Annotated in this window: 49 protein-coding genes, 1 other RNA gene and 9 pseudogenes (2 of these 59 only partly in view); 26 read left to right on the top strand and 33 right to left on the bottom strand. The window is 56.5% G+C overall.

Going from position 1 to position 56943, the window contains the following annotated elements; all coding sequences use genetic code 11:
- Window positions 1-312, bottom strand: partial view of a GntR family transcriptional regulator gene (locus WLO32_RS05020; RefSeq protein ID WP_435947400.1) — the beginning only. The gene continues 411 nt to the left of window position 1, outside the view; only the first 312 of its 723 coding nucleotides appear in the window; it begins with the start codon at window positions 310-312; its stop codon lies off the left edge, out of view.
- 131 nt (window positions 313-443) lie between these two features.
- Between WLO32_RS05020 and WLO32_RS05015 the strand changes: the two genes are divergently transcribed.
- Together WLO32_RS05015 and WLO32_RS05010 are read left to right on the top strand one after the other, a co-directional pair.
- The gene (locus WLO32_RS05015) at window positions 444-638 is read left to right on the top strand and encodes a hypothetical protein (RefSeq protein ID WP_435947399.1); all 195 of its coding nucleotides are present in this window, start codon (window positions 444-446) and stop codon (window positions 636-638) included.
- Window positions 631-2019 carry an EAL domain-containing protein gene (locus WLO32_RS05010; RefSeq protein ID WP_435948248.1) on the top strand — a complete coding sequence of 463 codons (1389 nt, stop codon included), beginning with the start codon at window positions 631-633 and terminating at the stop codon, window positions 2017-2019. The genes WLO32_RS05015 and WLO32_RS05010 overlap by 8 nt, the downstream gene beginning before the upstream one ends.
- Here WLO32_RS05010 and WLO32_RS05005 read toward each other — a convergent pair.
- Window positions 2005-2478 carry a 2TM domain-containing protein gene (locus tag WLO32_RS05005; RefSeq protein WP_435947398.1) on the bottom strand — a complete coding sequence of 158 codons (474 nt, stop codon included), beginning with the start codon at window positions 2476-2478 and terminating at the stop codon, window positions 2005-2007. The genes WLO32_RS05010 and WLO32_RS05005 overlap by 15 nt on opposite strands.
- Before the next feature lie 185 nt (window positions 2479-2663).
- Here WLO32_RS05005 and WLO32_RS05000 point away from each other — a divergent pair, with 185 nt between their 5' ends.
- Window positions 2664-3212 (top strand): flavin reductase family protein, encoded by a 549-nt coding sequence (locus WLO32_RS05000; protein WP_435947397.1) that lies wholly within the window; start codon window positions 2664-2666, stop codon window positions 3210-3212.
- A gap of 4 nt (window positions 3213-3216) precedes the next feature.
- Here WLO32_RS05000 and norR read toward each other — a convergent pair whose 3' ends face one another.
- Window positions 3217-4731, bottom strand: coding sequence for a nitric oxide reductase transcriptional regulator NorR (gene norR / locus WLO32_RS04995; protein WP_435947396.1), 1515 nt, complete (start codon window positions 4729-4731; stop codon window positions 3217-3219).
- 219 nt (window positions 4732-4950) lie between these two features.
- Between norR and norV the strand changes: the two genes are divergently transcribed.
- On the top strand, window positions 4951-6396 hold the full coding sequence (norV, locus tag WLO32_RS04990) for an anaerobic nitric oxide reductase flavorubredoxin (RefSeq protein ID WP_435947395.1): 1446 nt from the start codon (window positions 4951-4953) through the stop codon (window positions 6394-6396).
- Window positions 6393-7526: an NADH:flavorubredoxin reductase NorW gene (gene norW / locus WLO32_RS04985; protein WP_435947394.1), complete on the top strand. Its 1134-nt coding sequence runs from the start codon at window positions 6393-6395 to the stop codon at window positions 7524-7526. Before norV ends, norW begins: the two co-directional genes overlap by 4 nt.
- 59 nt (window positions 7527-7585) lie before the next feature.
- On the opposite strand, the gene WLO32_RS04980 is transcribed toward norW, so the two are convergent.
- From WLO32_RS04980 to WLO32_RS04970, 3 genes are all read right to left on the bottom strand, one after another.
- Window positions 7586-7939: a DUF1428 domain-containing protein gene (locus WLO32_RS04980; RefSeq protein ID WP_435947393.1), complete on the bottom strand. Its 354-nt coding sequence runs from the start codon at window positions 7937-7939 to the stop codon at window positions 7586-7588.
- 94 nt (window positions 7940-8033) lie between these two features.
- Window positions 8034-8855, bottom strand: coding sequence for a GNAT family N-acetyltransferase (locus WLO32_RS04975; protein WP_435947392.1), 822 nt, complete (start codon window positions 8853-8855; stop codon window positions 8034-8036).
- A 71-nt stretch (window positions 8856-8926) separates the two neighbouring features.
- Window positions 8927-9541 (bottom strand): YczE/YyaS/YitT family protein, encoded by a 615-nt coding sequence (locus WLO32_RS04970; RefSeq protein WP_435948247.1) that lies wholly within the window; start codon window positions 9539-9541, stop codon window positions 8927-8929.
- A 90-nt stretch (window positions 9542-9631) separates the two neighbouring features.
- Here WLO32_RS04970 and WLO32_RS04965 point away from each other — a divergent pair, with 90 nt between their 5' ends.
- Window positions 9632-11062 carry a PLP-dependent aminotransferase family protein gene (locus WLO32_RS04965; protein ID WP_435947391.1) on the top strand — a complete coding sequence of 477 codons (1431 nt, stop codon included), beginning with the start codon at window positions 9632-9634 and terminating at the stop codon, window positions 11060-11062.
- Here the strand turns inward: WLO32_RS04965 and WLO32_RS04960 are convergent.
- Window positions 11059-11262 (bottom strand): hypothetical protein, encoded by a 204-nt coding sequence (locus WLO32_RS04960; protein ID WP_435948358.1) that lies wholly within the window; start codon window positions 11260-11262, stop codon window positions 11059-11061. The two genes, WLO32_RS04965 and WLO32_RS04960, sit on opposite strands and share 4 nt — an antisense overlap.
- Here WLO32_RS04960 and WLO32_RS04955 point away from each other — a divergent pair.
- A complete protein-coding gene (locus WLO32_RS04955) occupies window positions 11213-12007 on the top strand; it encodes a DUF4225 domain-containing protein (RefSeq protein ID WP_435948246.1) in 795 nt (264 codons plus the stop codon). The genes WLO32_RS04960 and WLO32_RS04955 overlap by 50 nt on opposite strands.
- Here WLO32_RS04955 and WLO32_RS04950 read toward each other — a convergent pair.
- A complete protein-coding gene (locus WLO32_RS04950) occupies window positions 12004-12405 on the bottom strand; it encodes a hypothetical protein (RefSeq protein WP_435947390.1) in 402 nt (133 codons plus the stop codon). The genes WLO32_RS04955 and WLO32_RS04950 overlap by 4 nt on opposite strands.
- Before the next feature lie 239 nt (window positions 12406-12644).
- Window positions 12645-12741: signal recognition particle sRNA small type (ffs, locus tag WLO32_RS04945), an RNA gene on the bottom strand.
- Between the two features lie 172 nt (window positions 12742-12913).
- Here ffs and WLO32_RS04940 point away from each other — a divergent pair.
- Window positions 12914-13225 (top strand): MGMT family protein, encoded by a 312-nt coding sequence (locus tag WLO32_RS04940; protein WP_435947389.1) that lies wholly within the window; start codon window positions 12914-12916, stop codon window positions 13223-13225.
- A gap of 35 nt (window positions 13226-13260) precedes the next feature.
- Here WLO32_RS04940 and WLO32_RS04935 read toward each other — a convergent pair whose 3' ends face one another.
- A complete protein-coding gene (locus WLO32_RS04935; protein ID WP_435947388.1) occupies window positions 13261-13830 on the bottom strand; it encodes a YbaY family lipoprotein in 570 nt (189 codons plus the stop codon).
- A 216-nt stretch (window positions 13831-14046) separates the two neighbouring features.
- Between WLO32_RS04935 and tesB the strand changes: the two genes are divergently transcribed.
- Window positions 14047-14907 (top strand): acyl-CoA thioesterase II, encoded by an 861-nt coding sequence (tesB, locus tag WLO32_RS04930; RefSeq protein ID WP_121265372.1) that lies wholly within the window; start codon window positions 14047-14049, stop codon window positions 14905-14907.
- A 45-nt stretch (window positions 14908-14952) separates the two neighbouring features.
- Here tesB and amtB read toward each other — a convergent pair.
- From amtB to WLO32_RS04905, 5 genes and pseudogenes are all read right to left on the bottom strand, one after another.
- A pseudogene (gene amtB / locus WLO32_RS04925) lies at window positions 14953-16240 on the bottom strand (ammonium transporter AmtB).
- 32 nt (window positions 16241-16272) lie between these two features.
- Complete coding sequence (gene glnK / locus WLO32_RS04920; RefSeq protein WP_002891893.1) at window positions 16273-16611, bottom strand: P-II family nitrogen regulator; 339 nt, start codon at window positions 16609-16611, stop codon at window positions 16273-16275.
- 264 nt (window positions 16612-16875) lie between these two features.
- On the bottom strand, window positions 16876-18654 hold the full coding sequence (locus tag WLO32_RS04915) for a SmdB family multidrug efflux ABC transporter permease/ATP-binding protein (RefSeq protein WP_435947386.1): 1779 nt from the start codon (window positions 18652-18654) through the stop codon (window positions 16876-16878).
- The gene (locus WLO32_RS04910) at window positions 18647-20422 is read right to left on the bottom strand and encodes a SmdA family multidrug ABC transporter permease/ATP-binding protein (protein WP_435947385.1); all 1776 of its coding nucleotides are present in this window, start codon (window positions 20420-20422) and stop codon (window positions 18647-18649) included. Before WLO32_RS04910 ends, WLO32_RS04915 begins: the two co-directional genes overlap by 8 nt.
- 72 nt (window positions 20423-20494) lie before the next feature.
- Complete coding sequence (locus WLO32_RS04905) at window positions 20495-20956, bottom strand: Lrp/AsnC family transcriptional regulator (RefSeq protein WP_435947384.1); 462 nt, start codon at window positions 20954-20956, stop codon at window positions 20495-20497.
- Between the two features lie 115 nt (window positions 20957-21071).
- On the opposite strand from WLO32_RS04905, the gene WLO32_RS04900 reads away from it, so the two are divergent.
- A complete protein-coding gene (locus WLO32_RS04900) occupies window positions 21072-22118 on the top strand; it encodes a PLP-dependent cysteine synthase family protein (RefSeq protein WP_435947383.1) in 1047 nt (348 codons plus the stop codon).
- A 43-nt stretch (window positions 22119-22161) separates the two neighbouring features.
- On the opposite strand, the gene cof is transcribed toward WLO32_RS04900, so the two are convergent.
- Complete coding sequence (gene cof / locus WLO32_RS04895; RefSeq protein ID WP_435947382.1) at window positions 22162-22983, bottom strand: HMP-PP phosphatase; 822 nt, start codon at window positions 22981-22983, stop codon at window positions 22162-22164.
- Between the two features lie 101 nt (window positions 22984-23084).
- Between cof and WLO32_RS04890 the strand changes: the two are divergent.
- A pseudogene (locus tag WLO32_RS04890) lies at window positions 23085-24789 on the top strand (SgrR family transcriptional regulator).
- 72 nt (window positions 24790-24861) lie between these two features.
- The gene (gene queC, locus WLO32_RS04885; protein WP_435947381.1) at window positions 24862-25557 is read left to right on the top strand and encodes a 7-cyano-7-deazaguanine synthase QueC; all 696 of its coding nucleotides are present in this window, start codon (window positions 24862-24864) and stop codon (window positions 25555-25557) included.
- Window positions 25558-25595: 38 nt separating this feature from the next.
- On the opposite strand, the gene WLO32_RS04880 is transcribed toward queC, so the two are convergent.
- From WLO32_RS04880 to bolA, 9 genes and pseudogenes are all read right to left on the bottom strand, one after another.
- Window positions 25596-25994 (bottom strand): YbgC/FadM family acyl-CoA thioesterase, encoded by a 399-nt coding sequence (locus tag WLO32_RS04880; protein WP_435947380.1) that lies wholly within the window; start codon window positions 25992-25994, stop codon window positions 25596-25598.
- Window positions 25995-26113: 119 nt separating this feature from the next.
- On the bottom strand, window positions 26114-26491 hold the full coding sequence (locus WLO32_RS04875; RefSeq protein WP_435947379.1) for a ComEA family DNA-binding protein: 378 nt from the start codon (window positions 26489-26491) through the stop codon (window positions 26114-26116).
- A gap of 148 nt (window positions 26492-26639) precedes the next feature.
- A pseudogene (ppiD, locus tag WLO32_RS04870) lies at window positions 26640-28515 on the bottom strand (peptidylprolyl isomerase).
- 229 nt (window positions 28516-28744) lie between these two features.
- Window positions 28745-29017 (bottom strand): nucleoid-associated protein HU-beta, encoded by a 273-nt coding sequence (gene hupB / locus WLO32_RS04865; RefSeq protein ID WP_008454620.1) that lies wholly within the window; start codon window positions 29015-29017, stop codon window positions 28745-28747.
- A 209-nt stretch (window positions 29018-29226) separates the two neighbouring features.
- Window positions 29227-31582: pseudogene (lon, locus tag WLO32_RS04860) on the bottom strand (endopeptidase La).
- A 184-nt stretch (window positions 31583-31766) separates the two neighbouring features.
- On the bottom strand, window positions 31767-33041 hold the full coding sequence (gene clpX / locus WLO32_RS04855; protein WP_435947378.1) for an ATP-dependent protease ATP-binding subunit ClpX: 1275 nt from the start codon (window positions 33039-33041) through the stop codon (window positions 31767-31769).
- Between the two features lie 133 nt (window positions 33042-33174).
- Window positions 33175-33799, bottom strand: a pseudogene (gene clpP / locus WLO32_RS04850) (ATP-dependent Clp endopeptidase proteolytic subunit ClpP).
- Window positions 33800-34113: 314 nt separating this feature from the next.
- A pseudogene (tig, locus tag WLO32_RS04845) lies at window positions 34114-35413 on the bottom strand (trigger factor).
- A 357-nt stretch (window positions 35414-35770) separates the two neighbouring features.
- Window positions 35771-36088, bottom strand: a complete 318-nt coding sequence (gene bolA, locus WLO32_RS04840) for a transcriptional regulator BolA (RefSeq protein WP_121265348.1) — start codon at window positions 36086-36088, stop codon at window positions 35771-35773.
- 235 nt (window positions 36089-36323) lie between these two features.
- Between bolA and WLO32_RS04835 the strand changes: the two genes are divergently transcribed.
- From WLO32_RS04835 to WLO32_RS04800, 8 genes and pseudogenes are all read left to right on the top strand, one after another.
- The gene (locus tag WLO32_RS04835) at window positions 36324-36902 is read left to right on the top strand and encodes a lipoprotein (RefSeq protein WP_435947377.1); all 579 of its coding nucleotides are present in this window, start codon (window positions 36324-36326) and stop codon (window positions 36900-36902) included.
- A 49-nt stretch (window positions 36903-36951) separates the two neighbouring features.
- A complete protein-coding gene (ampG, locus tag WLO32_RS04830; protein WP_435947375.1) occupies window positions 36952-38427 on the top strand; it encodes a muropeptide MFS transporter AmpG in 1476 nt (491 codons plus the stop codon).
- A 477-nt stretch (window positions 38428-38904) separates the two neighbouring features.
- Window positions 38905-39853, top strand: a pseudogene (gene cyoA, locus WLO32_RS04825) (cytochrome o ubiquinol oxidase subunit II).
- A gap of 17 nt (window positions 39854-39870) precedes the next feature.
- Window positions 39871-41863 (top strand): annotated as a pseudogene (gene cyoB, locus WLO32_RS04820) (cytochrome o ubiquinol oxidase subunit I).
- Window positions 41853-42467 carry a cytochrome o ubiquinol oxidase subunit III gene (locus WLO32_RS04815; RefSeq protein ID WP_435947374.1) on the top strand — a complete coding sequence of 205 codons (615 nt, stop codon included), beginning with the start codon at window positions 41853-41855 and terminating at the stop codon, window positions 42465-42467. The pseudogene cyoB and the gene WLO32_RS04815 overlap by 11 nt, the downstream one beginning before the upstream one ends.
- Window positions 42467-42796: a cytochrome o ubiquinol oxidase subunit IV gene (locus WLO32_RS04810; RefSeq protein WP_435947373.1), complete on the top strand. Its 330-nt coding sequence runs from the start codon at window positions 42467-42469 to the stop codon at window positions 42794-42796. The genes WLO32_RS04815 and WLO32_RS04810 overlap by 1 nt, the downstream gene beginning before the upstream one ends.
- An 11-nt stretch (window positions 42797-42807) precedes the next feature.
- Entirely contained in the window at window positions 42808-43695 is an 888-nt protein-coding gene (gene cyoE / locus WLO32_RS04805; protein WP_121265336.1) for a heme o synthase, read from the top strand.
- Window positions 43696-43842: 147 nt separating this feature from the next.
- Entirely contained in the window at window positions 43843-45210 is a 1368-nt protein-coding gene (locus WLO32_RS04800) for an MFS transporter (protein WP_435947372.1), read from the top strand.
- A 77-nt stretch (window positions 45211-45287) separates the two neighbouring features.
- Here the strand turns inward: WLO32_RS04800 and WLO32_RS04795 are convergent, their stop codons facing one another.
- Entirely contained in the window at window positions 45288-45779 is a 492-nt protein-coding gene (locus tag WLO32_RS04795) for a YajQ family cyclic di-GMP-binding protein (RefSeq protein WP_435947371.1), read from the bottom strand.
- 138 nt (window positions 45780-45917) lie between these two features.
- Between WLO32_RS04795 and panE the strand changes: the two genes are divergently transcribed.
- Window positions 45918-46832, top strand: a complete 915-nt coding sequence (gene panE / locus WLO32_RS04790) for a 2-dehydropantoate 2-reductase (protein WP_435947370.1) — start codon at window positions 45918-45920, stop codon at window positions 46830-46832.
- Window positions 46792-47385 carry a protein deglycase YajL gene (gene yajL / locus WLO32_RS04785; protein ID WP_435947369.1) on the top strand — a complete coding sequence of 198 codons (594 nt, stop codon included), beginning with the start codon at window positions 46792-46794 and terminating at the stop codon, window positions 47383-47385. Before panE ends, yajL begins: the two co-directional genes overlap by 41 nt.
- A gap of 37 nt (window positions 47386-47422) precedes the next feature.
- Here the strand turns inward: yajL and thiI are convergent, their stop codons facing one another.
- Window positions 47423-48871: a tRNA uracil 4-sulfurtransferase ThiI gene (gene thiI, locus WLO32_RS04780; protein WP_435948245.1), complete on the bottom strand. Its 1449-nt coding sequence runs from the start codon at window positions 48869-48871 to the stop codon at window positions 47423-47425.
- Window positions 48872-49061: 190 nt separating this feature from the next.
- Between thiI and xseB the strand changes: the two genes are divergently transcribed.
- The 4 genes from xseB to WLO32_RS04760 all read left to right on the top strand — a co-directional run bounded on the left by xseB (window position 49062) and on the right by WLO32_RS04760 (window position 53139).
- Window positions 49062-49304 carry an exodeoxyribonuclease VII small subunit gene (xseB, locus tag WLO32_RS04775; RefSeq protein WP_435947368.1) on the top strand — a complete coding sequence of 81 codons (243 nt, stop codon included), beginning with the start codon at window positions 49062-49064 and terminating at the stop codon, window positions 49302-49304.
- A 2-nt stretch (window positions 49305-49306) separates the two neighbouring features.
- Window positions 49307-50206: a (2E,6E)-farnesyl diphosphate synthase gene (gene ispA, locus WLO32_RS04770; RefSeq protein WP_435947367.1), complete on the top strand. Its 900-nt coding sequence runs from the start codon at window positions 49307-49309 to the stop codon at window positions 50204-50206.
- Window positions 50207-50236: 30 nt separating this feature from the next.
- Window positions 50237-52099 (top strand): 1-deoxy-D-xylulose-5-phosphate synthase, encoded by a 1863-nt coding sequence (dxs, locus tag WLO32_RS04765; RefSeq protein WP_435947365.1) that lies wholly within the window; start codon window positions 50237-50239, stop codon window positions 52097-52099.
- A gap of 65 nt (window positions 52100-52164) precedes the next feature.
- The gene (locus WLO32_RS04760) at window positions 52165-53139 is read left to right on the top strand and encodes an aldo/keto reductase (RefSeq protein WP_435947364.1); all 975 of its coding nucleotides are present in this window, start codon (window positions 52165-52167) and stop codon (window positions 53137-53139) included.
- A 29-nt stretch (window positions 53140-53168) separates the two neighbouring features.
- On the opposite strand, the gene pgpA is transcribed toward WLO32_RS04760, so the two are convergent.
- The 6 genes and pseudogenes from pgpA to nrdR form a co-directional block, all read right to left on the bottom strand.
- Window positions 53169-53684, bottom strand: coding sequence for a phosphatidylglycerophosphatase A (gene pgpA, locus WLO32_RS04755; RefSeq protein ID WP_435947363.1), 516 nt, complete (start codon window positions 53682-53684; stop codon window positions 53169-53171).
- Window positions 53662-54639: a thiamine-phosphate kinase gene (thiL, locus tag WLO32_RS04750; RefSeq protein ID WP_435947362.1), complete on the bottom strand. Its 978-nt coding sequence runs from the start codon at window positions 54637-54639 to the stop codon at window positions 53662-53664. Before thiL ends, pgpA begins: the two co-directional genes overlap by 23 nt.
- Window positions 54640-54695: 56 nt before the next feature.
- Window positions 54696-55115: a transcription antitermination factor NusB gene (gene nusB / locus WLO32_RS04745; RefSeq protein WP_121265315.1), complete on the bottom strand. Its 420-nt coding sequence runs from the start codon at window positions 55113-55115 to the stop codon at window positions 54696-54698.
- A gap of 20 nt (window positions 55116-55135) precedes the next feature.
- Window positions 55136-55607, bottom strand: a pseudogene (gene ribH, locus WLO32_RS04740) (6,7-dimethyl-8-ribityllumazine synthase).
- An 85-nt stretch (window positions 55608-55692) separates the two neighbouring features.
- Complete coding sequence (ribD, locus tag WLO32_RS04735; RefSeq protein ID WP_435947361.1) at window positions 55693-56802, bottom strand: bifunctional diaminohydroxyphosphoribosylaminopyrimidine deaminase/5-amino-6-(5-phosphoribosylamino)uracil reductase RibD; 1110 nt, start codon at window positions 56800-56802, stop codon at window positions 55693-55695.
- Between the two features lie 4 nt (window positions 56803-56806).
- Window positions 56807-56943, bottom strand: partial view of a transcriptional regulator NrdR gene (gene nrdR, locus WLO32_RS04730; RefSeq protein ID WP_064516598.1) — the 3' end only. 313 nt of this gene lie beyond the right edge of the window; 137 of the gene's 450 nt are visible here — the last part of the coding sequence; its start codon lies off the right edge, out of view; the stop codon is at window positions 56807-56809.

The following is a 56943-nucleotide window of genomic DNA, read 5'->3' as shown; positions in this document are numbered from 1 at the left end:
CTCTTCGCGATCGGGCAGTTTTTTATGCAGGTTGACCATGCGAAAAGCAATCTGATCGAAGCGCTTTTCAGTGATGGAGTTGTACACCAGCGGATGACTGCTCGCCTGCGGTTTAATCCAGACACCCGAGCCCTGCACAATTTCAACGACCCCGATGCTCGCCAGCTTTTCCAGCGCCTGGCGGATAGTGAATCGGGAAACGCCGTATTCTTCGGCCAGCCGCCGCTCGGGAGGAAGCTTGCGCAACGCCGGCCCGCTGCGCTGATAGATTTTGCTGAGCAAATCCTGAGTAATAAATTCTTTTTTCTTCATATCGCCGCCAGATTTTCACGCCGGACTTTCCTTTGCGTTGCAACATATCATCCGGCGAGGGGCTGAGCTAGACTTGGCTTCAGCACCGAAAATGATTAAAAAATAAAGAGCTTCTCTCCGGGTTGAAAACAATGGCCAACAGAAAAATAGCAGGTGCGGTTAACGGCGTGCTGATAGTCGCGGTGCTGGTTCCCGTGCTGCTGAGTATTTACCTCGCGCACCGCAAGGCCGAGCAGGCCTTTCACGCTGAGCTTTCAGAGTTCGCTTCCCGCGCCGTTATACGCACCGAGCGGGTGATAGAGCAGGCCCACCCGCGCCATCAATGACATTAACGGCTTTAGCTACGCTTCGTGCTCCTACGCCCATCGGCAGGAAATGCGGCGCGTTGGCCTTAAATACCGTTACGTGCAGGAAATTCTTTTCCAGCGCGATGGCCATATTCTTTGCTCCTCCCTGGAAGCGTTTGACAACGGCGCAGCCATTGGCAGGCCCGATCGCACCGGTAAAGAAGGCTTCGGCGCCTGGTACTCAAATACCACGGATCTGGGTTTTAAACGCCCCATGGTCTATATCGGTAAAGCGTCCCATATTGCGGCCATCGATCCCGTGTCGTTTATCGATGTGATCCCCTTTAGCGGCAACCCCATGAATATCGCCATGATCGAGCTGAACCGCGGCCTGGCGATCGCCACCAACGGCCCGCTGGATCCCGCCGCCTGGAAAGGCCCGCTGGCAAAGGGGCTAAACCAGTTCCAGTATCAGGGCTCCGCTTACGTTATTCATCGGGAAAATAATCTGGGCATGGCGATGATTACCTGGGCCCCGCTGGCGCCGCTTAATAAAGCCTGGTATCAGCAGCTGCTGATCTGGCTGCCCATCGGCATCGGCGCCGGTCTTGCCGCCGGGCTGTATATCACGCATTTATTGCGCCGTTTGCAGTCGCCCCGCGCGCGTATTGTCGACGCCATTAAAAACGATGACTTTACCGTGATGTATCAGCCCGTCGTTGATTTACAAAGCGGAAAAAGCGTCGGCGCGGAAATTCTGCTGCGCTGGGCGCAGCCGGACGGTACCTATTTAAGCCCCGATATTTTTGTGCCACTGGCTGAAGAAACCGGGCTTATCACCAGAATAACCGAGCAGGTGATAGACAAGCTCTTTGCGGAGCTCGGCGACTGGCTGCACGATCGCCCTGAGCACCGTATTTCTATTAACCTTGCGCCCTGTGACGTGCGTAACCTGCATATCCTTGAGTACATCCGTCCCCTGCTGATGCGCTATTTCATCAAGCCCGGGCAGATAGCCTTTGAAATTACCGAGCGGGGTTTCGCCAACCCAAAACTTACCGCTCCGGTTATCGACCAGTTTCGCCGCGCGGGGCATCCCATCTATATCGACGATTTCGGCACCGGCTATTCCAGCCTCAGCTACCTGAATACCCTGGCCGTCGACGTGCTGAAAATCGATAAGTCTTTCGTCGATGCGCTGGAGTATAAAAACGTCACGCCGCACATCATCGAGATGGCAAAGACGCTGAATATCGCCACGGTGGCGGAAGGCGTTGAGACGCAGGCCCAGGCCTGCTGGCTACGCAGGCACGGGGTGCAGTACGGACAGGGCTGGCTCTACAGCAAGGCGCTGCCAAAACGGGAGTTTATCGAGTGGGTTGCCCGTAACGATGCGCGGCCCCCGCTACTTGCGCAATAGCTTCTGCAGCCGCTGCTGCTGACGGCGCTCCAGCCAGCCGTGGAAAACAAACAGCCTCGCGCCGCGTAGCGCCAGCAGCGCCCCCCAAATGACCGTCGGCCAGATAAACCAGTAGCGTTCAGGAGAGGTAAACAGATTTATTGCCGCCAGCCCGGCGCAGACGACCGCCCAGGTCATTACCGCGCGATAAAAACCGTACTCCCGATCCAGGCGACGTTTCGCCCGGTCGATTTTCTGGTTCAGGGCCTCATCCTGAGCGGGCTCCTCGGCCATTTCCGCGTTCAAATCGGCCACCTTTAAATCGAAGGCCGCGGCTATCGCGCTTAAGGTTTCCAGGCTCGCCTGGCCGCCGTTCTCAATACGCTGAATGGTGCGCACGCTTAAAGAAGAAAGCTCGGCCAGTTGCTCCTGGGACCAGGCTCTTGATAAGCGCAGCGCTTTAATAGTTGAGTGTTTCATAGCAGGTTCTCTCTACGGGTTTAACCAGCTTTTATCTTGCGCCGGGCGCGGTTAACGCACCACGACAGCGCCGCGACGCCTGCCTGACAGCAACACGACAGCAGTACGACAGCGGCTGTCAGGCTACGCGAAGGCGTTTTTTCATCTACGCTCAAAACTCTCCACGCCATAAACAGGAGCAGGCCATGAGCAAAAAATACGACTTTCCCGTCGAACAAATTCGCCGCTATCTGGAGCCCGGACCGATCGTTTTGCTCTCTTCGTTACACCGTGGACAGCGCAATATCATGACGCTCGGCTGGCATACCATTATGGAATTCTCGCCGTCGCTTATCGGCTGCATGATTTCAGCGGGCAACCACAGCTTCAGTATGATCCGTGAAAGCGGCGAATGCGTGATAAATCTGCCCACCGTTGAACTGGCGGACACGGTTGCCGGAACAGGTAACTGCTGCGGAAAAGAAACGGATAAATTCGCCAAATTTTCACTGACGCCGGTAAAGTCGAGAAAGGTCGCCGCCCCGGCCATTGACGAATGCTACGCCCATTTTGAATGTCGCCTGCATGATGATGTGCTGGTAGAAAGCTACAACTTTTTTATCTTCGAAGTGGTTTGCGCCCGGGTGCAGCACGAGCCGGAATGGCCGGAAACGCTGCACTATACCGGCGACGGCCTGTTCCGAACCGACGGCGGCTTTATCGACCGCCGCCGCTTATTTACCAAAGTGTCTTAAGAGGCTATTTCGCGCCCAGCCGTTTTGCCAGCCGGTGCAGGTTTGCTACGTCGAGCTGCAGCTGACGCGCGGTGGCGGCCCAGTTGCCGCCGTTGGCGTCGAGCGTCTGCACTATTATCCGGCGCTGAAAATCGTCCGTTGCCGTACGCAGGTTGTCTACCGCCGGCAGGCTTTTTATCGCCGCCGGCGCGCTTTTTTGCTCCGCGTCCGCCAGCTGAAAATGCTGCGGCTGCAGCAGCAGCTCTCCTTGCGGATGGCCAGCGCGCGCCAGTACGATGGCGCGGTAAATAGCGTGCTCCAGCTCGCGAATATTGCCCGGCCAGTCGTACCGGCGCAGCAGATCGCGAGCGCCATCGCTTAATACCACCTGCTTCAGGCCCATTTTTACGCGGCTTTGTTCGCAGAAAAAGCCGGCCAGCAGGGTGATATCATCGCCGCGTTCGCGCAGGGGCGGGACGTGCACCGGAAAGACGCTTAAGCGATGAAACAGGTCCGAGCGAAACTGCCCTTCCAGCACCTGCTGCTTCAGATCCCGGTTGGTTGCCGCCAGCACCCGCACGTTCACCCGCTGGCTGTTGTCATCCCCTACCCGCTGGATATCGCCATACTGCAAAACGCGCAGCAGCTTGGCCTGCAGCGTCAGCGGCAGCTCCCCGATTTCATCAAGGAACAGCGTGCCGTTATCCGCCATCTCAAATTTCCCGGTTCGGTGGTGTATCGCCCCGGTGAAGGCGCCTTTCACGTGGCCAAACAACTCGCTTTCCGCCACGCTTTCCGGCAAAGCCGCACAGTTAAGATAAACCAGCGGGTTGGCCGCCCGCGCCGATCCGCCATGAATCGCCCTCGCCACCAGCTCTTTACCGACGCCGGTTTCACCGGTGATCAGCACGTTGAGATCCGATCCCGCGACAATTTCGATCTCTTTTTTAAGCTGCTCGATGCCGGGGGAAAGCCCCACCATTTCCGCGCTGCCGCTTTTCGCCGTGATAGGCACCGCTGCCGCCGCCGGCGTCTGGTTTTCCAGCTGTTCCATCAGCAGCGCGTTATTGAGCGCCCCGGCGGCCAGCACGCTGATAAGCCTCAGCTCCTCGTCGCTGAAATGGTCGAACTGCGCCGGATCCATGCCGTCTACGGTCAACGCGCCGATCAGGTTCTGGTCGGCAAACAGCGGCAGGCCAAGACAGGCATGCACTTTTAAATCGCTGTGATGCGGGATCAGCCCGTCGTAGGGATCGGGAAGCTCGCTTTCGGCCGGAAAGCGCACGACGTCGCCCGCGCGCGCGATGGCTTCCAGCCGCGGATGGGCATCCAGCGCAAAACGCCGTCCAAGCACGTCTTGCGCCAGGCCATCAATAGCCAGCGGACGGAACTGCCGCGCCTCGTAGCGCAGCAGCGCGGTGGCATCGCTGCCCAAAAGCTGGCGCAACGTGCGGACTAAACGGGCAAAGCGGTCCTGATGGGTGATGCCGCTTTGCAGATCGATGGCGATATTGGCAAGGGAGGTGATAGACAGGCTCATAGGCGGCTCCTTTAAAGGGTGCGTTAAGCCTAATCCCTGCTAGTCAAAATGACAACCACAATGTCATAAAGACATTACTCCGCTTGGTCATTATGACAATTAAAGCACGACAATAATAATTAAATTTTTTATAAATCAATAAATTAAAAAGTTGGCACGCTAGCTGCAATATGCATGGCACAAACATCATTTATTTTATTGATACTGAGGTACTGACGAATGGCTATTCAGGTTAAAAACAACATTAAGTGGGTTGGACAACGTGACTGGGAAGTGCGCGATTTTCACGGGACTGAATATAAAACGCTGCGCGGCAGCAGCTATAACAGCTATCTCATTTGCGAAGAGAAAAACGTGCTGATCGATACCGTCGATCATAAATTCAGCCGCGAATTCGTGCAGAACCTGCGCGCCGAAATCGATCTTGCGGATATCGATTACATTATCATCAACCACGCGGAAGAAGACCACGCCGGCGCGCTTACCGAGCTGATGTCCTGCATTCCGGACACGCCGATTTACTGCACCGCGAACGCCATCGACTCCATCACCGGCCACCACCATCACCCGGAATGGAACTTCAACGTCGTGAAAACCGGCGACAGCCTGGACATTGGTAACGGCAAGCAGCTGATTTTCGTTGAAACCCCGATGCTGCACTGGCCGGACAGCATGATGACCTATATGACCGGCGACGCGGTGCTGTTTAGCAACGACGCCTTCGGCCAGCACTACTGCGACGAACACCTGTTTAACGACGAGGTGGACCAGGCCGAACTGTTCGAGCAGTGCCAGCGCTACTATGCCAATATCCTGACTCCGTTCAGCCGCCTGGTGACGCCGAAAATTACCGAGATCCTCGGCTTCAACCTGCCGGTAGATATGATTGCCACCTCCCACGGCGTGGTGTGGCGTGACAACCCGACGCAGATCGTCGAGCTGTATCTGAAATGGGCCGCGGATTATCAGGAAGACCGCATCACCATTTTCTACGACACCATGTCCAACAACACCCGCATGATGGCCGACGCTATCGCGCAGGGCATTGCCGAAACGGATCCGCGCGTGGCGGTGAAAATCTTCAACGTCGCCCGCAGCGACAAAAACGAAATTCTGACCAACGTTTTCCGCTCCAAAGGCGTGCTGGTGGGCACCTCCACCATGAACAACGTGATGATGCCGAAAATCGCCGGCTTGGTGGAAGAGATGACCGGCCTACGTTTTCGCAATAAGCGCGCCAGCGCCTTCGGCTCGCACGGCTGGAGCGGCGGCGCGGTAGACCGTCTGTCCACCCGCCTGCAGGACGCCGGTTTTGAAATGTCCCTGAGCCTGAAGGCTAAGTGGCGCCCGGACATGGACGCGCTGGAACTTTGCCGCGCCCACGGTCGTGAAATCGCTCGCCAGTGGGCGACAACGCCGCTGCCTGCCGCAGCCGTGAACGCGCCGCAGGCAACCGTCGCCGAAGCCGAAGCAAAAACCTGCGCCGACCTCGGCCCACGTATGCAGTGCAGCGTTTGCCAGTGGATTTACGATCCGCAGACCGGCGAACCTATGCAGGACGTAGCGCCGGGAACCGCCTGGAGCGACGTGCCTGACACCTTCCTGTGCCCGGAATGTTCGCTGGGTAAAGACGTGTTCGACGTGCTGGCAACGGAGGCAAAATGAGCGCAGGCATCGTCATTATCGGCTCGGGCTTCGCCGCCCGCCAGCTGGTAAAAAACATCCGTAAGCAAGACGGCAATGTGCCCATCCGCATGATTGCCGCCGACAGCATGGATGAATACAACAAGCCCGATCTCAGCCACGTTATCAGCCTGAACCAGCGGGCCGACGATATGACCCGGCAGCGCGCCGGGGAGTTCGCCGAGCAGTTCAACCTGACGCTGCACGCCAACACCCGGGTTTCGGATATCGATACCAGCAGGCGTCTGGTGAAATGCGCAGACCAGCAGTGGTCCTATGACAAACTGGTGCTGGCCACCGGCTCAAGCGCGGTGCTTCCCCCCGTGCCCGGCCGCGAGCTGATGCTGACGCTCAACAGCCAGCAGGAATACCTGTCCTGCGAAACGGCGCTGCGCGATGCGCGCCGCGTGATGATTCTGGGCGGCGGCTTAATCGGCAGCGAACTGGCGATGGATTTTTGCCGCGCCGGTAAGCAGGTGATGGTGGTGGATAATTCAGCAAGCCTGCTCGCTTCGCTGATGCCTGCGGAGGTAAGCAGCCGCCTGCAGCAGCGTCTGAATCAGATGGGCGTCGAGCTGCTGTTCAACCAGCGCCTTGAATCGCTGACCGGAACCGGGCAGGGAATTAGCGCGGCCCTGAGCAACGGCCGTACCCTCGACGTTGATGCCGTGGTGGCCGCAATCGGCCTGCGTCCTAACGTAGATTTAGCGCAGAACGCCGGGCTTGAGGTCAATCGCGGCATCAAGGTTAACCGCCAGCTGCAAACCTCAGATGCGAATATTTACGCGCTGGGCGACTGCGCGGAAATCGACGGTAAGGTGCTGCCGTTCCTGCAGCCGATTCAGTTCAGCGCCATGACGCTGGCTAAAAACCTGCTGGGCGCAGCCGACGGCCTGACTTTACCTGCCATGCTGGTGAAGGTGAAAACGCCGGAACTGCCGCTGCATCTGGCGGGTGAAACCCAGCGCGCGGATCTCCGGTGGCAGATCTCCGCCGACCCGGAAGGGCTTATCGCAAAAGGCTATGATGCCGCACAGCAGCTGCGAGCGTTTATCGTCAGCGAAGCGCATATGAAGCAGGCGTTTGGGCTGCTGCGGGAGCTGGCGCTGTAAGCCGTAGCCGGTGGACGGGCTGACGCTTATCCACCCTACAAAATATGCCGCTGCGGGATTTACTCGTCCAGCAGCGGTATAAATCCGCCGTAAATCATGCGCTTGCCGTCAAAGGGCATGGTATCGCCAAACGCCTTCATGCGCGGGTCGGCCATCATCTTTCTGTTGGCCTCGTCGCGTGCTTCTTTCGAAGGGTATTCGATCCAGCTAAAGACCACCTCTTCGTCCTCTTCGGCTTTAACAGCCATACGAAAATCGGTGAGCCTGCCGTCGGGCACGTCGTCAGCCCAGCACTCTACGATGCGCAGCGCGCCAAACTCCTTAAACAGCGGCGCCGTTTTGGCAGCCAGCTGTTTATACGCCTCCTTATTAGCGGCGGGAACCGCCACCACAAAACCATCGACATAATGCATTGCTGCCTCCACGAGATGAGGGTTACGGGCGTTACTTTCCGCTCGTGATGATTACGCCAGATAAGTGTAGTGGCTAAGAATGGTTGCTGCCTGCTCAGAATTTCAGCAGCATTTCATACTGCGTGACGGGGTCCTGGCGGTAGCCGCAGCTCAGGTACAGCGGCGCTACCTGCTCCGGAACGGAGCCTGCGGTAGACAGGCCGGGAAAGCGTTCGCGCAGCAGCGTCAGTAGCTTTTTCGCCTGCCCTTTGCCACGGGCGGCGGTATCGACGTAGAGCATACGCAGCCTGGGCTGCTGAGGGTGCGGAATAACCATCGCGTAAGCGACATCGTCAAGCACACAGGCCCTGCCGGGCAGCTTATAGAGCGTCTCAGGCGCGCTCAGCCAGGGTAATCTCAGGCGGCTGTCGGTCAGCATTTTTTTCGCCATCAGCAGCGGATCGATTTCCAGCAGCTCGCCTGCCGGACGAAACGGCGCGAAACCCGCGGCATGAAAACCCACCAGCGTCTGCTGACAAACAAACCCCATGCGCTTATAAAGCGCCAGCCCGCCTTCGTTGCCCACTATCACCTCCAGCCACATCTGCCGGTCGCCGCGCAAGCGCGCCTCGTCAATCAGCTGCCGGATAAACTGCTTGCCGTATCCCTGTCCGCGCAGCTCGGGGCGAATCGCAAATGCCGCAAGGCGGCTGGTCTGCCCACGACGGGCGACGATCGCCAGCGCTTTCGGTTCGCCATCCTGCAGCCAGACTTTGCTGTCGTTAAGGCTGATATCCTCAGCGCTAAAACGGGTCGCGAAGGTTTCGCCGTCGAGGGTAAAAGGCACCAGATAACCTTCAAAACAGTGGGAAAGAATCTGCGCCAGCTGGTGGCTGCTCCAGTTTGCCGCCGCCTTGCTGATAATCGTGTCGTGCATGTTTTCCTCATCTGCCGTGGGCTCGCTTCCCGTATGCAGAAAACATAGCAGCCTGCGGATGACAATGCGACTTACGGCACCGCCGTTGGCTCGGCCAGAGGCTTTTTGTGGCCGGCGGTAAGTCTGAACCACGGCAGGCACAGCTGGATCAGCGGGCCGATGGCGAGGGCATAAAGCACCGTGCCCACGCCTACCGTGCCGCCCATCGCCCAGCCGGCAAGCAGCACCGTCAGCTCGATCGCCGTACGCACGCTGCGTACCGACCAGCCGGTGCGGGCGTTAATCCCCGTCATTAAGCCGTCGCGGGGGCCGGAACCAAAGCCTGCGCCGATGTACATTCCCGTGGCTATGGCGTTTACTACCACAGCGCAGAGCAGCAGAACGCTTCGCGCCGCCAGCGATTCCAGCGGCGGCATCAGCGCCAGCGCCGCATCCGCCGCCAGCCCGAGCACGATGACGTTACTGACGGTGCCGAGGCCCGGACGCTGACGAAGCGGGATCCACAGCAGCAGCACCAGCGCGCCAACCAGAATCATCACCATGCCGATATTAAGCGAAAATATCTTCGCCACCCCGAGATGAAAAACGTTCCACGGATCCGCCCCCAGATCGGCGCGTACAAACATCGCCGTGGAAACCCCGTAAAGCACCAGTCCGATATAAAGCTGCAGTAGCCGACGAGCCATCATTTTTTCCACCTCCCCCATTGGTTATGGCTATACTTTCCGGGAAAATGGACTGAATATTAAGGTCCAGTTAACACAAAGTGGACTGCTATGACACAGCGCAGAACGGGGACAGCCTCGCTTATCAAACTTCTGGGGCACTGGCATCAGGCGGCTTCCCGCACGCCGGTTTATCGTCAGCTGGCGGACGGGCTACGTTTGCTGATCCTGGACGGCAGGCTGCCGCTGGAAAGCCGCCTGCCCGGCGAGCGCGAGCTGGCGGCCGCGCTTGGCGTAAGCAGGACAACCGTTGCCGCGGCGCTGGGGCAGCTGCGGGAGGAAGGATACCTGCTCAGCCGCCACGGTTCGGGCTCCAGCACGGTTCTTCCGGAAGGTACGCTTTCCGCCTCGCCGGTGCCAGGCGTAGCGCCGGTACTGGACCTCTCGACCGCCGCCCTGTCCGCGGGCCCGGAAATTCATCAGGCTTATACCAGCGCGTTAACGGCGCTGCCGGAGCATTTAGCCTCCACCGGTTACGATCAGCATGGGCTGCCTGAGCTTCGCGCCGCTATCGCCAGGCGCTATGCGGCGCGCGGCTTGCCGACTACGGCAGACCAGATAATGGTGGTCAACGGCGCGGTAAGCGGGTTTGGCCTGATTCTGCGGCTATTAACCGGCCCCGGCGACCGGGTGGTCATCGATCATCCAACCTACCCGATGGCGTTATCCGCCATTAAAGGCGCCTCCTGCCGCCCGGTTTCGCTCAGCCTGCCGGAGCAGGGCTGGGATACGGATGGCCTGGCCGCCACCTTCGCCCAGACCTCTCCCCGCCTGGCCTACCTGATTCCGGATTTTCATAACCCAACCGGGCGCTGTATGGATGCCGCCACCCGTGCGGCGGTCGTAGAGATTGCCGCGCGGACCCGCACAACCATTGTGGTGGATGAAACTATGGTGGACCTGTGGTTTGACTCGCCTCCCCCGCCGCCGCTCGCCGCTTTTGACCATGCAGGATCGGCAATCTCGCTCGGTTCTGCCGGAAAAAGCTTCTGGGGCGGCCTGCGCCTGGGATGGATACGCGCCTCGTCCCGGACTATCGCCTCTTTAGTTCAGGTGCGCGGCTCGCTGGATTTAGGATCGCCGCTTCTGGAACAGCTGGCGACGATTAACTTATTCAATACGGCGGATAATTTTCTGCCGCAGCGCAGAAAAATACTGCAACAGCAAAGGGATTGCTGCTCGGCGATGGTAAGAGAGCTCTTCCCGGACTGGCGAATTACCGGCGCGCCGGAGGGCGGGCTGTCTTTATGGATTGAGCTACCGAAACCGCTGGCAACCGTCTTCGCCGCCAGCGCCGAATCCATCGGCATCCGCATCGGCGCAGGTCCGCGCTTTGGAACGGAAGGCGCGTTCGAGCGTTTTCTGCGCCTGCCTTTTACGCTGGAACCGGCGCAAATGCGCATCGCGCTTGAACGTCTCCAGCCGGTCTGGAAACAGGTAACGCAGAACCGGGGTTATATGGAGCGCTCGCTGACGGTTTAATGACGCAGCCGGCAAATAATTATATTGCTGTCCGCCAGCGGTTTCTTATCTGCCAATAAAATTAAGAATTTGGGAACATCAATTTTATTGCCCCAGCCTTTGATGAGCATAAAATAACCGTCAGGATATTGCGAAACAAAGGAATGAATGATGGATATAGCGCTACCTGGCCGGGGCTGGAACAGGTCCTGGTCCGACACGATGATTAACCTGGAAGCCCGCAAACTTATCAGCGCGGCAAATCAGCTTTCTGCCTTTTATCTTTATGATGGTCTGACCCGCATCAGCTTCGTTGAGGAAATAAAACAGATTGTTGAGCAACAATTTGCTGCGGCTCGCCGCGCAAGAACAGATGAAGAATGTATGGCGTGCATAAAAAATCTGCGCGCGGAAACGGAAAACCTCCGCGAACAGGATCGCCTGTTAAGAACAAAAGCGGCCAGGCTCTATGCGGAGATCGAGTTTGTTCGCGAAAATAATAAAATCGTCGGCTACGTGATTAGCGCCGTCAAAATTGTCGTGTCCGGGTTAACGGCCTATGGTGGCGGAATGTTAATTGCCGCAGGCACTCCAATTGGTGTTGTGGCTGGGGCTATTCTTATCATGGACGGCGTTAATGGAATCTCAAAAGAGTTTGTTAATTTTAAAAGAGAAAATGCAAAAAAATCTGAAGGAATTATTGCCGATCGATCTTTGGAGATAGCGCAATTTATGGGCTTTAAACCTGAATCAGGTTTGGCGGCCTATAAGACGCTCACTCTGAGCACAAGCGTCTACAGCATTTTTGGTTTGTCCAGGAAAGCAGAGGCGTGGCGGTTGTTTCGCTATCTTCCAGGTGACTACTACAGGAAAGTCACCGCCATGAGCACACCCAAACTAACGATAAAAATCGTCGGTTATGGCATTAAGGCCAAAGTCATCTTTGACCTTATCAGCACCGATTAATTTTTTTTACCTGATAAATGCCGCCATGATTTATAAGAAATAATCGGCGGCTGACAAAAAGCCACTATTAAAAGACCCAACAATAAGGAGATACCGCTGGAAAAAACATACCAGGGGTCATCATACTTTGTACAAATAAGAAAAATAAAAAAACAAAAGCCACAAAAAAACACCCATAACATAATCTTAAATCTTCTGGCTAAATCAGGAACGACCTCATCAAGCGTGCCACCGTAATTCTCAATATTATTTTTTAAATACCCTAGTTCTTTTTCGGTAAAACCTGAACGCAACAAAGCTTCTTCAGTAATATTCATGCCATTTTCTCCTTTGTCCATAAAAGTGAAAATCTCTTCTGCCGATTTATCCCCTATCATACTGGCGATTGTTAACGCCACACAGCCCGATCGGTCGCGTAAATTCTGAAATATTAATTAACGGCTACCGCTACCACAATCTCATCGGCAAAAAGCAGCTGCGCTTAAGCCGCGAGGGCATGGAGTAGCCCGGGTCGGGAAATCACAAAAGGTGCAATTCATTACTCTGAGCGTTGTGCAAAAGCTTTCCTGGCAGAAGACCTTGCAAAGAAGCGGGCGTCAACATGATAAAAACATGCTTAGCACAAATGGGTGGGGGGCCCTGCCAGCTACATCCCGGCACACACGTCACCTGCTGCGGCTGCTTCCTTCCGGATCTGACCGAGTTCACAAGTTAGTGTTGCGGGAGAACCAACAGGGCCCCCATTGAGAGCGCCGGTTACCCGACGCGCTGGCGCATTATCCACGTTGCCCCCGGCAATTGCAAGCCGCCGGCGGTCAGGTGTTGGTTTCTTGCGCAGCCGGCGTTTTTCTTTGCGCAGGGCTCGGCGGCGATTATGCTTAGCAAAGCCGTATTAAGGAGCAGCTCATGGATAATCACGATTCTTTCCCGCAACGGGTTTACCAGATTATTGCCGCCATTCCTGAAGGCCATGTCACAACCTACGGGGATATCGCGCTGCTCGCGGGTTCACCTCGCGCGGCGCGTCAGGTCGGCGGCGTGCTTAAGCGGCTGCCGCAGGGCAGCAGGCTGCCCTGGCATCGGGTGGTTAACCGGCACGGCGCCATCTCGCTGACCGGGCCGGATTTACAACGCCAGCGCGAAGCCCTGCTGTCCGAGGGAATTATGGTTTCCGGGGATGGGCATATAGATATGCAGCGCTATCGCTGGAACTACTAAAAAAGGCGCCTCCTGAGAGGCGCCTGTTAGCTGATTCAGAACGTAGTCGGGGCGGGAACCGCTGAGGACGGGGTGACCTGGGTTGGCGAAGTCGAAGGTACGGTTGTCGCCGCTCCACCGCCCGGCTGTACCGGCACCGCGGTTTGCTGAACCGGAACCAGCGTCAGGTCCGCTTTCGTGCCGCCCTGATTGATAACCGGTTTTACGGTATCGGTAATAAACACCAGTTTATCGTTCACGGTGATCGCCGCGCTCAGGATGATGCGCGCGTTAGGCTGGATATCAGCCGGGTTAAACGGCAGCACAAAGCTGAACGGCGCCTGTTTACCCTCGGTACGAGTCACCTTCTGCGCCAGCACCCTGGACGGCGAGTCCGCAAGCGAGGCGTCAGATAAAGTTACGGTCAACACGGCGTCCGGCGGCAGCGCCACACGCTGGCGAATCCACGCCGTACCTGTTACCGCCGGCTGTGCAATCACCGGTTGCGCCGTTGCGCCAGAAGTTGTCGCAGCCGGTGCCGGGGTCGGAATATCTGCAGATTTCTGCGCGCAACCCGCCATAGCAACCGCGACGGCTAATCCACTTAACATGTGCACAAGTTTCATTGATTTGTTCTCCTTATTATCAATGCACCCGTGGGCGCTGGGTCCCACAAGTAATGTATGGATAAAACATGCTTATCACGCTAAGTGTGGCACATATCACTGAATTTTGCCTGGCGCGGCATTTGTTATCAGGTCGGGCCAGTGCTCGATCGATGTTGATAGCATGTTATAATCAGGCGAATTACGCGCGGGTTACCGCTTTATCGAGGATGTTCTATGAGTCAGGCGCTCAGCAATTTATTGGCATTGCTCAATCTGGAAAAGATTGAAGAAGGTTTGTTTCGTGGCCAGAGCGAAGACTTAGGTTTACGCCAGGTATTCGGAGGCCAGGTGGTCGGCCAGGCGCTGTATGCCGCCAAAGAAACCGTCCCGGCCGAACGCCTGGTGCACTCGTTCCACAGCTATTTTCTGCGCCCGGGCGATAGCCAGAAACCTATCGTCTATGACGTTGAAACGCTGCGCGATGGCAACAGCTTTAGCGCGCGCCGCGTCGCTGCGGTGCAAAACGGCAAACCTATCTTCTATATGACCGCCTCTTTCCAGGCGCCGGAGCCGGGCTTTGAGCATCAAAAATCCATGCCGCAGGCCCCTTCTCCGGAAGGCCTGATGTCAGAAACGGATATCGCGCGTTCGGTCGAAAAATTCCTCCCGCCGCAGGTAAAAGAGAAATTCCTTTGCGAGAAGCCGCTGGAGATTCGCCCGGTAGAGTTTCATAACCCGCTTAAAGGCCATCAGGCGGAGCCGACCCGCCAGGTATGGCTGCGCGCCAACGGCAAAATGCCGGACGACCTGCGGGTGCACCAGTATCTGCTGGGCTACGCTTCAGATTTCAACTTCCTGCCCACCGCCCTTCAGCCGCACGGCATCGGTTTCCTGGAGCCAGGCATGCAGGTGGCGACTATCGATCATTCCATGTGGTTCCACCGCCCGTTCGACATGAACGAATGGCTGCTCTACAGCGTTGAGAGCACGTCAGCCTCAAGCGCTCGCGGCTTTGTTCGCGGTGAGTTTTATACCCAGGACGGGGTGCTGGTGGCTTCAACGGTGCAGGAAGGCGTAATGCGTAAGCGGGGATAACAGATCTTTAACCTCTCCCGGAAGGGAGAGGTTAAGGGGAAATCTTTAAGCGTTGTAAGCGTTCTCGCCATGGCTGTTCACGTCCAGACCTTCGCGCTCCTGCTCTTCCGGTACGCGCAGGGCCCACGGTCAGGTCGGCGATTTTAAAGCCGATGAAGGCCACCACGCCGGACCAGACGATAGTCACGCCGATACTTTCCAGCTGAACCAGAACCTGATGGCCCATCGTCACGCCTTCCGCGTAGCCAACGCCGCCCAGTGAACTGGCGGCAAAGATGCCGGTCAGAATGCAGCCCACGATGCCGCAAACGCCGTGCACGCCGAACACGTCGCAGGGATCGTCGACGCGCAGCCATTTTTTCAGCAGCGTCACGCCCCACAGCCCTGCCAGACCCGCCGCCACGCCGACGATCAGCGCGCCGCCGACGCCAACGTAACCACAGGCCGGAGTGATGCCTACCAGACCCGCGATAGCACCGGAACAGGCGCCCAGCAGAGAAGGTTTGCCGCGCAGCGTCCACTCGCCAAAGATCCAACCGAGAACCGCGGCGGCCGTTGCGACCACCGTGTTCACAAAGGCCAGAGCGGCGATTTCGTTAGCGGAGCTTGCGGAACCCGCGTTAAAGCCGAACCAGCCAAAGTACAGAATTGCTGTGCCCATAAAGACCATCGGCAGGTTGTGCGGTTTGAACGCCTCTTTGCCGTAGCCTACGCGCTTGCCTACCAGGTAAGCGCCCACGAGGCCTGCAACGGCGGCGTTAATGTGCACAACGGTGCCGCCCGCGAAGTCCATCGCGCCGTGCGTTCCCAGCAGGCCACCGCCCCATACCATGTGCGCAATAGGCACGTAGGACAGCGTCAGCCAGACCAGCACGAAAATCAGCACCGCGGAGAATTTAATACGTTCGGCAAGCGCGCCCACGATAAGCCCTACGGTAATGCAGGCGAAAGAGCCCTGGAAGGCGACGTGAATATACTGATAGAAAGAGCCCATCAGCGCGGTCAGCTGAATATTCTTGAGCATTACCCAATCGAAGTTACCGAAGAAGCTTCCGCCCGTGCCAAAGGCCAGCGTATAGCCGTAAACCACCCACAGCACGCAGACCAGCGAGAAGGTCACCGCAATCTGCGTCAGCATGGAAAGCACGTTTTTGGAGCGGATCAGGCCGCCGTAGAACAGCGCCAGGCCGGGAATGGTCATAAACAGCACCAGAGCGGTGCAAATCATCATAAAGGCGTTGTCGGCTTTATCGGCAACGGCCGGGGCGGCCAGCGCCAGTGATGGCGCAAGCGCCAGGGCTAAGGCGCCTGTTACAGAGGCTAATTTCTTCATTTTTTCTGTCCCTTTCACGATTGGGGAGGCATTTACAGCGCAGCTTCGTCGGCTTCGCCGGTACGAATACGGATGACGCGCTGCAGTTCGGCAACGAAAATTTTGCCGTCACCAATTTTGCCGGTGTAGGCCGCTTTGCTAATGACATCAATCACTTCGTCAAGCTGGTCATCGGCAATGGCGACATCGATTTTTACTTTTGGCAGGAAGTTGACGCTGTATTCCGCACCGCGGTACAACTCTGCGTGACCCTTCTGGCGACCAAAGCCTTTTACTTCGGTCACGGTCAGCCCCTGAATGCCGATAGAAGAAAGTGCTTCACGCACGTCTTCGAGTTTGAACGGTTTGATTACCACGGTAACCAGCTTCATAAATTCCCCTCCAGTAAGCCAATGGGCGATTGCACAGCTTCACGATGGAGATAAAGCAAGCCCCGTGCCAGGAATGAAAATCAGCTTTTTTCAGCGCGTTAATCAGCGCGGTTGCGGGTTCTTCGGGCGGGAAAAAATGTGGCCGGGATTAAGATTGTTCCTGGAAAGGGAAAACGCACCATGCTGGTGCGCGCAATGTTTCAAAATTGCACCAGGGAGGATCTCCTTTGGCGATATGCTTGTTTATTGCCTGATGCTGGTGCATCAGGCAATAAGCGATTCCTCGCGCGTGGCGGCCGCCAGCTCTTCACCGGCCAGCTGTAGCTGATACATCTGCCAGTAGCGTCCTTCGCAAGCCAGCAGCTCGCTGTGCGTGCCGCGCTCAACCGCCTGGCCGCGATGCAGCACCAGAATGGTGTCCGCGTCGGTGATGGTCGATAAACGGTGGGCTATCACCACAAGCGTGGTGTGCTCGCGAATCGCCGCCAGCGCCTGTTGAATAGCCTGTTCGGTGCCGGAGTCGATATTGGCGGTAGCCTCATCGAGAATAAGAATTTGCGGCGCGTCCACCAGCACGCGCGCCAGCGCCAGCAGCTGTTTTTGCCCTACGGACAAATTGTTGCCCTGCTCGCCCAGGCGGGTATGAATACCGTCAGCCATGGTGCGCGCGAGATCCGCCAGCTGCACCGTTTCCAGCGCCCGCCATACGGCCTCTTCGCTGATTTCACGCCCTAAGGTGACGTTAGCAAAGAACGAATCCGCCAGAACCACGGGATCTTGCTGCACCATCGCCACGCCGCGGCGCAGGGTGTTATGGCTGAGCGTCGCTAACGGACGGCCGTCAAGGCGGATTTCCCCGCCGGTAAGCGGGTAATAGCCCATCAGCAGGTTAGCCAGCGTGCTTTTGCCGCTGCCTGTGTGCCCCACAAGCGCGACAAAGCTGCGCGACGGCACCTGCAGGTTAATGTCCTGCAGCACCAGGCGGTCGCCACGGTAGGCAAAAGAAACGTTGTCTACGGCAATTTCGCCGCTTGCCAGCGGACGAGTATCGCTGCCGTAGCCCTGGCGCTTACCGTCCATCAGCTCAAACACGCGTTCGCCGGCCACCACCGCCTGCTGCAGCATTGACTGCTGGGTGGTCAGTTCGATAAGCGGCTCGTTGAGCCGGCCAAGGTAGTTGATAAAGGCATACAGCACGCCCACCTCAATGGTGCCTACCGCGGTGAAGCCGAACAGCATCAGCAGCCCGCAAAGCACCAGCGCAGAGAACAGGCTGAGCAAGGGCCGCAGCAAAAAGCCGTCCAGCCGCAGGGTTTGCATACGCGCCAGATAGTGCGAGCGGCTCGCCGCCCCCATGCGTTCGCCAAACCGCGCCTGCTGGCGGAACTGCTGGATAACGCTCATGCCGTTGATGACTTCGTTAAAGCCGTCGTTAATATCCGCCAGATAGCCGCGCACCCGGCGCACGATCGGCGTGCTGTAGCGCTGGTAAATCACCATCACGATAAGCACCGCCGGGAAGATGGTGACGGCGACCAGCGCCATGCGCCAGTCAAGGCTGAACATCGCCACCAGCATCGCGCCGATCAGCGCGGCGCTGCGCAAAACGGTTGCGACGACGGTCACGTAAAGATCGCGAATCACCTCCGTGTCGTTGGTGACGCGGGAAATCACCTGCCCCACGGGCTGGGTATCGAAGGCGCTCAGCGGCTGGCGAAGCGCCGCGTCCATCACGTCGGTACGTAGCTTTTGCACCACGCCGACGGCCGCCTGGTTGAACAGCAGCGCCTGCCAGTAATGCAGGCCCGCGGCCGTCACGGAAAGCAGCAGGTAGGCGGCGGCAAGCCCGGCCACCAGCGCTATCGGCAGGCGGTTTTGCGACACCATGTTATCGATGAAATAGCTTACCAGCACCGGGCCGGTCACTTCCGCCGCCGCCGCAATCCACAGCATGACCACGGCCCCGGCAAGCGGCCTGCGCCACGGCGAACCGTAGGCCAGCAGGCGTTTTATCGTCGGCCACTGCTTTTGCAGCTTACGCATTGGCTTGCTCCTCTTCGGCCGCTTCCGGCGCATCGTCCAGCGCGGCTTCCAGCTGCTGGTAGCGATACATATCGCGATACCAGCCCGGCTGGGAAACCAGCGCCTCATGGCTGCCGCGCTGGGCCACGTGCCCGTGCTGCATCACCAGAATTTCGCTCGCTTCGGTCAGCGCCGACAGGCGGTGCGCGCTAATAATGACCGTACGGTTTTCACCCCACTGGCGCAGGTTATGGAGAATTTGATGTTCGGTGCGCCCGTCTACCGCCGAAAGCGCGTCATCAAGAATAAGGATTTCCGCATCCAGCAAAAGCGCGCGGGCGATGGAGATACGCTGTTTCTGCCCGCCGGAGAGCATCACCCCGCGCTCCCCTACTTCCGTTTCGTAGCCCTGCGGCAGCCGCAAAATATCTTCATGCACGCTGGCAAGACGGGCGACGTGTTCAATCTCCCCCCGCGTGGCGTTTGGCTTACCCAGCGCGATATTGTTCGCCACGGTATCGGAGAACAGGAACGGCGTCTGGTTTACGACCGCAAGGCGGCTGCGCCAGGCGTCGAGCTGCATCTGCGCCAGCGGGATATTGTGGAAGCGGATGTCGCCCTGGTCGATATCAAAATGGCGCTGCAGCAGGGATAAAATAGTGCTTTTCCCGGCGCCGGTCGGGCCGCACAGCCCGAGCATGCCGCCGGGCTCAAGGATAAAAGAGACGTTTTCAAGCGTCGGCTGCGCCGTGTGTGGATAGTGGAACGCGCGGATGTTCGCCTGCACGATGCCGCGGCCTTCCGGCGCGACTTTATCGCCGTCGATAACCGAAGGCGCCTCTTCCAGCATGCTGCGGATGCGGCTGTAGGCGGCGCTGCCGCGCTCAACGATGTTGAACATCCACGCCAGCGCCAGCATCGGCCAAATCATCAGGCCGAGGTACATCACAAAGCTGGTAAGCTGCCCGAGCGTTAAGGTGCCCTGCATGACCATCCAGCTCCCGCCGCCTACCGCCAGCAGGTTTGCCGTGCCTATGGCGATATAAATCGTGGGGTCGAAACGGGCGTCCACCCGCGCCACGCGCATATTCTTCGCCCCGGCGTCCTGCGCTTCGGAGGCGAACAGCGCCGACTGACGATCCTCAAGGCCAAAAGCTTTGATCATGCGGATGCTGGTTAAGCTTTCCTGGGTGCGGTCGTTAAGCGTGGAAAACGCGGCCTGGGCAAGTTTAAAACGCTGGTGCAGCTGGTCACCGTAGCGTTTGATCACCAGCGCCATCACCGGCATAGGCAGCAGGGCCAGCAGCGTCAGCTGCCAGCTGATTTGGGTCGACATGACGATCAGCACCGCGCAGCCCATCACCAGCGAGTCCACAAGCGTCAGTACGCCTTCCCCCGCCGCGAAGACGACGCGATCTACGTCGTTGGTGGCGCGCGCCATCAGGTCGCCGGTTCGATGGCGAAGATAGAATTCGGGATGCTGGCGGCTTAGCTGGCGGTAGTAATCTTCCCGTAGCTCAACGGCAAGCTGGTAGGATGCGCCGAACAGCAGAATGCGCCAGACGTAGCGCAGGGCATAAACCACCACGGCAATCGCGATCATCACGCCAAGCCACATCAGCACCTCTTGCCCGCCAAGACGCTGCCTGGTGACGCCGTCCACAATCACGCCGACCAGCTTTGGCGGCACGAGCTGCAGGATAGCAATGATGATAAGCAGGGCCACCGCCCCGAGATAGCGTCGCCATTCCCGGGTAAAGTACCAGCTTAGTTGAGCAAATAATCGCACGCGGTTGTTCCTGATTTGCAGTCTGCCGACGAGGGCTTAAAAGAAATACCGAAAGCGCTAAAACGAGGGTTGTTAAGCGCTTATCGGCAAAGCTGTCGTGTATTTTATCTGTTCCATGGCGAAACTCGAAGTCACATCGGTTAAACCAGGAATGCCGTTGACCAGCCGCTTGTAAAAATCATCGTAACGCTTCATGTCCGCGACCTGCACCCGCATCAGGTAGTCGTACTCCCCCGCCATGCGCCAGAACCCCAGCACCTCGGGCATATCTTCGACTACGCAGACAAATTTGCAGTACCACTCGCTGCTGTGCTGCTGGGTTTTTATCAGCACAAAAGCCGTGAGGCCCAGGCCAAGCTTTTCGGGATCCAGCAGGGCGACTTTCGCCCGTACGACGCCGTCGTCTTCGAGCTTTTTCAGGCGCTTCCAGCAGGGCGTGGTGGTCAGATTAACGGCATCCGCCAGCGCCTGCAAAGAGAGGGTGCAGTCTTCCTGCAGCAGGGAGAGCAGCTTATGGTCAATTTTATCTAGCATACCGGCCTTATGGAGAAAGATTTTCTCTAATGAAAGCCTCAACAAGGCTAAATGGCAACTTTTTTATCCCTCTTTTGCTTTACGCTAAGCACAAATAGACAAACGGATCCTGACCATGACCAGCACCTGGGTAAACCACGCCATCAGCGAAATCAACGCCGATTATCAACGTTCGGCAGACACGCATTTAATCCGCCTCGCCCTGCCCGGCTTTCCCGGCGTACAGCTCTATCTGAAGGACGAAAGCACTCATCCTACGGGCAGCCTGAAGCACCGCCTGGCCCGCTCGCTGTTTCTCTACGGTTTATGCAACGGCTGGATAAAAGAAGGCACCACGATTATCGAAGCCTCATCCGGTTCGACCGCCGTCTCTGAGGCCTATTTTGCCCGCCTGCTGGGATTGCCCTTTATTGCCGTTATGCCCTCGCGCACCGCGAAGCGCAAGGTTGAGCAAATCGAGTTTTACGGCGGCCGCTGTCATTTCGTCGAGAGCGCCTGCGAAATCTACGCGGCTTCTGAAATGCTGGCGCGCGAGTTAAACGGTCACTATATGGATCAGTTCACCTACGCCGAACGCGCCACCGACTGGCGAGGTAATAACAATATCGCCGACAGTATTTTCCGCCAGATGGCCCATGAGCCGCATCCGGTGCCGGACTATATCGTGATGAGCGCCGGTACGGGCGGCACCTCCGCGACGATTGGCCGCTACCTGCGCTACCAGGGGCATCCGACAAAGCTGCTGGTGGTCGATCCGCAAAACTCCGTATTCCTCGACTACTGGCACCTGCGCGATTGCGGACTGAGCAGTAAAGCGGGCAGCAAAATTGAAGGCATCGGGCGTCCGCGCTGCGAGCCGTCTTTTATCCCGGACGTCATTGATGAAATGATGCGGGTACCGGACGCCGCAAGCGTCGCCACCATGCAATGGCTGGAGTCGGTGCTGGGGCGTAAGGTGGGCGCATCAACCGGGACAAACATGTGGGGGGCGCTGCAGATGGCAGCGCGTATGCGTACGGAAGGCCGCACGGGTTCGATAGTGACGCTGCTTTGCGATAGCGGCGAGCGCTATCTTGAAACCTATTACAACGCGGATTGGGTGCAGGCGAATATCGGTGATTTGCAGCCGTGGCGGGCGGAAATCCAGGCCCTGCTTAAATAAAAAAGAGGCCGGACTTAACGCCCGGCCTGCTGAAAATGCCTTGTCATTCGGGGGAATAAGTAAGGTTTGGTGTATCCAGCCAATGGGTTAAATAATGTGAAACCGCCTGCCTGCTGCAATGACCGATAACCGTCAGATGGGGTAATTCCGCTTTCAGCTGGGCCATCGCGTTGCCCATAATCAAACCGTGACCGACCAGCGAGAGCATTTCACGGTCGTTCATCGCGTCGCCAAAGGCCATGCAATCCTTCATCGTCAGGCCGAGGTGCTGGCTCAGGATGCCCAGCGCCGAGCCTTTGTTACATCCTACCGGCAGCACTTCCAGGCAATCTACCGCCGAGAAGCACAGGAATGCGCTGTCGCCCAGCGCTTCGCTAAGCTGGATCTTCAGCCCGGCGAGATCCTGGTGATCGCCGCAGAAACAGATTTTCGTCACTTCGTTTTTCGGCAGGCTTTTCAGATCCGTCAGCCGGTATTTAAAGCCGCTATAGACGTGGGCGTGAAGCAGCTCGGGAATGTCGTGCTGCGTCAGCCAGCCGGAGTCGTTGAACACGTGCATGCTGGCCTGGGTGTCCCACTGGCCGAGGATAACGGCTTCCGCGGCCGCCGGAGCGAGATCCTGCCGATGCAGCAGTTCCCCTTCCATACTGTGAATGCGCGTTCCGTTGCCGGTAATCAGGAAGGCTTCGAGATCCAGCGTTCCTAAAACGTGGCGCATTTCCAGCACGTGACGCCCGGTCGCAAAAGCAAGGGTGATTTGACGCTCTTCCCGCAGGCGTTTAAGCGTGCGCAGGGTTTCCTCACCAAGATAATGGTTGGGCAACAGCAGCGTGCCATCCATATCAAATGCAGCCAGACGCGCCATGAAAACTCCCGGTAGTGACCTCACAAATATGACCTGCAGTATTGCCTGGCATATACGGAACTAATAGTGAATACTTCTAAAAAATTGTTCCGGGTTTAAGTATGCGCTTATTAAATCGGCTTAATCAGTATCAGCGGCTGTGGCAGCCCTCCGCAGGCGAACCCGTGCAGGCAACGGTGGCGGAGCTTGCGGCGCGTTGCTTTTGCAGCGAACGCCATGTGCGTACTTTGTTAAACCAGCTGCAGGACGCCGGCTGGTTAACCTGGCGGGCGCGTTCGGGACGAGGCAAGCGCGGCGAGCTGACTTTTTTAGTTACGCCGGACAGCGTGCGCTCGGGCATGATGGAAGAGGTATTGCACAAGGGCCAGCATCAGAACGCGCTGGAGCTGGCGCAAATCGCCCCCGAGCAGCTTCGCCATCTGCTGCAGCCGTTTCTTGGCGGACAGTGGCAAAACGATACCCCCACCCTGCGCATTCCCTACTATCGTCCGCTGGAGCCGTTACGGCCGGGTTTCCTGCCGGGACGGGCCCGAACAGCATCTTGCCGGGCAGGTTTTTTCCGGCCTGACGCGCTTTGCGACCAACAGCTCGCTGCCGCAGCCCGACCTTGCTCATCACTGGCAGGTTGCTGATGACGGCCTGAGCTGGCATTTCTTTATCCGCTCAACGCTGCACTGGCATAACGGCGAGGCGGTAGAAACCGCCCAGCTGCAGCGGCGCCTGCTGATGCTGCTGGCGCTTCCCGCCATGCGTCGCCTGTTTGTCAGCGTGAAAGCCATCGAGCAGCCTCACGCCCAATGCCTGCGTTTTGTCCTGCACCATCCGGATTACTGGCTGCCCTGGCGCCTGGCGAGCTACTGCAGCCGCCTTGCCCATCCGGAAGATACGCAGCTCGGCTGCGGAGCTTTCCGCATCGCAAGCTTTAAAGAAAACCTGGTGCGTATTGAAAGCCATGAAAGCTACCATCTCAATCACCCGCTGCTAAAAGCCGTGGAGTACTGGATAACCCCCCAGCTTTTCGACACGGCGCTGGGCACCAGCTGCCGGCATCCGGTGCAAATCGCCATCGGCCAGCAGGATGAGCTGGTTCATCTGCGCCCGGTGCGAAACAGCATCAGCCTGGGCTTCTGCTACCTGGCTATTAAACAGAATGGCAAACTGACGCCCGGGCAGGCCCGAACGCTGATGCAAATCGTGCGCAGCCATGAGGTGATCGGCACGCTGCCGGTAGAAGAGTCGCTAATCACGCCCAGTACGGAAATGATCCCCGGCTGGACGATGCCGCAATGGGAGCGCCAGCCCGCGGTAAAACTGCCCCGGCGGCTGACGCTGATTTATCATCTGCCGGTGGAGCTCCACGCCATGGCTCAGCAGCTAAAGCGCTATCTGGCGACGCTCGGCTGTGAACTCACGCTGATATTCCATGACGCAAAAACCTGGGCTGGCTGCGAGGCGCTGGCCGGGGCGGATATCGTGATGGGCGACAGGCTGATCGGCGAGGCGCCCGAGTATACGCTCGAGCAGTGGCTGCGCAGCGACGTTCTCTGGTCACATGTGCTGACCGGCGGCCAGTATGCCCATTTGCAGGCCACGCTTGACGCCGTGCAGATCCATCCTGACGATGCCGATCGCTATGCCGGTTTACGGGCGGTGTTCAGCACGCTGATGGACGACGCCATCATCACGCCGCTGTTTAACTACCGCTACCAAATCAGCGCCCCGCCCGGGGTTAACGGCATCGAGCTTAACACCTGGGGCTGGTTCGATTTTACCCAGGCCTGGCTGCCGCCGCCGTCAATGACGTGAAGAAGCTGGGCAGCCGCGCACGGGGGCGTTACCATATCTGCGTAAAATTACTTTTGGCTTACAGGATTACTCATGAAACGTGCGGTCGTCGTCTTCAGTGGCGGGCAAGATTCCACCACCTGCCTGATTCAGGCTTTAGAGCAGTATGATGAAGTTCACTGTGTGACGTTTGATTATGGCCAACGCCATCGCGCTGAAATTGACGTGGCGCGTGAGCTGGCGCTGAAACTGGGTGCCCGCGCCCATAAAGTGCTGGATGTCACCGTGCTTAACGAACTGGCCGTCAGCAGCCTGACCCGCGACAGCATTCCGGTGCCGGATTACAACCCTCAGGAAAACGGCATTCCAAGCACTTTCGTACCGGGCCGTAACATCCTGTTCCTGACCCTCACGGCTATTTATGCTTATCAGGTGGAAGCCGAGGCGGTGATTACCGGCGTGTGCGAAACTGACTTCTCAGGCTATCCGGATTGCCGCGACGAGTTCGTTAAAGCGCTAAACCACGCGGTAAGCCTGGGCATGGCCCGCGATATCCGCTTTGAAACGCCGCTGATGTGGCTTGATAAAGCGCAAACCTGGGCGCTGGCCGACTACTGGCAGCGGCTTGAGCTGGTGCGCACGCAAACCCTGACCTGCTACAACGGCATTCAGGGCGACGGCTGCGGCGAATGCGCCGCCTGCAACCTGCGCGCTAAGGGCCTGAACCACTACCTGGCCGACAAGCCGGGGGTAATGGCCGCAATGAAGCAGAAAACCGGGCTTAAATAAGTCCTGTTCAGGGCGTGCGGCCTGCCACGCCCTGGGTTTTAACCCATCATTTGCTCCAGCTTCTCGCGCAGTTCGCCCTCAATGGGCACGGATTTCTGCGTCTTCAGATCTATACAAACAAAGGTCAGCAGGGCGTCGGCCACCGCCTGTCCTTCCGGCTCAAGCGTAATCACCTGGCTTAACACGCCGCTTTTGCCGCTTAACTGCTGCAGGCTGCTGGTGATGCGCAGCACGTCGCCAAGCACCGCGGGACGCCGGTAGCTGATATTAATGTTCACCACGATAAAAGCGATGTTGTGCTCCGTCATCCACTGAAAGCCGGTGGTCTTCTCCAGCCCTTCCCAGCGGGCTTCTTCAAGAAATTCCAGGTAGCGGGCGTTATTCACATGCTGGTAGACGTCCATGTGATAGCCGCGAACTTTGATTTGAGTCTGCATAGCGCGATGACCTTTTAATTTTAATTAGCAGGTAAGATGAACAGGTCGCGCCAACTGGTACGACCTGTTCTTTAGCGTAGCAAAAGTTTCTGACTACGCGAGTCGATACGCACTATCTGTCAAAGTTTGAGATGGGCGCGGTTACGCTCCACCAGCGCAATGCCGATTCCCGGCACCTCCTGCAGCTGATCCAGCTCCTTAAACGGCCCGTACTCTTCGCGATAGCTTACGATGGCCTGGGCTTTTTTAAGCCCCACGCCGTTAATGGCCCGGGCCAGGTCTTCAGCGCTTGCCGTATTGATACTCACTACGCCGTCGCCGGCGTCCGTCGTTTTTGCGTCGCCGGCTTTAAGCTCAGAGGCTTTAACCACGCCCTTGCCAGCGGCAGGCTGGACAGCCTCGTTTTTCGCGGGGGCCGGAGCCGCATGGGCCGATGAAAAAGCGCCTGCACCGATAAGCGCCAGGGCAAGATAAAAAGATTTTATTCCTGACTTCATGCTGTTTCCTCCATGTGTTTAGCAGCAACGCCACCTTAGCGGGAGGAAAAAACCTGAACAATCGTCGATATCAAAATGTGGAAAAGGCCGCGAAAGCGGCCTTTAGTTGTTGCATCAGCTTGCAACGAAATGCGGGTAAAGCTGAAGATTACTGCTGCTGGTCGACAACGTCGCCCATTTTAATCTTCGCTTCTTTGCGCAGATTGGTCATCAGCGCTTCAAAGGCGATCTGGGCGTTGTTCTGGGTTATCCCCTGCACCATCGCTTTTTTCTGTTCCGCAGGCATGGTGCCGGCTTTCACTTCATCCAACGCCAACAGCACCACGTTGCCCTGCATGTCGTTAGCCACGCCGTAAGCCGGCTTATCTTTAGCCGGTAACGGCAGCGTGAAGGCGGCCTGGCTTATCGGATCCTGCCCGGTACGGGACAGCGTTTTGGCCGCGCCGAAGCTTAGCCCTGCGGCCTGCATCGCGGCGTCGCCTTTACCCTGTTTCAGCTCGTTAAGCAGCTTGTCGGCATCCATCTTCGCCTGCTGTTCGGCTTTCTGATGCTTCACCTGAGCGATAACCTGCTCGCGCACCTCAGACAGAGGCTTAACGGCTTCCGCTTTGTGCTCAGTGACGCGCAGAACGAACGCCCGGTCGCCGTCGACGGTGATGATGTCAGAGTTGCTTCCCGGCGTGCCGTTTTCACCCACCAGGCCGCCGTTAAAGATAGCGTCGGCAACAGGTTTAAAGTTCAGCTCGGCCGGCAGGCTGTCGTGGCTGAACCAGCCGGTTTCCACGGCCTTAACGCCTGCCACCTGCTCGGCGCCGGCCAGAGATTCGTTGTCGTTGCTCGCCGCGTCGCTTACTTTCTGCTGCAGCGCGTAGTAAGCATCAACCGCCTTCTCCTGCTTCACCTTATCGGCAATCGCGTCATGGACTTCAGACAGCGGCCTGGTTTGCGCAGGCTGGACATCATCCAGGCGAACCACCAGGAAGCCCACGGAAGATTTGATCACCTTTGACAGCTGGCCCTTTGTCTTTCAGACCGGCGTTTTTCAGCTCATCAGGCGTTGTGGCCGGCTCAAGCCAGCCCATATCGCCGCCGTTACGGGCGGAAATGATGTCGGCTGATTTCTCTTTCGCCAGCGCCGCGAAGTCGCCGCCTTTGTTAAGCGCGTCCAGCACGGCCTTCGCTTCCGCTTCCGTTTTGGTCTGAATCACGCTGTAGCGGTTACGCTGCGGCTGGGTGAACTCATCCTGATGCTGGTCGTACCAGGACTGCACCTCAGCGTCGGTCACGGTTTGCGGCATGGAGGCGGCATCCAGCTTGATGTAGCTGACTTTGAACTGCTCAGGCGCGATATAGCCGTTCTTATTCTGCTCGTAGCTGCTGTTGATTTCCTGCTCGGAAACCTCCTGCTTCGCGGCCAGCGCGTTCACATCAATGGTTGCCTCACGCACCAGACGTTGCTGGGCCACCAGCGCGGCCAGCTCATCGGTTTCGCCGGTCAGCATAAAGTCCGTGCCTACAACGGCGCTGATGAGCTGCTGGGTCGTCAGCTGGTTACGCAGCGCCTGCGCGTACTGGTCCGCCGTCATGCCCATGTTGCTGATGATGGCGTTGTAACGGGCGTTGTCGAATTTGCCGTTATTCTGGAAAGCAGGCTCTTTAAAAATAGCCTGTTTGATTTGTTCATCGCTGATGCCCAGACCGAGGTGTCTGGCATACTGGTCCATCAGGGCCTCATCGATCATACGAGACAGCACCTGCTGACGCATCTGCTTCATGTAGCCTTCGCTGGAAGCAAGCGCTGAGAACTGTTCACCTAATTGCTGTTGCTGGCGATTACGTTCGCTGGCTACCGCATTTTCGAACTGCCCACGACCAATCTCCTGGCCATTCACTTTTGCGGCGTAATTGGCGCTGCCGCCAATCAGGTAGTTACCCACGCCAGTCAAAATGAATGACACGATAATCAAACCCAGAATGATCTTGAGCACGACGTGGTTTGCCGCCGCGCGTAAATTGTCCATCATGGTGTAACAACACTCCGCTGTAGTGTAATTGGTAAACCCTGCGCAGTCGTCATGGCATCCTTGCGAACGCTGTCACTCCGCCACTGCGCGCAAGAGGGTATTGTGACAAGAAACCCGTCTCAAATCATCAGGGATACGGAAAATTAGGACGCCAAAAACAAAAAAGGCACATCTGATGATGCGCCCCTGACAAAGCTTTACGGTTTATATCAATAAACTGGTCGAAAACTCAGTTAACCGCGTCTTTCAGCGCTTTACCCGCACGGAAACCCGGGACTTTCGCTGCGGCGATGGTGATCTCTTTACCCGTTTGAGGGTTACGGCCTGTACGGGCAGCACGCTCTTTAACAGCAAAAGTACCAAAGCCTACCAGCGCTACGTCTTCCCCTGACTGCAGAGATTCAGTAACAGAAGCGATAACAGCATCTAACGCACGTCCAGCCGCAGCTTTAGAAATATCAGCACCTGCGGCAATTTTGTCTATCAGTTGAGATTTATTCACTCTTCTCTTCCTCTCGTTATTATTTATATCGTACCCGTATCCTTCAAAGTACGACCGCGCAGAAGTTATATCAGGCCTGTCATGACCGCACAACACCCGTTGTTGGTGACCTACCCAACCGCTGTCTAACTTAGCGATACAAAAAAAAGCTGGCAAGTGACAATTCACCTACCAGCTCTGCTTTTATTGACTGTATTTGCGTCAGGTCACTATTTTGCGGTTACAACCTGCATTCCGTACGGTTCATTCTGCAATGCAAGGGCCAGAACTTCCTCAATGCGCTTCACAGGATGAATGTCCAGATCGGCAATCACGTTGTCCGGAATCTCTTCCAGATCGCGTTTATTGTCGTCCGGAATCAGCACGGTTTTAATGCCGCCGCGGTGAGCCGCCAGCAGTTTTTCTTTCAGACCGCCGATCGGCAGAACCTGGCCACGCAGCGTAATTTCGCCGGTCATGGCTACGTCCGCACGCACCGGGTTGCCTGTCAGACAGGAAACAAGCGCGGTACACATCGCGATACCCGCGCTCGGGCCGTCTTTCGGCGTTGCGCCTTCCGGAACGTGAACGTGAATATCACGTTTTTCGTAGAAGTCGCCGTTGATGCCCAGCTTTTCAGCGCGGGCGCGGACCACGGTCAGCGCAGCCTGGATAGACTCCTGCATAACCTCACCTAAGGAACCGGTGTAGGTCAGCTTGCCTTTACCCGGCACGCACGCGGTTTCAATAGTCAGCAGATCGCCGCCGACCTCCGTCCACGCCAGGCCGGTTACCTGGCCTACGCGGTTTTCGCTGTCCGCGCGGGCCGTAATCAAAGCGCTGCACCCCAAGGAAATCCTTCAGGTTATCGCCGTTGATGGTGATGTGCTTAAGCGTCTTGTCCAGCAGCAGCTGTTTCACCGCTTTACGGCACAGTTTGGAGATTTCACGCTCCAGGCTACGCACGCCGGCTTCGCGGGTGTAGTAACGGATAATGCCGCTAATGGCGCTATCTTCTACCGTCAGCTCGTCTTTTTTCAGCGCGTTTCGCTCAATTTGCTTCGGCAGCAGGTGCTGTTTGGCGATGTTCAGCTTTTCGTCTTCGGTGTAGCCGGACAGACGAATAACCTCCATACGGTCCAGCAGCGGAGCCGGAATGTTCATTGAGTTAGAGGTCGCGACAAACATCACGTCGCTGAGATCGTAATCCACTTCCAGATAGTGGTCGTTGAACGCCACGTTCTGTTCCGGATCTAATACTTCCAGCAGGGCAGACGCCGGATCGCCACGCATGTCCGAAGACATTTTGTCGATTTCATCGAGCAGGAACAGCGGGTTTTTAACGCCCACTTTCGCCATTTTCTGAATCAGCTTGCCCGGCATCGAACCAATATAGGTACGACGGTGGCCGCGGATTTCAGCTTCGTCGCGTACGCCGCCCAGCGCCATACGGATATATTTACGCCCGGTCGCTCTGGCGATGGACTGGCCGAGGGAGGTTTTACCGACCCCTGGAGGCCCTACCAGGCACAGGATTGGCCCTTTAAGCTTGTTAACGCGGCTTTGCACGGCGAGGTATTCCAGAATGCGATCTTTCACGCGTTCCAGGCCGTAGTGGTCGGTATCCAGAACTTCCTGAGCCTGACGCAGGTCTTTTTTCACCTTGCTGCGCGCGTTCCACGGCACCTGCACCATCCAGTCGATATAGCCGCGCACCACGGTGGCTTCCGCGGACATCGGCGACATCATTTTCAGCTTTTGCAGTTCCGCTTCGGTTTTTTCGCGTGCCTCTTTTGGCATTTTCGCCGCGTCGATTTTGCGTTTCAGCGCTTCGTTTTCGTCCGGCGCGTCGTCCATTTCGCCCAGCTCTTTCTGAATCGCTTTCATTTGCTCATTCAGATAGTACTCGCGCTGGCTCTTTTCCATCTGCTTTTTAACGCGGTTGCGAATGCGTTTTTCAACCTGCAGCAGATCGATTTCGGACTCCATCATCGCCATCAGGTATTCAAGACGTTCGTTAATATCGGACATCTCAAGCACTGACTGTTTATCCGTTAATTTCAACGGCATATGCGCGGCGATAGTGTCTGCCAGACGTGCAGGATCGTCGATGCTGTTAAGGGACGTCAGCACTTCCGGCGGGATTTTTTTGTTCAGCTTGATGTAGCCTTCAAACTGATTAATGGCCGTGCGTACCAGGACTTCCTGCTCGCGCTCTTCGATAACCGGCGAGTCGAGGTATTCAGCCTGGGCTGCGAAATGGTCGCCATTGTCAGACAGGGTGGTGATGCGCGCGCGCTGTAAACCTTCCACCAGCACTTTTACCGTGCCGTCCGGCAGTTTCAGCATCTGCAAAATGGATGCAACGGTACCCACCGAAAACAGGTCATTGACACCCGGCTCATCCGTTGAGGCCTCTTTTTGCGCCACCAACATGATTTTTTTATCGTGGTCCATGGCCGCTTCCAGGCAGCGAATGGATTTTTCACGCCCGACAAACAGTGGAATAACCATGTGCGGATAAACCACCACATCGCGCAATGGCAATACGGGGATTTCAATGCGTTCAGAACGCTCAGGATTCATAGAGCTCTCTCTTAGTTTAATTTCCGCCAGGTGATGGGGCGATGCCTCCGCTCTCATGGCATCACCAGCAAGTAAGTCAGTATATGGGGATGTTTCCCGAGCATTCAATGCCGGAAATGCAGGAAAAATAAAAGGGGGATAAAAATCCCCCTTTTTCAACTAACTGACTGGTTATTTTGGCGAATTATTCACCGGATGCCTGCTGCGCTTCCGGCTTGCCGTAAATTAACAGCGGCTTGGTCTGGCCGTCGATGACCGCCTCATCGATAACCACTTTTTCGACGTCTTCCATAGAAGGCAGGTCGTACATGGTATCGAGCAGCGCGCCTTCAACGATGGAACGCAGGCCACGAGCGCCGGTTTTACGCGCCATCGCTTTCCTGGCGATAGCATCCAGCGCCTCGTCGCGGAACTCCAGCTCCACGCCTTCCAGATTGAACAGCGCCTGGTACTGCTTGGTCAGGGCGTTCTTCGGCTCTCTGAGGATCTGGATCAGGGCCTCTTCGCTCAGTTCGCTCAGCGTTGCGACGACCGGCAGACGACCGATGAACTCAGGGATCAGACCGAACTTGATCAGATCTTCTGGTTCGACCTGGCCCAGCAGCTGGCCTTCGCTTGCTTTTTCAGACTTGCCTTTTACCGTTGCGCCAAAGCCGATGCCCGAACCGGTTTCAACACGGTTGGCGATCACTTTGTCGAGGCCGGCAAACGCGCCGCCGCAGATAAACAGAATCTTGGAGGTATCAACCTGCAGGAATTCCTGCTGCGGGTGCTTGCGTCCGCCCTGCGGCGGAACCGCAGCCACGGTGCCTTCAATCAGTTTCAGCAACGCCTGCTGCACGCCTTCACCGGAAACATCACGGGTGATGGACGGGTTGTCGGATTTGCGGGAGATTTTGTCAATCTCATCGATATAGACGATCCCGCGCTGCGCTTTTTGCACGTCGTAGTCGCACTTCTGCAGCAGTTTCTGGATGATGTTTTCCACATCTTCACCCACATAGCCCGCTTCGGTAAGCGTGGTGGCGTCTGCCATGGTGAAGGGAACGTCCAGCAGACGCGCCAGCGTTTCGGCGAGCAGGGTTTTCCCGCTACCGGTCGGCCCGATCAGCAAAATGTTGCTTTTGCCCAGTTCGATACCGTTGGTGCTGTCGCCGTTGCGCAGGCGTTTGTAGTGGTTATAAACCGCCACGGCGAGGACTTTTTTCGCCTGTTCCTGGCCTATGACGTAGTCATCCAGGTGATGACGGATTTCGTGCGGCGTCGGCAGCGCGCTACGCTCGCGGTGCGGAGCCACTTCTTTGATCTCTTCGCGAATGATGTCGTTACACAAGTCGACACACTCATCGCAGATATACACTGACGGCCCGGCAATCAGTTTGCGCACTTCATGCTGGCTTTTGCCGCAAAAAGAGCAGTACAGAAGTTTGCCTGAACCGTCTTTGCGCTTATCTGTCATAAAGTCAAAACCTCTTTTCTGTTTCTTTGCACCGTTTGGAACGACGCAAGTGCCATTATTGCGGCACAGCCAATCGTATGCGCTCAGCGGGCCACTACTTTTACTATAGTATACGGCCCGCTGTTTTCGGGCATTAGTTACGGTGAGTCAGGATCGAGTCAACTAAGCCATACTCTACCGCCTCGTGGGCGGCGAGGAAACGGTCACGCTCGGTGTCTCTCTCTATTTCTTCAAGAGATTTGCCGGTGTGTTGCGCCATAAGTTCATTCATACGGGCTTTAACTTTCAGTATTTCGCGGGCATGAATTTCGATGTCCGTCGCCTGTCCCTGATAGCCGCCCAGCGGTTGGTGAATCATCACCCGCGAGTTAGGCAGGCAGAAACGCTTACCCTTCGCCCCGGCTGTCAGCAGGAAAGCGCCCATAGAACAAGCCTGTCCCATACAGATAGTGCTGACGTCCGGTTTAATAAATTGCATGGTGTCGTAGATCGACATACCTGCCGTAATTACGCCACCCGGTGAGTTAATGTAGAGATAGATGTCTTTTTCCGGGTTTTCTGCTTCCAGAAACAGCATCTGCGCCACAATCAGGTTAGCCATATGATCTTCGACCTGTCCGGTCATGAAGATGACACGTTCCTTGAGCAGACGGGAATAAATATCGTATGAACGCTCACCACGTGATGTCTGTTCAACCACCATCGGCACCAGGGCCCATATGGGGTGCTAATTGATCTCGTTCGCCACTGTATGACATTTCCGTCTCCTGGAGTAATTAAGCCTTCTAACCTACTGCACTGATTCTACTTGAGACGCGAAAAGAAGACTATGCTCCTTGCGCCCGTTGCCTGTAATGGACGGATTATCAGTCAGAGTCATTTTTGCAGCCATGCCTAAGTTTATGGGGATGGCTTCACCCTGTTTCAAGCATAACAACCTTTTCTTGTTACGCTAACCCTGAAAGTTCGCATAATTCGTCGCATATGATCTGCACCAGATAAAAAAAGCCCGCCACCTGTGGGTGACGGGCTTGATGCAGCAAAATTCCGGCGATGATGCCAAAAATTATGCTTACGCTTGCTGGTTCATCAGCTCGCTAAAGGAAGTCGCAACTTCTGAAACTTTCGCTTTGGCCAGCACCGCTTCAACAGCCTGTTCTTCCAGGGCAACATTGCGCATGTTGTCCATCAGCTCTTTGTTTTTGCTGTAGAACTCGATAACTTCTTTCGGATCTTCGTAGGCGGAAGCCATTTCTTCAATCAGAGCGTTAACGCGCGCTTCGTCAGCTTTAAGTTCGTGGGTACGAATCACTTCGCCCAGCAGCAGGCCGACCACTACGCGGCGTTTAGCTTGTTCTTCGAACAGCTCGCGCGGCAGTTCCAGAGCCTGTTGCTCGTTACCGCCGAAACGCTGAGCGGCCTGGCGACGCAGAACGTCGATTTCGCCGTCGATCAGCGCAGCCGGCACGTCGATGTTGTTGGCGTTAACCAGACCGTCGATTGCCTGAGACTTGATGCGGTTACGCACGGCGCCTTTGAGCTCGCGATCCATATTCTTACGCACTTCGGTACGCAGGCCCTGCTACGGAACCATCTTCCACGCCGAAACGCTTGATGAATTCTTCGGTGAATTCCGGCAGCTCGCGCTCTTCAACTTTCTTCAGAACGATGTCGAACTTCGCCGCTTTACCTTTCAGGTTTTCAGCGTGGTAATCTTCCGGGAAGGTCACTTCGATAGTGAACTCTTCGCCAGCTTTGTGGCCCACAACGCCGTCTTCAAAGCCCGGGATCATACGGCCCTGGCCCATTGCCAGTACGAAGTCAGACGCTTTGCCGCCTTCGAAGACTTCGCCGTCTACAGAGCCGGTGAAATCGATGGTTACGCGGTCTTCAGCGGTAGCTGCGGCGTCGGTTTCTTTCCAGGTCGCCTGCTGCTTGCGCAGCGTGTCCAGCATGGTGTCAACGTCTTCGTCAGTCACTTCAACAACCGGTTTTGCAACTTCGATTGCTTCCAGACCCTGCAGCTCAACTTCCGGGTACACTTCGAACTCTACGGAGTAGGTGAAGTCTTCGCCCAGTTTGTACTCGCCCGGCACGTAGTTAGGCGCGCCTGCTGGATTGATTTTTTCTTTGATGATCGCATCAATGAAGTTGCGGCTCATCAGCTCGCCCAGCACGTCCTGGCGAACGGATGCGCCATAACGTTGAGCGACAACGGTCATCGGTACTTTACCCTTGCGGAAGCCGTCAATACGGACTTTCTTTGCCACGTTGACCAGCTCGCTTTTTACAGCGTTTTCGATGCTGTCTGCAGCGATAGTAATCGTGAGACGGCGGCCAAGGCCCTGAGTGGTTTCAACTGAAACTTGCATCTTGTTACCTCAAAAAATCACAGTGCTCGGTCAACTCTGGAAGCCCTCAATATTGCTTCACAGAACCGGGATGCCCTCTGTATCAGAATCACATTCCCTGTCGTCAGAATCGTCCCGAAGACATTCCGAAAAATAAGACGCAGCATTATAGCGGCATCACCAGGGTGAGTCGAGAACGGCGACGTAACGTCGCTGCGGCCTTTTTCACACTTTGTTGGAATTTATTGCCTTATCCCTGCAAAACAGCCGGGTATTGAGGGCAAAATAAAACGGCCCGCAGGCCGTTTTGTAAAACACAGTTAACGAAGAGCAACATAAAGGAAAAGCTCCCTTAGTTGCAAACCCGAAAGTGGATTTTCAGGCGATGGAACCCGCTCCACGGCACGGTGGGGAGGCGAAAATAGTATCCTGCAGCCCCTCCCACTCTTTAATGGTGTAGGTATGCAAGGCCAGCGCGTGAACGGTACTCGCAAGCTCTTCGCTTAAGGTTCCGTAAATCAGGCGGTGGCGATTCAAAAAACGTTCGCCGGCAAAACGATCGCTGACTAAGACAACTTTAAAATGACTTTCAGAACCAGCCGGGACATTGTGACGATAGCTCTCATCCACGACTTCCAGGAACACGGGTTCGAACGCTGCCCTTAATTTTGTTTCTATTTGCTCGCGTATCATCATGAACTTTCTCCTCAACAACGCAGAGATGCCACTCATCCCTTTAAATGTTAGCCGCTTTTAACCGTTTTAATAACGTAATTCCAACAATTATTTAGCTTTCGTCTGATTTGCTTTGCCAACCCCCTGTAGCTTAATACTATTAAGGCACTATTCGGGATCTTCCACTGGGCAACCGCAGTGTTATGATGACGTGTTTTTTTCTGCCCGTCCCTTTGAGTACATTGAGATAGCGAACATGTTAAAAAAATTATTCTTCCCGCTGGTCGCCATTTTTATGCTGGCCAGCTGTGCAACACCACCGACCACCATTGAAGTGTCCCCGACCATCAACCTGCCGCAGCAGGATCCAGGCCTGATGGGCGTGACCGTCAGCATCAACGGCGCCGATCAACGCACCGATCAGGCGCTGGCTAAAGTGACCCGCGACAACCAGCTGGTTACCCTGACGCCGTCCCGCGACCTGCGTTTCCTGCTGCAGGAAGTGCTGGAGAAACAGATGACCGCCCGCGGCTATATGATTGGCCCAAGCAGCCCGGTTGCCTTGCAGATCGTAGTTAACCAGCTGTATGCGGACGTCTCCCAGGGCAACGTGCGTTACAACATTGCCACCAAAGCGGATATCTCGATTATCGCCACCGCGCAGAACGGCAATAAGATGACCAAGAACTACCGTTCCAGCTACAACGTGGAAGGCGCGTTCCAGGCCACCAACCAGAATATCGCCAACGCGGTTAACTCCGTGCTGACCGATACCATTGCGGATATGGCCCAGGACACCAGCGTTCACGACTTTATCAAAGCGAACGCCCGTTAATTTTTCCTCCGTCGGCCCGCGTCACGCGGGCTGATAGTCAGAGCAAAGCATGGCCAATCAGTATTTACGTATCTTTCAGCAGCCGAAGTCAGCCATTCTTCTGATCCTTGGTTTTGCCTCCGGGCTTCCCCTCGCATTAACTTCCGGCACTCTGCAAGCCTGGATGACGGTCGAAAATATCGATCTGAAAACCATCGGCTTTTTCTCCCTCGTCGGCCAGGCCTACGTCTTTAAGTTCCTCTGGTCGCCGGTGATGGACAGATACACGCCGCCGCTGCTGGGGCGCCGCCGGGGCTGGCTGCTGATTACGCAAATTCTGCTGTTGGTTTCCATTGCCGCCATGGGCTTTCTGGAGCCGGGCACGCAGCTTCGCTGGATGGCGGCGCTGGCGGTCGTTATCGCCTTTTGTTCCGCATCCCAGGACATCGTGTTCGACGCCTGGAAAACGGACGTGCTTTCAGCCGAAGAACGCGGCGCGGGCGCGGCGATCAGCGTGCTTGGCTATCGTCTGGCAATGCTGGTTTCCGGCGGGCTGGCGCTGTGGCTTGCCGACCGTTACCTCGGCTGGCAGGCGACCTACTGGCTGATGGCTGCGTTGCTGATCCCCTGTATCATCGCCACCCTTCTCGCCCCGGAGCCGACCGATGCGATTCCCGTTCCGCGCAGCCTTGAGCAGGCGGTAGTCGCCCCGCTACGCGACTTTTTTGGGCGCAATAACGCGTGGCTGATTCTGCTGCTGATCGTGATGTATAAGCTCGGCGACGCCTTCGCCATGAGCCTCACTACCACCTTCCTGATTCGTGGCGTCGGCTTCGACGCAGGCGAAGTGGGCGTGGTCAATAAAACGCTTGGGCTCTTCGCCACCATCCTCGGCGCGCTTTACGGCGGGGTGCTCATGCAGCGGCTGACGCTGTTCCGGGCGCTGCTGATTTTCGGCATTTTGCAGGGCGTCTCCAATGCGGGTTACTGGATCCTTTCCATCACCGATAAGCATATGTTCAGCATGGCGGCGGCGGTTTTCTTTGAAAACCTCTGCGGCGGGATGGGCACGGCGGCTTTTGTCGCCTTGTTAATGACCCTGTGCAATAAGTCTTTTTCGGCCACGCAGTTTGCGCTGCTTTCAGCGCTTTCCGCCGTGGGCCGCGTTTACGTCGGGCCTATTGCCGGCTGGTTTGTGGAAGCGCACGGCTGGCCGACCTTCTATCTGTTCTCCGTCTTTGCCGCCGTACCGGGCATTCTCTTGCTTTTAGTATGTAAATCCACGCTGGAATACACCCAGCAAACGGAAAGTTTTATGTCGCGCAGCGAATTTGCTTCGGGCTACCGTTTTGCGCTTCATGCGCTAACCTTAGGCTGCGCGCTCCTCGCCGTGTGGCTGATGATTTTGATTACCAACTCCACGGGCCTGACAAACTGGACGTTTAACCAGCAGATTCTGGAATGGGGAGCCCTGTTTGCCATAGGCGGAGTGGTGTCTGGCGGCCTGCTGGATTACCTGGCGCTTCGCAAAACGGCCCTGCTGTGAGGCGTGGCGAAAAAATAATCGCGGCTTATTTATTTAGCAGGGTGATTATTACGGCTAAATAAACGCCAAAATATATCGTCTACAATTATTCACTCGCAGTAAACACTGTTTTTTAAAATTAGCGCCAGGGCTGCGATCGCGCTTTTTGCCTTTAACGATTCAGCCCGGTGCGAAATTAATTTGGAATTTTTTCGTGTCCCAATTGATGCCGAATTGTTAATTTAGTGTTTATTAAAATGATTGGTTATACCAATTGACCCCGGCAATAACCTGCGGCATAGGTTTTTGTTATAACTCGCTGGAGAAGGCGTCGGATGCCCGATTTTACAGTTTGTTGCATTTCGTGTGACTTTGGCGGCAGAACCCGGTAACACCCTACTGACACTACGCCATTCATGTTTACAGTAATGTAACCTTCCCGTAAAATGCCGGCACACTTTAAACGACAATAGAGCTCCCTGGAATTGAGGTCGTTAAATGAGACTCAGGAAATACAATAAAAGTTTGGGATGGTTGTCATTAATCGCAGGCGCTTTTTTACTTAGTGGCTGTGATTCTGCGCTTCTTGACCCCAAAGGACAGATTGGACTGGAACAACGTTCACTGATACTGACAGCTCTCGGGCTGATGTTGATTGTCGTTATCCCAGCTATCGCGATGGCTATCGGTTTTGCCTGGAAGTATCGGGCTTCAAACAAGGACGCCAAATACAGCCCCAACTGGTCGCACTCCAACAAAGTTGAAGCTGTAGTCTGGACGATTCCCATCCTCATCATCATTTTCCTCGCGGTACTGACCTGGAAAACCACCCACGCCCTTGAGCCGAGCAAACCGCTGGTTCACGACGCGAAACCGGTGACCATCGAAGTTATCGCTATGGACTGGAAATGGTTCTTCATCTATCCGGAGCAGGGTATCGCTACGGTGAATGAAATCGCCTTCCCGGCCAACACCCCGGTGGAATTCAAAATCACCTCTAACTCGGTGATGAACTCCTTCTTCATTCCGCGCCTGGGTAGCCAAATCTACGCAATGGCAGGCATGCAGACCCAACTGCACCTGATTGCCGACGAAGCAGGCACCTACGACGGTATTTCGTCTAACTACAGCGGTAAAGGCTTCTCTGGCATGAAGTTCAAAGCGATTGCGACGCCAGACATGAACACCTTTAACCAATGGGTTGCCAAAGCGAAACAATCTCCGAACGCCATAAACGATATGGGCCACCTACGAGAAGCTGGCAGCGCCTAGCGAATACAACAAAGTCGAGTACTTCTCCGCTGTTAAACCGGATTTGTTTAAAGACGTTATCGACAAATTCATGGGGCACGGGAAGAGCATGGACATGACCCAACCGGAAGGTGAGCAGGCCTCTCATGAAGGTATGGAAGGCATGGACATGAGTCACGCGGAAACCTCTCACTAAGGGGCCGAGGAATAAAAATGTTCGGAAAACTTACACTGGATGCAGTCCCATACCATGAACCCATTATCATGGTTACGGTGGCGGCAATTATCGTCGGGGGACTGGCGCTACTTGCGGCTATCACTTACTTCGGTAAGTGGGAATATTTATGGAAAGAGTGGCTCACCTCGGTTGACCACAAACGCCTTGGCGTAATGTACGTTATCGTGGCTATCGTCATGCTGCTGCGCGGCTTTGCCGACGCCATCATGATGCGTAGCCAGCAGGCGCTGGCCTCCGCCGGCGAAGCGGGCTTCCTGCCGCCACATCACTACGATCAGGTCTTTACCGCCCACGGCGTTATCATGATCTTCTTCGTGGCGATGCCATTTGTTATCGGCCTGATGAACCTGGTTGTGCCGTTACAGATTGGCGCCCGTGACGTCGCCTTCCCATTCCTGAACAACCTGAGCTTCTGGTTCACCGTTGTCGGCGTGGTGCTGGTTAACCTTTCTCTTGGGGTGGGCGAATTCGCTCAGACCGGTTGGGTTGCCTATCCGCCGCTGTCGGGAATTGAGTACAGTCCGGGGGTCGGGGTCGACTACTGGATCTGGGCGCTGCAGCTCTCCGGTATTGGTACGACGCTTACGGGTATTAACTTCTTCGTGACTATCCTGAATATGCGTACCCCCGGCATGACGATGTTCAAAATGCCGGTGTTTACCTGGGCTTCGCTGTGTACTAACGTACTGATTATCGCCGCGTTCCCAATCTTCACCGTGACCGTCGCGCTGTTAACGCTTGACCGCTACCTTGGCACCCATTTCTTTACTAACGATATGGGTGGCAACATGATGATGTATATCAACCTCATCTGGGCGTGGGGCCACCCGGAAGTGTATATCCTGGTGCTGCCGGTGTTCGGCGTGTTCTCGGAAGTGGTTGCGACCTTCTCCAAAAAGCGTCTGTTCGGCTACACCTCTTTGGTGTGGGCGACCATCGCCATTACCGTACTGTCGTTCATCGTTTGGCTGCACCACTTCTTCACCATGGGCAGCGGCGCGAACGTCAACGCCTTCTTCGGTATCGCCACCATGATTATCGCCATCCCGACCGGGGTGAAGATCTTCAACTGGCTGTTTACCATGTATCAGGGCCGCATCGAGTTCAACTCGGCAATGCTGTGGACCATTGGCTTCATCGTCACCTTCTCTATTGGCGGCATGACCGGTGTTCTGCTGGCGGTGCCGGGCGCTGACTTCGTGCTGCACAACAGCCTGTTCCTGATTGCCCACTTCCATAACGTTATTATCGGTGGTGTGGTGTTCGGTTGCTTCGCGGGGCCTGACCTACTGGTGGCCGAAAGCCTTTGGCTTCACCCTGAACGAAACCTGGGGCAAACGCGCCTTCTGGTTCTGGATAATCGGCTTCTTCGTCGCCTTTATGCCGCTGTACGTGCTGGGCTTCATGGGCATGACCCGTCGCCTGAGCCAGCAGATCGATCCGCAGTTCCACCCGCTGCTGATGGTTGCAGCAGGCGGCGCGGCGCTGATTGCCTGCGGCATTCTCTGCCAGCTGATTCAGTTCTACGTCTCTATTCGCGACCGCGAACAGAACCGCGACCTGACCGGTGACCCATGGGGCGGCCGTACGCTGGAGTGGTCTACTTCCTCTCCGCCTCCGTTCTACAACTTCGCCCATCTGCCACTCGTCAACGAGCGTGATGCGTTCTGGGTGATGAAAGAGAAAGGCGAAGCGTACCAGCAGCCGACCCATTACGAAGAAATTCATATGCCGCGTAACAGCGCTGCGGGCATCATTATCGCCGCGTTCGCCACGGTATTTGGTTTCGCGATGATCTGGCACATCTGGTGGATGGCGATCCTGGGCTTTGCCGGCATGATCGTTACCTGGATTGCGAAAAGCTTCGACGAAGACGTGGATTACTACGTTCCGGTTGCGGAAGTCGAAAAACTGGAAAACCAGCATTTCGATGAAATTACCAAAGCAGGGCTGAAAAATGTCAACTGAGACTCTCCATCACGCAAACGCCCCTGTCGCAGAGCACGGGCACCACGATGCAGGAACCAATAAGGTCTTTGGTTTCTGGATCTACCTGATGAGCGACTGCATTCTGTTCTGTTGCTTGTTTGCTACCTATGCCGTTCTGGTGAACGGCACCGCGGGCGGACCTGCAGGGAAAGACATTTTCGAACTGCCGTTTGTGCTGGTTGAAACTGCCCTGCTGTTGTTCAGCTCCATCACCTACGGCATGGCGATTATCGCCATGAACAAAGGCAACAAAAGCCAGGTTATCTCCTGGCTGGCGCTGACCTTCCTGTTCGGTGCGGGCTTCGTGGGCATGGAAATCTATGAATTCCATCACCTGATTAACGAAGGCTTCGGCCCGGATCGCAGCGGCTTCCTGTCAGGGTTCTTTGCGCTGGTAGGCACCCACGGTCTGCACGTGACCTCCGGTCTGGTGTGGATGGCGTTCATGATGATTCACGTTGCGCGTCGCGGTCTGACCAACACTAACCGCGCTCGCCTGATGTGCCTGAGCCTGTTCTGGCACTTCCTGGACGTGGTGTGGATTTGTGTATTCTCGGTAGTGTATCTGATGGGGGCAATGTAATGAGTCATTCAACTGAACACAGCGGCGCCCACCACGGTAGCGTAAAAACCTATATGACAGGTTTTATCCTGTCTATCATCCTGACGGCGATCCCGTTCTGGATGGTAATGTCAGGTACCGCCTCCCACGCCACCCTTCTCGGCGTGGTGCTGGTTACCGCAGTAGTACAGATTCTGGTGCATCTCGTGTGCTTCCTGCATCTGAGCACCTCGTCGAGTGAGCGTTGGAACCTGGTGGCCTTTGCCTTTACGGTGCTGATTATTGCCATTCTGGTGGTCGGCTCGATCTGGATTATGTGGAACCTCAACCAGAACATGATGGTTCACTAAGAGCGACGTGTATGATTAAGCAATACCTGCAAGTAACGAAACCAGGAATTATTTTCGGTAATTTAATTTCTGTCATTGGGGGATTTTTACTGGCCTCGAAGGGCAGTATTGATTATCCCCTGTTTCTCTTCACCCTCGTTGGGGTGTCGCTGGTGGTGGCATCAGGTTGTGTTTATAACAACTTCATCGACCGCGATATCGACCGCAAGATGGAGAGAACCAGAAATCGGGTGCTGGTAAAGGGCCTGATTTCACCGAAAACCTCGCTGGTCTACGCCACCTTGCTGGGTATTGCTGGCTTCATGATGCTGTGGTTTGGCGCGAATCCGCTGGCCATGTGGCTTGGCGTGATGGGCTTTGTGGTTTACGTAGGGGTTTATAGCCTCTATATGAAGCGTAAGTCCGTTTACGGCACGCTGATTGGCAGCCTTTCCGGCGCGGCGCCGCCGGTGATTGGCTACTGTGCCGTAGCCAACGAGTTCGATACCGGCGCCCTGATCCTGCTGGCTATCTTTAGCCTGTGGCAGATGCCGCACTCCTATGCGATTGCCATCTTCCGCTTTAAAGATTATCAGGCGGCTAACATTCCGGTTCTGCCGGTGGTTAAAGGGATCTCGGTCGCGAAAAACCATATCACGCTGTATATCATCGCTTTCGCCGTCGCAACGCTGATGCTTACCTTAGGCGGATACGCCGGGTACAAATACCTGGTTGTGGCCGCAGCGGTAAGCGTCTGGTGGCTGGGCATGGCCCTGCGGGGTTATAAAGTGGAAGATGATAAGGTCTGGGCGCGCAAGCTGTTCGTCTTTTCCATCGTCGCCATTACCTCGCTTTCGGTGATGATGTCCGTCGACTTTATGGTGCCGGATTCACATAATCTGCTGACTTACGTCTGGTAAGCAATGAACCGCATAAAAGGGCACTTCGGTGCCCTTTTTTATTAGTATCATCAAGAGTTCCGCACTGTAATATCTGTTAAATAACTAGAGATTTACCCTCCTCCGCCTACGCACTACACTATGTCCGGTTTTTCATCTGAGGTGGTAATGAACGATTACAAAATGACGCCCGTCGAGCTACGTGCGACGTGGGGTTTAGGCACGGTATTTTCACTACGCATGCTCGGCATGTTTATGGTGCTGCCGGTACTTACCACCTATGGAATGGCGTTGCAGGGCGCAAGCGAAGCGCTAATCGGACTGGCGATCGGCATTTACGGCCTGGCGCAGGCGGTCTTCCAGATCCCCTTTGGCCTGCTCTCTGACCGTATTGGCCGCAAACCGCTTATCGTCGGCGGATTGCTGATATTCGTGCTCGGCAGCGTTATCGCCGCGCTTTCAGGCTCTATCTGGGGCATTATTCTTGGCCGCGCGCTGCAGGGCTCAGGCGCCATTGCCGCCGCCGTCATGGCGCTGCTTTCCGACCTCACCCGCGAGCAAAACCGAACCAAAGCGATGGCCTTTATCGGCGTCAGCTTCGGCATCACCTTCGCCATCGCCATGGTGCTCGGCCCGATTATTACCCACTCTCTCGGCCTGAACGCCCTGTTCTGGATGATTGCCATTCTGGCCGCCGGCGGCATTTTGATCACCCTTTGGGTGGTGCCGAATACTGAAAACCACGTTCTGAACCGCGAGTCCGGCATGGTGAAGGGCTGCTTTAGCAAGGTCCTCGCCGAGCCTAAGCTGCTGAAGCTTAACTTCGGCATTCTGTGCCTGCACGTGATGCTGATGTCCACCTTCGTCGCCCTGCCCGGTCAGCTTGAACAGGCGGGCTTCCCGGCCGCGCAGCACTGGAAGGTCTATCTGTGCACCATGCTTATTTCCTTCGTCTCCGTGGTGCCTTTCATCATCTACGCCGAGGTAAAACGCCGCATGAAGCGGGTATTTGTCGGCTGCGTAGCGCTGCTGCTGATCGCTGAGATTGTGCTGTGGGGCTCCGGCCCGCATTTCTGGGAGCTGGTGATAGGGGTGCAGCTGTTCTTCCTCGCCTTCAACCTGATGGAAGCGATTCTGCCTTCGCTTATCAGCAAAGAATCTCCGGCCGGTTATAAAGGCACCGCGATGGGGATCTACTCTACCAGCCAGTTTATCGGCGTGGCGATCGGCGGCTCTCTGGGCGGCTGGATAGACGGGCTGTTTGATTCGCAAACCGTATTTTTAGCCAGCGCGCTGCTGGCGATGGTCTGGCTGCTGGTGAGTTCGACGATGAAAGAGCCGCCTTATGTGACCAGCCTGCGCATTGTGCTGCCGGAAAATGCGGCAAATGACGTAGAGCTTAAGACAAGGCTGCTGGCGCACCAGGGCGTGAGCGATGCGAACATCATTACGCAGGAGCGTAGCGCCTACGTGAAGATCGACAGCAAGCTGACGAATCGCTTTGAGATTGAACAGCTGGTGAAAGGAACGCCGTAGTGGCGGGCGACGCGGCGCTCATCCGCCCTGGATTAAAAACCCAGGGTGGATGAGCGCTGAACGCCATCCACCGAAGATCAGTCGCGGAAGTTTTTAAACTGGAACGGCTGTCCCAGCTCGCCGCCGCGAACCAGCGCCATGGCGGACTGTAAATCGTCACGGGATTTGCCGGTCACGCGCAGCTCTTCACCCTGAATCTGCACCTGAACCTTAATCTTGCTGTCTTTAATCAGCTTGACGATTTTCTTGGCGATCGCAGATTCAATGCCCTGCTTTAGCTTAGCTTCCACGCTCCAGGTTTTACCGCTGTGCACGAAATCTTCCGGCACATCGATTGAAGCGCCTTCGATGCCGCGCTTGAGCAGTTTGGCACGCAGAATATCCAGCAGCTGGTTAACCTGGAAGTCAGACTCGCTGGCGACCTTAATGGACTGATTTTTTTCATTCAGTTCAAAAGTCGCCGGCACGTTGCGGAAGTCAAAACGGGTAGCGACCTCGCGCTCCGCGTTTTCGATGGCGTTACGCACTTCCTGGATATCAATTTCAGACACGATGTCAAAAGATGGCATATTTTCTTCTCCCTCTCTTTTTGTTGCGTTGCATAATACCCGCTGGGCCGCGCAAAACAACCCGTTAAAGCACGAGAGAGCCCTATATAATATAGATTAAGCAAAAACATCTGCGCGGTTTGCGGATGGGGAGGCAAAATGAAAATCACCGTACTGGGTTGCGGTGCGCTGGGCCAACTCTGGCTGGCATCACTTTATAAGCAGGGACATGAGGTCCAGGGCTGGCTGCGGGTTCCTCAACCTTTCTGCCCTGTCAATCTGGTGGACGTGGACGGCAGCATCTTTAATGAAACGCTGATGGCTAACGATCCCGACTTTCTCGCCGACAGCGATCTGCTGCTGGTCACGCTCAAGGCCTGGCAGGTTTCCGGGGCCGTCAAAACCCTGGCCGCATCCCTGCCGGCCTCCAGCCCGATCCTGCTGCTGCATAACGGCATGGGCACGCTCGATGAGCTCAGGGCGCTTCGCCAGCCCGTGTTGCTGGGCGTGACGACGCATGCCGCGAAGCGCGACGGCAACGTTATCATTCATGTCGCCAACGGCACCACGCATATAGGGCCGGGCAACGCCGCAGGCGGTGATTTCAGCCGCCTCGCCGATACGCTGCACCAGGCCCTTCCCGACGTGGCCTGGCATAACTTTATCCTTCCCGCAGTGTGGAAGAAGCTTGCGGTTAACTGCGTTATCAACCCGCTTACGGCGCTCTATGACTGCCCTAACGGCGAATTAAAAAATCATCACGATGAGGTGATGAGCATCTGTAACGAAGTGGCGCAGGTCATGGAGCGCGACGGTCACCACACCTCGCCTGAAAGCCTGCTCTACTATATCGAACAGGTTATCGACAGCACCGCGGCGAATATTTCGTCGATGCTGCAGGATGTACGCGTACAGCGTCACACCGAAATTGACTATATCACCGGCTATTTACTGCAGCGCGCGCGGGCCCACGGCCTTGCCCTGCCGGTCAACAGCCGCCTGTATGAGCTGATTAAGCGTAAGGAGAATGAATATGAGCGCTCGAGCCCTGGTCTGTCTGGCACCTGGAAGTGAGGAGACGGAGGCCGTCACCACTATCGATTTACTGGTGCGCGGCGGCATTAGCGTCACGACGGCAAGCGTCGCCAGCAGCGGCGATCTCACCATTACCTGCTCGCGCGGCGTAAAGCTGGTCGCCGATGCGCCGCTGGTGGAAGTGGCCGACGGGGATTTCGACATCATCGTATTGCCCGGCGGCTTAAAAGGCGCGGAATGCTTTCGCGACAGCCCGCTGCTGGTAGAGACCGTGCGTCAGTTCCATCTGTCCGGACGCATTGTGGCGGCCATTTGCGCAGCGGCCGGAACGGTTCTGGTTCCGCACGAGATTTTCCCCATCGGCAATATGACCGGTTTCCCGGGACTAAAAGAGACGATCCCGGCAGAGCAATGGCAGGATAAACGCGTGGTCTGGGACCCGCGAGTCAACCTGCTGACCAGCCAGGGGCCCGGCACGGCGATTGATTTCGGCCTGAAGATTATTGATTTGCTGGTTGGCCGCGAAAAGGCGCACGAGGTGTCGCAGCAGCTGGTGATGGCCGCCGGCATTTACAGCTACAGGGATTATTGAGTTATAACCCTCCCCCTTTCAGGGAGAGGGTTAACAATTAAGCGCGGTAAACCTTCACGTTGTTAAAGCCCTGCTCTCGCAGATACAGCGCCTGCAGGCGGCTCATAACGCCGCGCTCGCACCACAGCAGGTAGGTTTTGCTCTGGTCGAGATCGCCAAACTTCGTGCTCAGCTTGTAGAACGGCAGCGAAGCTACCTCTACGCCTTCGCCCTGGAAAGGTTTCTCTTCCTGCTCATCGATAGAACGGATATCCAGCAGCACGTCGTTCGGACCGAAGGCGGCCACCGTTTCCACTTCCGTCACCACCTCTTTGGTCTGGGTGGCGATATCGCGGATATCGATGTTCGTTGCCTCTTCGACCACCTTATCGAGAATCGAGAAATCGAAGTGGGCTTCTTCCGCTTCAATCTTCGCCTTCACCGCTTTTACGGTCGGGCTTTTCGAGATCACGCCGCAGTACTCCGGCATGGTGCGGGCAAAGTCAGCGGTGCCGATTTCACGCGCCAGATCGATGATGTGCTCTTTATCGTGAGAGATAAGCGGGCGCAGAATCAGCGTATCGGAAACGTTGTCGATCAGACGCAGGTTGGTCAGCGTCTGGCTGGAAACCTGGCCCAGCGCTTCGCCGGTAACCAATGCCTGCACGCCATAACGCTCTGCAACTTTTGATGCCGCGCGTACGAACATGCGCTTGAGCACCACGCCCATCTGGCCGTCCTCGACCTTCTCAAGGATTTCGCCGACCACCGGCTCGAAGTTAATCGCCACAAAGCGCACGCGGTGGGAGCTGCCGAAGCGGTTCCACAGATAGTGCGCAACCTGCTTCACGCCGATTTCGTGCGCGGCGCCGCCAAGGTTAAAGAAGCAGTAGTGCACGCGGCAGCCGCGACGCATCAGCATATAGCTTGAAACGCCGGAGTCGAAACCGCCGGAAATCAGCGACAGCACGTCTTCCTGAGTACCAATAGGAAAACCGCCGATGCCTTCATAGCGGCCTTTCACCAGCAGCAGGCGATCGTTTTCGATTTCCAGATTCACCGTCACGTCCGGGTGGGTGAGTTTCACGCGCGCGGATTCGATATGCTGGTTCAGACCGCCGCCGACATAGCGCTCGACGTCAATGGAGCTAAACTCATGCTTGCCGCGACGTTTAACGCGCACGCAGAAGGTCTTGCCTTCCAGCTGTTCGCGATAAAGCTCCAGCGCCTGCTCGAAGATGTTGTGCATATCGGTAAAGGGCACATCTTCGACTTCAAGGATATGATGAATGCCGGGAATACGGGTCAAGGCCTCGCGAATGGCGATGCGCTGGTTTTCGTCTTTGGCACGAACTTCGATATTGTCCCAATGGCGGACTACCGCCAGGTCTTCATCGTAGTGTTTTAAAACGTTACGAATGTTCCCGGTGAGCATTTTAATAAAGCGTATGCGCACAGATTGACTCTTGATGGTGATTTCCGGGAACAATTTAATGATAAACTTCATGGCGCTCATGATTTGTTGGTGAGCCATGCATGCGTTGAATCATGCGGGCTGAAAGACTTAAAGAATTGCACAGGCGCACAGGCCTTGCATCCGAGGCGCGAAAGTATATCACTAACAGCTTGCCATAGCGTTACACAATTGAGTCCGCTACCATGGCAACGTCGCACAATATTAGAGTCAGACATTCACTATGCCGAAAAAAACCGAAGTCCCCGTAAGCTTTGAGACCGCGCTTGTGGAGCTTGAGCAGATTGTCACTCGTCTGGAAAGTGGTGAACTGCCGCTGGAAGAGGCGTTAAACGAATTTGAACGCGGTGTGCAGCTGGCTCGTCAGGGCCAGGTGAAGCTGCAGCAGGCCGAACAGCGAGTCCAGATCCTGCTGAGCGAAAACGAAGACGCGCCCCTTACGCCTTTCACGCCGGACGCCGAGTAAACATGGATTTAAATCAAGATCTCCAGGCTCACGCCGAGAGGGCTAACGACGCCCTGCTGCGCTTTTTATCCCCGCTGCCGTTTCAGAACACTCCTCTGGTTGAGGCGATGCACTACGGCGCACTATTAGGGGGTAAACGCCTTCGTCCTTTCCTGGTTTACGCCACCGGCGAGATGTTCGGCGTAGCGCAAGAGGCGCTGGACGCTCCGGCCGCGGCGGTAGAGTGCATCCACGCCTACTCTTTGATTCATGACGATCTGCCGGCAATGGACGACGACGACCTGCGGCGCGGGCAGCCGACCTGCCATATTAAATTTGGCGAAGCCTGCGCAATTCTGGCAGGAGACGCCCTGCAAACGCTGGCGTTCTCTATACTCAGTGAAGCCCCGATGCCCGGTGTGGAAATAGCCGACCGTCTGGCAATGGTCAAAGAGTTAGCCACCGCCAGCGGCGTTGCGGGCATGTGCGGCGGCCAGGCGCTGGATCTGGCGGCGGAGGGCTCACGGGCCACTCTCGAAGAGCTTGAGAAAATTCATCGCCATAAAACCGGCGCTCTGATTCGCGCCGCCGTTCGCCTTGGCGCCTTAAGCGCAGGCGACGCCGGGCGCAAAAACCTGCCGCTGCTTGACCGCTATGCCGAGTGCATCGGCCTCGCGTTCCAGGTGCAGGACGATATTCTCGACGTGATTGGCGACACCGCGACGCTGGGCAAGCGTCAGGGCGCCGATCAACAGCTGGGTAAAAGCACTTACCCGGCGCTGCTTGGCCTGGAAAACGCCAGGGCCAAAGCGTGGGATCTCTACCAGGATTCTCTCCGTGCGCTGGAAGGTCTTGCGAGCCAGTCGTTAAATACAACGGCACTGGAAGCGTTAGCGAGCTATATCATCCAGCGTGATAAATAACTTATAACACCACGACGAGTTTCTAATTTAATGAGCTTTGATATTGCCAAATACCCGACCCTGGCGCTGGTGGACTCAACGAATGAGCTTCGTCTGCTGCCAAAAGAAAGCTTGCCGAAGCTGTGTGATGAGCTGCGTCGCTATCTGCTTGACAGCGTAAGCCGCTCCAGCGGGCATTTTGCCTCCGGGCTTGGCACGGTAGAGCTGACCGTGGCGCTGCACTATGTCTATAACACGCCTTTCGATCGGTTGATTTGGGACGTTGGCCATCAGGCCTACCCGCATAAAATTCTGACCGGCCGTCGCGACCAGATTGGCACCATCCGCCAGAAAGACGGCCTGCACCCCTTCCCGTGGCGCGCGGAAAGCGAATACGATGTATTAAGCGTCGGCCACTCGTCGACCTCGATCAGCGCGGGAATCGGCATCGCCGTGGCGGCGGGCAAAGAAGGCAAAGACCGCCGCACGGTTTGCGTGATCGGCGACGGCGCGATCACCGCCGGCATGGCCTTTGAAGCCATGAACCACGCCGGGGATATTCGCCCGGATATGCTGGTGGTGTTAAACGACAACGAAATGTCGATCTCCGAAAACGTCGGCGCGCTGAACAACCATCTGGCGCAAATTCTTTCCGGCAAGCTTTACTCCACCCTGCGCGAAGGCGGCAAAAAAGTCTTCTCCGGCGTGCCGCCGATCAAAGAGCTCCTCAAGCGCACCGAAGAGCACATCAAAGGCATGGTGGTGCCGGGCACGCTGTTTGAAGAGCTGGGTTTTAACTATATCGGGCCGGTAGACGGACACGATGTTATTGGGCTTGTGAATACGCTGAAGAATATGCGCGGCCTGAGCGGCCCGCAGTTCCTGCACGTCATGACCAAAAAAGGACGCGGCTACGCGCCTGCGGAAAAAGATCCCATTAGCTTCCATGCGGTGCCGAAGTTTGACCCTAAAAGCGGCACCCTGCCGAAAAGCGCAGGCGGCCTGCCGAGCTATTCAAAAATCTTCGGTAACTGGCTGTGCGAAACCGCAGCGGGCGACGATAAGCTGATGGCGGTGACGCCCGCCATGCGCGAAGGCTCAGGAATGGTGGAGTTTTCACGCCAGTATCCGCAGCAATATTTCGACGTGGCGATCGCCGAACAGCACGCGGTGACCTTTGCCGCAGGCCTTGCTATCGGCGGCTATAAGCCGGTTGTCGCTATCTACTCGACCTTCCTGCAGCGCGCCTACGATCAGGTCATCCACGATGTGGCTATCCAGAAGCTGCCGGTGCTGTTTGCCATCGACCGGGCGGGCATTGTCGGAGCCGACGGGCAAACCCACCAGGGCGCTTTCGATCTCTCCTTCCTGCGCTGCATACCTGACATGGTTATCATGACGCCTAGCGACGAGAACGAGTGCCGCCAGATGCTGCACACCGGCTATCACTACAACGATGGTCCGAGCGCGGTTCGCTACCCGCGCGGCAACGGCACCGGCGTGGAGCTGCAGCCGCTGGCGTGCCTGCCGATTGGTAAAGGCGTGAAAAAGCGTGCCGGCGAGAAAATCGCCCTGCTGAACTTCGGTACTTTGCTCGAAGACGCGGCCAAAGTGGCCGAGTCCCTGAACGCCACCCTCGTTGATATGCGTTTTGTGAAGCCGCTCGACGAAGCGCTGATTCTGGAGCTGGCCGACGGCCACGACATGCTGGTCACCGTTGAAGAAAATGCTGTACAGGGCGGGGCCGGCAGCGGCGTGAACGAAGTGCTGATGGCCAACCGTAGGCGGGTGCCGGTGCTAAATATCGGCCTGCCGGACTTCTTTATCCCGCAGGGCACCCAGGAAGAAGCCCGCGCCGCAATAGGTCTTGATGCCGCAGGTATCGAAGCTAAAATCCGCGCCTGGCTTAACTAAATCCCTCCTGCGCTCCTGCTATGCTTACAGGGTAAACCCTTATAAACATAAGCAGGAGTGGAACCATGCAATACAACATATTGGGAAAAACGGATCTTAAGGTTTCCCGCCTTTGCCTTGGTTGCATGACCTTCGGGGAGCCGGACCTGGGTAAGCATGCCTGGACGCTTCCCGAAGAGAGCAGCCGCCTCATCATTAAGCACGCCATCGATAACGGCATTAATTTCTTTGATACCGCCAACAGCTATTCCGACGGTAGCAGCGAAGAGATTGTCGGACGCGCGCTAAAAGACTTCACGCGCCGCGAAGACGTTGTGATTGCCACTAAGGTCTATCACCAGGTCGGCGACCTGCCGGAAGGCCTTTCGCGCGCGCAGATCCTGCGTTCGATTGACGACAGCCTGCGCCGTCTCGGCACCGATTACGTCGACCTGCTGCAAATCCACCGCTGGGATTACAACACGCCCATTGAAGAAACCCTTGAAGCGCTTAACGACGTGGTGAAAGCGGGTAAAGCACGTTACATCGGCGCATCTTCCATGCACAGCGAGCAGTTTGCCCAGGCGCTGGCGCTGCAGGATCGGCACGGCTGGGCGCGTTTCGTCACCATGCAGGACCATTACAATCTGATTTATCGCGAAGAAGAGCTCGACATGCTGCCGCTGTGCTACCGGGAAGGCGTGGCCGTGATCCCATGGAGCCCGCTGGCGCGCGGCAAGCTGACCCGTCCGTGGGGCGACACCACGGCGCGTTCGGTATCCGATGAGTTTGGCAAAACGCTCTACGAAGGAAGCGCCGGGAACGATGCGATAATCGCCGAACGTCTGGCGAACGTGGCCGCGGACAAAGGCGTTTCGCGCGCTCAGGTTGCGCTGGCCTGGCTGTTAAGCAAGCCGGGGATTGCGGCACCGATTATCGGCACCTCGCGTGAGCAGCAGCTGGACGACCTGCTCGGGGCGGTGGATCTTACCCTGGAACCCGAAGAAATCGCCGAGCTGGAAACGGCCTATAAACCGCATCCGGTGGTGGGATTTAAGTAAAAAAAACGCCCTCGTAAAGAGGGCGTTTTTTACAGCAGGCCAACCGGCCAGTGGTGGCCAATCAGATAGAGGATCCCCGCCGAGATAACCCCGGCGACGATATCATCAATCATTATTCCCATCCCGCCGTGAACGTTGCGGTCAAACCAGCGGATCGGCCACGGCTTCCACATATCGAAGATACGGAAAATCACGAACCCGGCGGCAACCCAGCGCCAGTCGTTGGTCGGCAGCGCCATCAGCGTTATCCACATGCCGATAAACTCGTCCCACACGATGCTGCCGTGGTCATGCACTCCCATATCGCGAGCGGTCTGGTGACAGAGATAAACGCCAAGACAGATGCCGAACATAATGACCAGCGAATAGAGCTGCCATGGCAGGAACGTCATCAGATACCAAAACGGGATGGCCGCAAGCGATCCCATAGTGCCCGGTACGACCGGGCTTAGTCCGCTGCCGAAACCGGTAGCCAGCAGGTGCCACGGATTCAGCAGGTTCAGGCGGCTTTTCGCCACGTCTTTAGTGCGACGCAAAGTGGTCATATCCTTTTAAATCCACGCTGACAGGTTTGCCCTCGTCCAGGAACTGCAGCCCTTCGGAAGCCGGGGCTACCTGGCCTATGCAGGTAAAAGGCACGCCCAGATTGCCGATCGCCACCTCCAGCGCGCCGCGGTTCAGTTCCGGAACCGTAAAGCAAAGTTCGTAATCTTCGCCGCCGGCAAGCGCCCAGCGCCGGGCCTGCTCAGGCTCGACGTTATCGCGGATCGCATCGGAATACGGCAGCGAGTCGAGCATGATCCTCGCGCCGCAGTCGCTGGCCTTTAGTATATGACCAAGATCGGAAATCAGGCCGTCGGAGAGATCGATGGCGCTGCTTGCCAGATCGCGCAGCGCCTGGCCGTGCAGCACGCGCGGTTTTGGCCGCAGGTGGCGCTTCATAAGATAGTCCGCCTGCTGAGCGTCCGCCACGCGCAGACGGTGCTGCAGAATTGCCAGACCGGCCTCGCTGTCGCCGGGCGTGCCGGTGACGTAGATCCAGTCGCCAGCACGTGCGCCGCTTCGTTTAAGCGCGCGCCCCGCGGGCACCAGACCGTGAATACCCAGCGTCAGAGAAAGCGGGCCGCGAGTGGTATCGCCGCCAATCAGCTGCATATCGTAGTAATCAAGCTGTTCAAACAGGCTGTCGCTAAAGGCTTCAAGCCAGCGCTCATCGACTTCCGGGAGGGTAATGGCGAGGGTCAGCCAGGCAGGATCGGCGCCCATCGCCGCCAGATCGCTTAAGTTGACGGCCAGCGCTTTGTAGCCCAGATCGCGCGGATCGATATCCGGCAGGAAGTGAATACCCGAGACCAGCGTATCGGTGCTGATCGCCAGCAGCTGTTTTTCCGCGACGCTCAGCAACGCGCAGTCGTCGCCAATTCCGGTTTCAACATCACGACGGGTACTTCTTACGCGATCAAAATAACGGGCAATCAGGGAAAACTCACCGTATGCCATACGTTATGCCTCTGAAATTTATAAAAACGAAGGCCGGATTAACCGGCCTGAAGAGATTATTTTCTGTGGGGACGGATTTGCGGCGCGGCTTTATCGAGCACACCGTTGACGAACTTATGGCTGTCTTCGGCGCCGAAGGTTTTCGCCAGTTCGATGGCTTCGTTAATGGCCACTTTATAGGGCACGTCATCACGTTTTGACAGTTCAAACAGCGCGATGCGCAGAACCGCTTTTTCTACCTGGCCCAGCTCTTCAAGCTGGCGTGACAGGTAAGGCTTCATCAGCCCATCCAGATACGCGCTGTTAGTAGCCACCCCGCTCAGCAGTTCGCGGAAGTAGTTAACGTCAACGTCTTTGACGTCCTGTTCCGCCAGGAACTGGTATTCGACATCAGAGATGTCATTGCGAGATAACTGCCAGGAGTAAAGCGCCTGAACGGCACACTCACGGGCACGGCGACGAGCAGCAGGTTTCACAGATTTCCCCTTACAAAAAATCAGGCCTTGATGGCTTTCAATACATTAATCATTTCAAGCGCGGTCAGTGCGGCTTCCGCACCTTTGTTACCGGCTTTTGTGCCAGCGCGTTCGATGGCTTGTTCAATACTTTCGGTGGTCAGCACGCCGAAGGCAACCGGGATACCCGTTTCCTGCGCAACGTGAGCCAGGCCGTTGCTGGCGCCGCCGGCAACGTATTCGAAGTGGGCAGTGCCGCCGCGAATAACCGTACCCAGCGCGATCACCGCGTCATAACGCTTGGTTTTCGCCAGGGCGTCGGCGGCCCAGCGGCAGCTCGTAAGCGCCCGGAACCCAAACCACGGTGATGTTTTCGTCTTTGACCTGGCCAATACGTTTCAGGGCGTCGATAGCGCCGTCCAGCAGGCTGTCATTGATGAAGTTGTTAAAACGCGCGATGGTGATGGCGACGCGAGCGTCTGGAGTAGCAACGGCTGCTTCAATAATGTTCATAATCTTCCTTTACGGGTTCTGTTTAGCCCCGCAGGGGGGCGGATTTTATCATAATCTTTTGGCGACTGCTTACGTTTTGACGGTGCTAATAACGCGGCGTCAAATGCAGGCACAAATCCGGGCCGACGTGGCGAACTTCGCTAAACCTAAACTCAGGCGCATCGGCTAATTTATCAAGGCCCGGCAAATGGCACAGGCCTCGCGCATCGCTTCCTAAAAGTTTAGGGGCGAGGTAAACAATCAGCTCGTCGACCAGCCCCGCCTGCAGCAGCGCGCCGCCGAGCGTTGCGCCCGCCTCCACCCACACGGAGTTTATCTGACGTTTGCCGAGCAGCATCATCATTACCACCAGGTCGAGGCGGCCGTTATGCTGCGGCACGATAAATTGCTCAACGCCTTCCGGCCAGGCCTGTTCGTCCACCGCGCAGCGCGCAAGCCAGGTTTCCCCCGGCTGGGCGATAATTTTATGCCGCGGCGTCACGCGGTTTTGGCTGTCGATAACGATCCTCGTCGGCTGGCGCAGATCCTCAGCGGCGTAAACGTCCTGCGTGGCGCCATCAAGCTCATTCCAGCGCACCGTCAGCGACGGATCGTCCGCCAGCACGGTGGCGCTGCTGCTCAGGATCGCCGCGCTTTGCGCACGCAGGCGCTGCACGTCGCGGCGGGACTGCGGCGAAGTAATCCACTGGCTTTCGCCGCTGGCCATCGCCGTGCGGCCATCCAGCGAAGCGCCCAGCTTAAGCTGGATATAGGGAAAGCCGGTACGCATCCGTTTAAGGAAGCCGCGATTAAGGGCTTCCGCCTCGTTCATCATCAGCCCGTGGCTGACCTCGACTCCGGCCTGCTGCAGGCGATAGAGCCCACGCCCGGCAACCTGCGGATTGGGATCCTGCATCGCCGCCACCACTCGCGTGACGCCTGCGGCGATCAGCGCATCGCAGCACGGCGGCGTGCGTCCGTGATGGCTGCAAGGCTCAAGCGTGACGTATGCCGTCGCGCCGCGCGCGCGTTCGCCCGCCATGCGTAAAGCGTGAACTTCCGCATGGGGCTCGCCCGCGCGAAAGTGAAAGCCCTCGCCAACGATTTCGCCGTCTTTGGCTATCACGCAGCCGACGTTTGGGTTAGGCATGGTGGTGAAACGACCGCGCTTTGCCAGCTGCAGGGCGCGCGCCATAAATTTTTCGTCAAGCGACATCAGTCTAATCCTGTAAGCGGGCGATCTCTTCGCCAAATTCGCGGATATCTTCAAAGCTGCGATAGACGGATGCAAAGCGAATATAGGCTACCTTATCGAGTTTTTTCAGCTGTTCCATCACCAGGTTGCCGATCATTTTGC

Origin of the sequence: Dryocola mayonis, from assembly GCF_051307045.1 — a bacterium.
Lineage (GTDB): Bacteria > Pseudomonadota > Gammaproteobacteria > Enterobacterales > Enterobacteriaceae > Dryocola.
Note: the sequence above shows the minus strand (reverse complement) of the source record. Positions and strands in the feature narration are given on the sequence as shown.

Bases quoted from the DNA above. Each gene is read 5' to 3' on its own strand.
- WLO32_RS05015 (WP_435947399.1), top strand. From the start codon at position 444: ATGGCCAACAGAAAAATAGCAGGTGCGGTTAACGGCGTGCTGATAGTC.
- WLO32_RS05005 (WP_435947398.1), bottom strand. From the start codon at position 2,478: ATGAAACACTCAACTATTAAAGCGCTGCGCTTATCAAGAGCCTGGTCC.
- WLO32_RS05000 (WP_435947397.1), top strand. From the start codon at position 2,664: ATGAGCAAAAAATACGACTTTCCCGTCGAACAAATTCGCCGCTATCTG.
- norR (WP_435947396.1), bottom strand. From the start codon at position 4,731: ATGAGCCTGTCTATCACCTCCCTTGCCAATATCGCCATCGATCTGCAA.
- norV (WP_435947395.1), top strand. From the start codon at position 4,951: ATGGCTATTCAGGTTAAAAACAACATTAAGTGGGTTGGACAACGTGAC.
- norW (WP_435947394.1), top strand. From the start codon at position 6,393: ATGAGCGCAGGCATCGTCATTATCGGCTCGGGCTTCGCCGCCCGCCAG.
- WLO32_RS04980 (WP_435947393.1), bottom strand. From the start codon at position 7,939: ATGCATTATGTCGATGGTTTTGTGGTGGCGGTTCCCGCCGCTAATAAG.
- WLO32_RS04975 (WP_435947392.1), bottom strand. From the start codon at position 8,855: ATGCACGACACGATTATCAGCAAGGCGGCGGCAAACTGGAGCAGCCAC.
- WLO32_RS04970 (WP_435948247.1), bottom strand. From the start codon at position 9,541: ATGGCTCGTCGGCTACTGCAGCTTTATATCGGACTGGTGCTTTACGGG.
- WLO32_RS04965 (WP_435947391.1), top strand. From the start codon at position 9,632: ATGACACAGCGCAGAACGGGGACAGCCTCGCTTATCAAACTTCTGGGG.
- WLO32_RS04955 (WP_435948246.1), top strand. From the start codon at position 11,213: ATGGATATAGCGCTACCTGGCCGGGGCTGGAACAGGTCCTGGTCCGAC.
- WLO32_RS04940 (WP_435947389.1), top strand. From the start codon at position 12,914: ATGGATAATCACGATTCTTTCCCGCAACGGGTTTACCAGATTATTGCC.
- WLO32_RS04935 (WP_435947388.1), bottom strand. From the start codon at position 13,830: ATGAAACTTGTGCACATGTTAAGTGGATTAGCCGTCGCGGTTGCTATG.
- tesB (WP_121265372.1), top strand. From the start codon at position 14,047: ATGAGTCAGGCGCTCAGCAATTTATTGGCATTGCTCAATCTGGAAAAG.
- glnK (WP_002891893.1), bottom strand. From the start codon at position 16,611: ATGAAGCTGGTTACCGTGGTAATCAAACCGTTCAAACTCGAAGACGTG.
- WLO32_RS04915 (WP_435947386.1), bottom strand. From the start codon at position 18,654: ATGCGTAAGCTGCAAAAGCAGTGGCCGACGATAAAACGCCTGCTGGCC.
- WLO32_RS04905 (WP_435947384.1), bottom strand. From the start codon at position 20,956: ATGCTAGATAAAATTGACCATAAGCTGCTCTCCCTGCTGCAGGAAGAC.
- WLO32_RS04900 (WP_435947383.1), top strand. From the start codon at position 21,072: ATGACCAGCACCTGGGTAAACCACGCCATCAGCGAAATCAACGCCGAT.
- cof (WP_435947382.1), bottom strand. From the start codon at position 22,983: ATGGCGCGTCTGGCTGCATTTGATATGGATGGCACGCTGCTGTTGCCC.
- queC (WP_435947381.1), top strand. From the start codon at position 24,862: ATGAAACGTGCGGTCGTCGTCTTCAGTGGCGGGCAAGATTCCACCACC.
- WLO32_RS04880 (WP_435947380.1), bottom strand. From the start codon at position 25,994: ATGCAGACTCAAATCAAAGTTCGCGGCTATCACATGGACGTCTACCAG.
- WLO32_RS04875 (WP_435947379.1), bottom strand. From the start codon at position 26,491: ATGAAGTCAGGAATAAAATCTTTTTATCTTGCCCTGGCGCTTATCGGT.
- clpX (WP_435947378.1), bottom strand. From the start codon at position 33,041: ATGACAGATAAGCGCAAAGACGGTTCAGGCAAACTTCTGTACTGCTCT.
- bolA (WP_121265348.1), bottom strand. From the start codon at position 36,088: ATGATGATACGCGAGCAAATAGAAACAAAATTAAGGGCAGCGTTCGAA.
- WLO32_RS04835 (WP_435947377.1), top strand. From the start codon at position 36,324: ATGTTAAAAAAATTATTCTTCCCGCTGGTCGCCATTTTTATGCTGGCC.
- ampG (WP_435947375.1), top strand. From the start codon at position 36,952: ATGGCCAATCAGTATTTACGTATCTTTCAGCAGCCGAAGTCAGCCATT.
- WLO32_RS04815 (WP_435947374.1), top strand. From the start codon at position 41,853: ATGTCAACTGAGACTCTCCATCACGCAAACGCCCCTGTCGCAGAGCAC.
- WLO32_RS04810 (WP_435947373.1), top strand. From the start codon at position 42,467: ATGAGTCATTCAACTGAACACAGCGGCGCCCACCACGGTAGCGTAAAA.
- cyoE (WP_121265336.1), top strand. From the start codon at position 42,808: ATGATTAAGCAATACCTGCAAGTAACGAAACCAGGAATTATTTTCGGT.
- WLO32_RS04800 (WP_435947372.1), top strand. From the start codon at position 43,843: ATGAACGATTACAAAATGACGCCCGTCGAGCTACGTGCGACGTGGGGT.
- WLO32_RS04795 (WP_435947371.1), bottom strand. From the start codon at position 45,779: ATGCCATCTTTTGACATCGTGTCTGAAATTGATATCCAGGAAGTGCGT.
- panE (WP_435947370.1), top strand. From the start codon at position 45,918: ATGAAAATCACCGTACTGGGTTGCGGTGCGCTGGGCCAACTCTGGCTG.
- yajL (WP_435947369.1), top strand. From the start codon at position 46,792: ATGAGCGCTCGAGCCCTGGTCTGTCTGGCACCTGGAAGTGAGGAGACG.
- thiI (WP_435948245.1), bottom strand. From the start codon at position 48,871: ATGAAGTTTATCATTAAATTGTTCCCGGAAATCACCATCAAGAGTCAA.
- xseB (WP_435947368.1), top strand. From the start codon at position 49,062: ATGCCGAAAAAAACCGAAGTCCCCGTAAGCTTTGAGACCGCGCTTGTG.
- ispA (WP_435947367.1), top strand. From the start codon at position 49,307: ATGGATTTAAATCAAGATCTCCAGGCTCACGCCGAGAGGGCTAACGAC.
- dxs (WP_435947365.1), top strand. From the start codon at position 50,237: ATGAGCTTTGATATTGCCAAATACCCGACCCTGGCGCTGGTGGACTCA.
- WLO32_RS04760 (WP_435947364.1), top strand. From the start codon at position 52,165: ATGCAATACAACATATTGGGAAAAACGGATCTTAAGGTTTCCCGCCTT.
- pgpA (WP_435947363.1), bottom strand. From the start codon at position 53,684: ATGACCACTTTGCGTCGCACTAAAGACGTGGCGAAAAGCCGCCTGAAC.
- thiL (WP_435947362.1), bottom strand. From the start codon at position 54,639: ATGGCATACGGTGAGTTTTCCCTGATTGCCCGTTATTTTGATCGCGTA.
- ribD (WP_435947361.1), bottom strand. From the start codon at position 56,802: ATGTCGCTTGACGAAAAATTTATGGCGCGCGCCCTGCAGCTGGCAAAG.